At 70.3% G+C, this 56,211-nt stretch carries 54 protein-coding genes and 1 tRNA gene (2 of these 55 running past the window's edge); 21 read left to right on the top strand and 34 right to left on the bottom strand.

The features are described 5' to 3' along the window. Positions 1 to 984 carry the 5' end (the start) of a MutS-related protein gene (locus tag NO930_RS01690; RefSeq protein ID WP_256402276.1) on the bottom strand. The gene continues 1,047 nt to the left of window position 1, outside the view, so only the first 984 of its 2,031 coding nucleotides appear in the window; its start codon is at positions 982 to 984; the stop codon falls past the left edge of the window. Between the two features lie 150 nt (positions 985 to 1,134). On the opposite strand from NO930_RS01690, the gene larE reads away from it, so the two are divergent. After that, a complete protein-coding gene (gene larE, locus NO930_RS01695) occupies positions 1,135 to 2,088 on the top strand; it encodes an ATP-dependent sacrificial sulfur transferase LarE (RefSeq protein ID WP_256402277.1) in 954 nt (317 codons plus the stop codon). Between the two features lie 87 nt (positions 2,089 to 2,175). Further along, positions 2,176 to 2,379, top strand: coding sequence for a hypothetical protein (locus NO930_RS01700; protein WP_137783366.1), 204 nt, complete (start codon positions 2,176 to 2,178; stop codon positions 2,377 to 2,379). 37 nt (positions 2,380 to 2,416) lie between these two features. Here NO930_RS01700 and NO930_RS01705 read toward each other — a convergent pair whose 3' ends face one another. The 7 genes from NO930_RS01705 to NO930_RS01735 all read right to left on the bottom strand — a co-directional run bounded on the left by NO930_RS01705 (position 2,417) and on the right by NO930_RS01735 (position 10,697). Beyond that, entirely contained in the window at positions 2,417 to 2,803 is a 387-nt protein-coding gene (locus NO930_RS01705; protein WP_137783367.1) for a DUF7126 family protein, read from the bottom strand. Continuing rightward, a complete protein-coding gene (gene guaA, locus NO930_RS01710; protein WP_137783368.1) occupies positions 2,803 to 3,720 on the bottom strand; it encodes a glutamine-hydrolyzing GMP synthase in 918 nt (305 codons plus the stop codon). Before guaA ends, NO930_RS01705 begins: the two co-directional genes overlap by 1 nt. Further along, on the bottom strand, positions 3,721 to 5,376 hold the full coding sequence (pyrG, locus tag NO930_RS01715; protein ID WP_256402278.1) for a CTP synthase: 1,656 nt from the start codon (positions 5,374 to 5,376) through the stop codon (positions 3,721 to 3,723). A gap of 88 nt (positions 5,377 to 5,464) precedes the next feature. Next, entirely contained in the window at positions 5,465 to 6,730 is a 1,266-nt protein-coding gene (locus tag NO930_RS01720) for an outer membrane protein assembly factor BamB family protein (RefSeq protein WP_256402279.1), read from the bottom strand. Between the two features lie 113 nt (positions 6,731 to 6,843). After that, entirely contained in the window at positions 6,844 to 8,511 is a 1,668-nt protein-coding gene (locus tag NO930_RS01725) for a hydantoinase B/oxoprolinase family protein (protein WP_256402280.1), read from the bottom strand. Beyond that, positions 8,508 to 10,565 (bottom strand): hydantoinase/oxoprolinase family protein, encoded by a 2,058-nt coding sequence (locus tag NO930_RS01730; RefSeq protein ID WP_256402281.1) that lies wholly within the window; start codon positions 10,563 to 10,565, stop codon positions 8,508 to 8,510. The genes NO930_RS01725 and NO930_RS01730 overlap by 4 nt, the downstream gene beginning before the upstream one ends. Beyond that, the gene (locus NO930_RS01735; protein WP_255511560.1) at positions 10,566 to 10,697 is read right to left on the bottom strand and encodes a hypothetical protein; all 132 of its coding nucleotides are present in this window, start codon (positions 10,695 to 10,697) and stop codon (positions 10,566 to 10,568) included. 118 nt (positions 10,698 to 10,815) lie between these two features. On the opposite strand from NO930_RS01735, the gene NO930_RS01740 reads away from it, so the two are divergent. Further along, complete coding sequence (locus tag NO930_RS01740) at positions 10,816 to 12,219, top strand: PAS domain S-box protein (protein ID WP_256402282.1); 1,404 nt, start codon at positions 10,816 to 10,818, stop codon at positions 12,217 to 12,219. Positions 12,220 to 12,251: 32 nt separating this feature from the next. Here NO930_RS01740 and NO930_RS01745 read toward each other — a convergent pair whose 3' ends face one another. Genes NO930_RS01745 through cheB form a run of 5 tightly spaced genes read right to left on the bottom strand, consistent with a single transcriptional unit; the run spans position 12,252 to position 18,557 of the window. Continuing rightward, a complete protein-coding gene (locus NO930_RS01745) occupies positions 12,252 to 13,118 on the bottom strand; it encodes a CheF family chemotaxis protein (RefSeq protein WP_256402283.1) in 867 nt (288 codons plus the stop codon). Continuing rightward, positions 13,119 to 14,327 (bottom strand): HEAT repeat domain-containing protein, encoded by a 1,209-nt coding sequence (locus NO930_RS01750; RefSeq protein ID WP_137783161.1) that lies wholly within the window; start codon positions 14,325 to 14,327, stop codon positions 13,119 to 13,121. Further along, positions 14,327 to 15,130, bottom strand: a complete 804-nt coding sequence (locus tag NO930_RS01755; RefSeq protein WP_137783162.1) for a CheR family methyltransferase — start codon at positions 15,128 to 15,130, stop codon at positions 14,327 to 14,329. The genes NO930_RS01750 and NO930_RS01755 overlap by 1 nt, the downstream gene beginning before the upstream one ends. Beyond that, complete coding sequence (locus NO930_RS01760) at positions 15,127 to 17,415, bottom strand: chemotaxis protein CheA (RefSeq protein ID WP_256402284.1); 2,289 nt, start codon at positions 17,413 to 17,415, stop codon at positions 15,127 to 15,129. The genes NO930_RS01755 and NO930_RS01760 overlap by 4 nt, the downstream gene beginning before the upstream one ends. Further along, positions 17,415 to 18,557 (bottom strand): chemotaxis-specific protein-glutamate methyltransferase CheB, encoded by a 1,143-nt coding sequence (gene cheB, locus NO930_RS01765; RefSeq protein WP_256402285.1) that lies wholly within the window; start codon positions 18,555 to 18,557, stop codon positions 17,415 to 17,417. Before cheB ends, NO930_RS01760 begins: the two co-directional genes overlap by 1 nt. A 102-nt stretch (positions 18,558 to 18,659) precedes the next feature. On the opposite strand from cheB, the gene NO930_RS01770 reads away from it, so the two are divergent. From NO930_RS01770 to NO930_RS01785, 4 genes are all read left to right on the top strand, one after another. Next, on the top strand, positions 18,660 to 19,154 hold the full coding sequence (locus NO930_RS01770; RefSeq protein ID WP_137783126.1) for a chemotaxis protein CheW: 495 nt from the start codon (positions 18,660 to 18,662) through the stop codon (positions 19,152 to 19,154). Positions 19,155 to 19,331: 177 nt separating this feature from the next. After that, complete coding sequence (locus NO930_RS01775) at positions 19,332 to 20,027, top strand: RAD55 family ATPase (RefSeq protein WP_137783127.1); 696 nt, start codon at positions 19,332 to 19,334, stop codon at positions 20,025 to 20,027. Continuing rightward, a complete protein-coding gene (locus NO930_RS01780) occupies positions 20,027 to 20,419 on the top strand; it encodes a DUF8057 family protein (protein ID WP_137783128.1) in 393 nt (130 codons plus the stop codon). Before NO930_RS01775 ends, NO930_RS01780 begins: the two co-directional genes overlap by 1 nt. A gap of 43 nt (positions 20,420 to 20,462) precedes the next feature. After that, a complete protein-coding gene (locus NO930_RS01785) occupies positions 20,463 to 21,071 on the top strand; it encodes a DUF7504 family protein (protein WP_137783129.1) in 609 nt (202 codons plus the stop codon). A 24-nt stretch (positions 21,072 to 21,095) separates the two neighbouring features. Here NO930_RS01785 and NO930_RS01790 read toward each other — a convergent pair whose 3' ends face one another. Beyond that, positions 21,096 to 21,692 carry a hypothetical protein gene (locus NO930_RS01790; RefSeq protein WP_137783130.1) on the bottom strand — a complete coding sequence of 199 codons (597 nt, stop codon included), beginning with the start codon at positions 21,690 to 21,692 and terminating at the stop codon, positions 21,096 to 21,098. Between the two features lie 118 nt (positions 21,693 to 21,810). Between NO930_RS01790 and glmM the strand changes: the two genes are divergently transcribed. Next, on the top strand, positions 21,811 to 23,175 hold the full coding sequence (glmM, locus tag NO930_RS01795) for a phosphoglucosamine mutase (RefSeq protein ID WP_256402286.1): 1,365 nt from the start codon (positions 21,811 to 21,813) through the stop codon (positions 23,173 to 23,175). 15 nt (positions 23,176 to 23,190) lie between these two features. Here the strand turns inward: glmM and NO930_RS01800 are convergent, their stop codons facing one another. The 5 genes from NO930_RS01800 to NO930_RS01820 form a co-directional block, all read right to left on the bottom strand. Then, on the bottom strand, positions 23,191 to 23,457 hold the full coding sequence (locus tag NO930_RS01800) for a DUF7542 family protein (protein ID WP_137783132.1): 267 nt from the start codon (positions 23,455 to 23,457) through the stop codon (positions 23,191 to 23,193). Positions 23,458 to 23,544: 87 nt separating this feature from the next. Beyond that, positions 23,545 to 23,760 (bottom strand): CbaC protein, encoded by a 216-nt coding sequence (locus NO930_RS01805; protein ID WP_137783133.1) that lies wholly within the window; start codon positions 23,758 to 23,760, stop codon positions 23,545 to 23,547. Continuing rightward, the gene (locus tag NO930_RS01810) at positions 23,757 to 25,547 is read right to left on the bottom strand and encodes a b(o/a)3-type cytochrome-c oxidase subunit 1 (protein ID WP_256402287.1); all 1,791 of its coding nucleotides are present in this window, start codon (positions 25,545 to 25,547) and stop codon (positions 23,757 to 23,759) included. The genes NO930_RS01805 and NO930_RS01810 overlap by 4 nt, the downstream gene beginning before the upstream one ends. Next, positions 25,544 to 26,056: a cytochrome c oxidase subunit II gene (locus NO930_RS01815; RefSeq protein WP_137783135.1), complete on the bottom strand. Its 513-nt coding sequence runs from the start codon at positions 26,054 to 26,056 to the stop codon at positions 25,544 to 25,546. The genes NO930_RS01810 and NO930_RS01815 overlap by 4 nt, the downstream gene beginning before the upstream one ends. 6 nt (positions 26,057 to 26,062) lie before the next feature. Further along, entirely contained in the window at positions 26,063 to 26,236 is a 174-nt protein-coding gene (locus tag NO930_RS01820) for a hypothetical protein (protein WP_196219621.1), read from the bottom strand. Between the two features lie 98 nt (positions 26,237 to 26,334). Here NO930_RS01820 and NO930_RS01825 point away from each other — a divergent pair, with 98 nt between their 5' ends. Both NO930_RS01825 and NO930_RS01830 read left to right on the top strand, forming a co-directional pair. Continuing rightward, positions 26,335 to 26,532, top strand: coding sequence for a DUF8131 family protein (locus tag NO930_RS01825; RefSeq protein WP_256402288.1), 198 nt, complete (start codon positions 26,335 to 26,337; stop codon positions 26,530 to 26,532). A gap of 166 nt (positions 26,533 to 26,698) precedes the next feature. After that, entirely contained in the window at positions 26,699 to 29,161 is a 2,463-nt protein-coding gene (locus tag NO930_RS01830) for a heavy metal translocating P-type ATPase (RefSeq protein ID WP_256402289.1), read from the top strand. 3 nt (positions 29,162 to 29,164) lie between these two features. On the opposite strand, the gene pdxS is transcribed toward NO930_RS01830, so the two are convergent. Together pdxS and NO930_RS01840 are read right to left on the bottom strand one after the other, a co-directional pair. Beyond that, entirely contained in the window at positions 29,165 to 30,073 is a 909-nt protein-coding gene (pdxS, locus tag NO930_RS01835) for a pyridoxal 5'-phosphate synthase lyase subunit PdxS (protein ID WP_256402290.1), read from the bottom strand. Between the two features lie 166 nt (positions 30,074 to 30,239). After that, positions 30,240 to 30,797: a J domain-containing protein gene (locus tag NO930_RS01840; protein WP_256402291.1), complete on the bottom strand. Its 558-nt coding sequence runs from the start codon at positions 30,795 to 30,797 to the stop codon at positions 30,240 to 30,242. 120 nt (positions 30,798 to 30,917) lie between these two features. On the opposite strand from NO930_RS01840, the gene mutS reads away from it, so the two are divergent. Together mutS and mutL are read left to right on the top strand one after the other, a co-directional pair. Continuing rightward, positions 30,918 to 33,761, top strand: coding sequence for a DNA mismatch repair protein MutS (gene mutS, locus NO930_RS01845; RefSeq protein WP_256402292.1), 2,844 nt, complete (start codon positions 30,918 to 30,920; stop codon positions 33,759 to 33,761). Then, positions 33,751 to 35,493 carry a DNA mismatch repair endonuclease MutL gene (mutL, locus tag NO930_RS01850; RefSeq protein ID WP_256402293.1) on the top strand — a complete coding sequence of 581 codons (1,743 nt, stop codon included), beginning with the start codon at positions 33,751 to 33,753 and terminating at the stop codon, positions 35,491 to 35,493. Before mutS ends, mutL begins: the two co-directional genes overlap by 11 nt. Before the next feature lie 81 nt (positions 35,494 to 35,574). Here the strand turns inward: mutL and NO930_RS01855 are convergent, their stop codons facing one another. Next, the gene (locus tag NO930_RS01855; RefSeq protein WP_425601437.1) at positions 35,575 to 37,203 is read right to left on the bottom strand and encodes a PAS domain-containing protein; all 1,629 of its coding nucleotides are present in this window, start codon (positions 37,201 to 37,203) and stop codon (positions 35,575 to 35,577) included. A 184-nt stretch (positions 37,204 to 37,387) separates the two neighbouring features. On the opposite strand from NO930_RS01855, the gene NO930_RS01860 reads away from it, so the two are divergent. Continuing rightward, a tRNA-Arg gene (locus NO930_RS01860) sits at positions 37,388 to 37,460 on the top strand. Between the two features lie 88 nt (positions 37,461 to 37,548). On the opposite strand, the gene NO930_RS01865 is transcribed toward NO930_RS01860, so the two are convergent. The 6 genes from NO930_RS01865 to NO930_RS01890 form a co-directional block, all read right to left on the bottom strand. After that, entirely contained in the window at positions 37,549 to 37,947 is a 399-nt protein-coding gene (locus tag NO930_RS01865; protein WP_137784104.1) for a DUF7975 family protein, read from the bottom strand. 73 nt (positions 37,948 to 38,020) lie between these two features. After that, positions 38,021 to 39,169, bottom strand: a complete 1,149-nt coding sequence (locus tag NO930_RS01870; RefSeq protein WP_256402294.1) for a DUF7118 family protein — start codon at positions 39,167 to 39,169, stop codon at positions 38,021 to 38,023. Beyond that, complete coding sequence (gene hisI, locus NO930_RS01875; RefSeq protein WP_256402295.1) at positions 39,170 to 39,613, bottom strand: phosphoribosyl-AMP cyclohydrolase; 444 nt, start codon at positions 39,611 to 39,613, stop codon at positions 39,170 to 39,172. A 67-nt stretch (positions 39,614 to 39,680) separates the two neighbouring features. Then, positions 39,681 to 40,172, bottom strand: a complete 492-nt coding sequence (locus tag NO930_RS01880; protein ID WP_256402805.1) for a GNAT family N-acetyltransferase — start codon at positions 40,170 to 40,172, stop codon at positions 39,681 to 39,683. Between the two features lie 56 nt (positions 40,173 to 40,228). Beyond that, the gene (locus NO930_RS01885; RefSeq protein ID WP_256402296.1) at positions 40,229 to 41,578 is read right to left on the bottom strand and encodes a DUF92 domain-containing protein; all 1,350 of its coding nucleotides are present in this window, start codon (positions 41,576 to 41,578) and stop codon (positions 40,229 to 40,231) included. A gap of 399 nt (positions 41,579 to 41,977) precedes the next feature. After that, positions 41,978 to 42,757, bottom strand: a complete 780-nt coding sequence (locus tag NO930_RS01890) for an HAD-IIA family hydrolase (RefSeq protein WP_256402297.1) — start codon at positions 42,755 to 42,757, stop codon at positions 41,978 to 41,980. A 54-nt stretch (positions 42,758 to 42,811) separates the two neighbouring features. On the opposite strand from NO930_RS01890, the gene NO930_RS01895 reads away from it, so the two are divergent. The 3 genes from NO930_RS01895 (at position 42,812) to NO930_RS01905 (ending at position 44,499) form a co-directional block, all read left to right on the top strand. After that, positions 42,812 to 43,246: a pyridoxamine 5'-phosphate oxidase family protein gene (locus NO930_RS01895; RefSeq protein WP_137783030.1), complete on the top strand. Its 435-nt coding sequence runs from the start codon at positions 42,812 to 42,814 to the stop codon at positions 43,244 to 43,246. Positions 43,247 to 43,340: 94 nt separating this feature from the next. Next, entirely contained in the window at positions 43,341 to 44,114 is a 774-nt protein-coding gene (locus NO930_RS01900; protein ID WP_049983473.1) for a GTP cyclohydrolase III, read from the top strand. Positions 44,115 to 44,268: 154 nt separating this feature from the next. Next, complete coding sequence (locus NO930_RS01905; RefSeq protein ID WP_137783029.1) at positions 44,269 to 44,499, top strand: hypothetical protein; 231 nt, start codon at positions 44,269 to 44,271, stop codon at positions 44,497 to 44,499. 52 nt (positions 44,500 to 44,551) lie between these two features. On the opposite strand, the gene NO930_RS01910 is transcribed toward NO930_RS01905, so the two are convergent. Then, entirely contained in the window at positions 44,552 to 44,761 is a 210-nt protein-coding gene (locus NO930_RS01910) for a DUF8149 family protein (RefSeq protein WP_137783028.1), read from the bottom strand. A gap of 108 nt (positions 44,762 to 44,869) precedes the next feature. Between NO930_RS01910 and NO930_RS01915 the strand changes: the two genes are divergently transcribed. The 4 genes from NO930_RS01915 to NO930_RS01930 all read left to right on the top strand — a co-directional run bounded on the left by NO930_RS01915 (position 44,870) and on the right by NO930_RS01930 (position 49,599). Beyond that, positions 44,870 to 46,474, top strand: a complete 1,605-nt coding sequence (locus NO930_RS01915; RefSeq protein ID WP_256402298.1) for a heme-binding protein — start codon at positions 44,870 to 44,872, stop codon at positions 46,472 to 46,474. A 125-nt stretch (positions 46,475 to 46,599) separates the two neighbouring features. Then, entirely contained in the window at positions 46,600 to 47,064 is a 465-nt protein-coding gene (locus NO930_RS01920) for a universal stress protein (RefSeq protein ID WP_049983469.1), read from the top strand. A gap of 135 nt (positions 47,065 to 47,199) precedes the next feature. Beyond that, positions 47,200 to 48,501 carry a DHH family phosphoesterase gene (locus NO930_RS01925; protein WP_256402299.1) on the top strand — a complete coding sequence of 434 codons (1,302 nt, stop codon included), beginning with the start codon at positions 47,200 to 47,202 and terminating at the stop codon, positions 48,499 to 48,501. A 135-nt stretch (positions 48,502 to 48,636) separates the two neighbouring features. After that, complete coding sequence (locus tag NO930_RS01930) at positions 48,637 to 49,599, top strand: carbohydrate kinase family protein (RefSeq protein WP_256402300.1); 963 nt, start codon at positions 48,637 to 48,639, stop codon at positions 49,597 to 49,599. Positions 49,600 to 49,641: 42 nt separating this feature from the next. On the opposite strand, the gene NO930_RS01935 is transcribed toward NO930_RS01930, so the two are convergent. The 4 genes from NO930_RS01935 to NO930_RS01950 all read right to left on the bottom strand — a co-directional run bounded on the left by NO930_RS01935 (position 49,642) and on the right by NO930_RS01950 (position 53,802). After that, positions 49,642 to 50,259 carry a metal-dependent hydrolase gene (locus NO930_RS01935; RefSeq protein ID WP_137783024.1) on the bottom strand — a complete coding sequence of 206 codons (618 nt, stop codon included), beginning with the start codon at positions 50,257 to 50,259 and terminating at the stop codon, positions 49,642 to 49,644. Positions 50,260 to 50,395: 136 nt separating this feature from the next. After that, the gene (locus tag NO930_RS01940; protein ID WP_256402301.1) at positions 50,396 to 51,181 is read right to left on the bottom strand and encodes an ABC transporter permease; all 786 of its coding nucleotides are present in this window, start codon (positions 51,179 to 51,181) and stop codon (positions 50,396 to 50,398) included. Further along, positions 51,174 to 52,193, bottom strand: a complete 1,020-nt coding sequence (locus NO930_RS01945) for an ABC transporter ATP-binding protein (protein WP_137783303.1) — start codon at positions 52,191 to 52,193, stop codon at positions 51,174 to 51,176. Before NO930_RS01945 ends, NO930_RS01940 begins: the two co-directional genes overlap by 8 nt. Next, positions 52,183 to 53,802, bottom strand: coding sequence for a COG1361 S-layer family protein (locus tag NO930_RS01950; RefSeq protein ID WP_256402302.1), 1,620 nt, complete (start codon positions 53,800 to 53,802; stop codon positions 52,183 to 52,185). Before NO930_RS01950 ends, NO930_RS01945 begins: the two co-directional genes overlap by 11 nt. 218 nt (positions 53,803 to 54,020) lie before the next feature. On the opposite strand from NO930_RS01950, the gene NO930_RS01955 reads away from it, so the two are divergent. Then, positions 54,021 to 55,103, top strand: coding sequence for a pyridoxal-phosphate-dependent aminotransferase family protein (locus NO930_RS01955; protein ID WP_256402303.1), 1,083 nt, complete (start codon positions 54,021 to 54,023; stop codon positions 55,101 to 55,103). Positions 55,104 to 55,139: 36 nt separating this feature from the next. Here the strand turns inward: NO930_RS01955 and arcS are convergent, their stop codons facing one another. Then, positions 55,140 to 56,211 carry the 3' portion of an archaeosine synthase subunit alpha gene (gene arcS / locus NO930_RS01960; protein WP_256402304.1) on the bottom strand. 764 nt of this gene lie beyond the right edge of the window, so 1,072 of the gene's 1,836 nt are visible here — the last part of the coding sequence; its start codon lies off the right edge, out of view; it ends in the stop codon at positions 55,140 to 55,142.

The raw sequence follows: 56,211 nt of genomic DNA on the forward strand, positions 1-56,211 counted from the left end.
GCCCTGTTCGACGAGCGAGAGGAAGTCGGTTCCCTCGATGGTCACGTCGCGCTCGCGGATCGCCTCGCGCAGCCGGTCGTCGGCGACCGACGCCGCCGTCGAGACCGCGGCATCGAGGTCGTCGACCGCGTCGGAGAGCCGGGCGAGCTCGTCGTCTCCGACTATCGTCCCGTCGTCGTCGAGCCGGGCGAGCGCGTCCCGGAGTCGGTCGAGATCGGCAGCGGGGCCGTCCGGTGTGACGGGATCGCCAGCCGCCGCGGCCGCCTCGTGGACCGCGGCGGCCGCCTCCAGCCGGTCGCGGTTCGTCGCGAAGAAGGCGAGCAGCCGCTCGGGAACCGTCTCTGCGGGGGTCTCCAACGCGTCCGGTCGGACCTTGACGTCGCCCTCGACGTCGAGACCGGCGAACGCCTCGTCTATGACGATCACCGTCGCGTACGACCGCGCGAGCTCGGAGATGTCGCGGGCGTTTTCGACCGTCTCGACCGACAGTTCGGGGACCGCGCGCTCGGCGCGCGCGAGCGTCTCGGCGTCGGCGGTCGCGAGACAGCGATCGCGGACGCGCACGGTCGGCGGGTCCGAGAGCGGTTCGACGCCGGCGAGCGCCTCGCGGACGTCGGGGTCTGGGTCGCGGTCCGTCGCGTCGGCGGCGAGCGACTGCGCCTCCGCGATCCGCGAGGCAGACGCGCTCGGGTAGAACGTCTCCAGCCGCTTCGCGGCGTAGTCGGTGACGGTGCGCTCGCGCAGCAGGTCGATCGCCGAGCGGTACACCTCGCGGGCGCGGTCGGTCGCGAGCACGCGCCCCGCGTCGTCGTGTCGTCGCCGGATCGCGCCGCGGGCGATCCGGGCCGCCCGGGCCTCGTTGACGCCCGGCGCGCGAGCGATGGCGGCCACGTCGCCGGACTCGACGGTCTCGACGGGGTCGTCGAGCTCCGACAGCGCCGCCGCCGTCTTCGCGCCGACGCCGGGGATCGCCTCCAACTCCATCTACCCGCGGATATCGCGGCAACGCTCTAAAGCATATGGGTCGGGCGGGGCCGGAGCCCGGGCGGCGCGCTCGACGCGCCCCGCCGGGGCCGGTCCGCGTCCGCCTCCGCGGCCGACGCGTTTTTTCCCGCCGCCCGCGAACCGGGGGTCATGAGTCAGCACACCCTCGCCGCCGGCGACGACCTCCCGTCGGAGACGGCGGCGAAGGCGGCGGCCGCCCGCGACGCGCTCGCCGCCCGCGACGGGGTCCTCGTCGCCTTCTCCGGCGGCGTCGACTCCGCGGTCGTCGCGGCGCTCGCTCGCGAGGCCCTCGGCGACGACGCCGTCGCCTGTACCGCCCGAAGCGAGACGCTTCCGGCCGCGGAGCTGGAGGACGCGGAGCGCGTCGCTGGGGAGATCGGTATCCGCCACGAGACGGTGACCTTCTCCGAGCTCGACGACCCGAACTTCGTCGCCAACGACGGCGATCGGTGTTACCACTGCCGGACGATGCGGCTCGGGCGGATGTACGAGACGGCCAAGGACCTCGGCATCGACACCGTCTGTGACGGCACCAACGCGGACGACCCGGGCGAGGGACACCGCCCCGGGCTGCGAGCGGTCGAGGAGCTGGACGTGTTCTCGCCGCTTCTCGACGCGGACGTCACGAAGGCGGAGGTCAGAGAAATCGCCGACGCGTACGGCCTGTCGGTCGCGGATAAGCCCTCGATGGCCTGTCTCTCCTCGCGGATCCCGACCGGGCTGGAGGTGACCGAGGCGCGGTTGACCCGCGTGGAGAAGGCTGAACGGGTGCTCCGCGAGTGGGGCTTCGAGGGGTTCCGCGTGCGCGACCACGACGGCCTCGCGCGCGTCGAGATCGTGCCCGACGAACTGGAGCGCGCGCTCGATCCCGCCTTCGCCGAGGCCGTCCACGAGCACCTCACCGACGTCGGCTTCGAGTACGTCACCCTCGACATGGCCGGCTACCGGACCGGGAGCGTGAGTCCGGGCGGAAACGCGGACGGTGACGAGGACGTATCGCCCGGCGACGACGAGGAGGACGCAGGCACCGACACCGCGGACGGTTCTGACGACCTCGACGTCGGTCGGACGTACCCGCGCTGAGGATCGGGCGGTCCGCGGACGGGACCCGTTATCACCGGAGAGAACCTGACGCGAACGTTTATACCGGATGTTGGCACAGTTACAGCTATGAGCGAGGCGCAGACGCTCGCGATCATCGCGGGCGGCGTCGGGGGTGCCGTCGGTGCGTTCGTGGGCGTCGCCGTCGGCGGAAGCGCGCTCTCGGTGGCGGTGACGACCAGCGTCGTCGCGCTCCTGATCGGCGTGGGAGTGATAGCGAGCGCGGTGATCGCCGGCGACGTGGAGTTTCTCGCGGACGCGGACGGGGAGTAAGGAGAGAAGCGAAACCGTAAGTGACGACCCCGGCCGGCTACGAGTCGTCTGCGGCCGCGTCGTGCGTCAGTTCCTCGGCGACCATTTCTGCGTCCATGAGCGCCGGGTCGACGGCGAGGTCGGCGACACCGGCGACGAACTCCGGTAGCGACCGCTCGGCGTACGTCACGGCGAGGACGTCGGGGTTGATCTCTTTGGCGATCGGGATGCCGGTCGCCTCCTCGACGTCGGTCAAGACGACGTACGCGGCCTCGCCGATCCCGGCGTCGCGGAGCGTCTCGGCGGTGACGAGCCCCTCGATCCGGCGGACCGTCACGCCGAGGGCGGCCAGCTCGTCACCGAGCCCGTGTGCGTCCGGGCCGGCGACGACGGCGATCCGGTCGCCGTCGCGGCCGCCGTCGGACCGGGCGGGGGTCCCCGCCATCACTCGTACTCGATCGTCGCCGGGGGCTTGTGCGTCACGTCGTAGACGACGCGCGCGACGTTCTCGTTTTCGCCCGTGATCCGGCTCTGGATGCGCTGGAGCGTGCTCCAGTCGATCTCCTGTGCGCGGGCGGTCATCCCGTCTCGGCTCTCCACCGAGCGCACGGCGACGACCCAGCCGTGGACGCGGTTGTCGCCCTTGACTCCCGTGGCCTTCCCGAGAACGGCGGCGAACGCCTGCCACGGGTCGTACTCCTCCAGTTCCTCCTCGACGACGTGGGTCGCCTCGCGGGCGACGGCGGCCTTCTCCGGTGTGACCTCGCCGACGATCCGGACGGCGAGCCCCGGTCCGGGGAACGGCATGCGCTCGGAGATTATCTCTTCGAGCCCGAGCGCGCGGGCGACCTCGCGTACCTCGTCCTTGTAGAGGTCACGCACCGGCTCGACGATCCCCTCGAAGTCGACGACTTCGGGGAGGCCGCCGACGTTGTGGTGCGATTTGATGTTCCCCTCCGACTCGATGCGGTCGGGGTAGATCGTCCCCTGCACGAGGTAGTCGGCGTCGACGTCGCGCGCGACCGTCTCGAACTCGTCGATGAACCCCTCGCCGATGACGTGGCGTTTCTCCTCCGGGTCGGTGACCCCGTCGAGCCGCTCGAAGAAGCGGTCTTGCGCCTCGATGACCCGCAGCGACTCCATAAAGGAGAACGTGTCGCGGATCTCCGCGGTCTCGCCCTTTCGCATCAGTCCGGTGTCGACGTACACCGGCGTGAGCTGGTCGCCGACCGCCTCGTACGCGAGCGTCGCCGCGACCGACGAGTCGACGCCGCCCGACAGGGCGATCACGGCGTTCGCGTCGCCGATCGCCTCTCGGATCTCCGCTTTCGCCTCCGCGATGAACTCCTCCGTCTCGACCATCTATAGCCTCACGTCCGCGTTCCGCTCTGTTGTGTCCGTCGATCCCAGCGCGGCCTCGACGAGGGAGACGAACGGCGGGCTCGCGCGGTCCGGCCGCGACCGGAACTCGGGGTGCGCCTGCGTCCCGAAGAAGAACGGGTGGTCGTCACGCTCGACGATCTCCATCCGGTTGTCGGCGCGCCCGGAGAAGACGAGTCCCTCGGTCTCCAGGTCGTCGATGTACTCGGGGTTCACCTCGTACCGGTGGCGGTGGCGCTCGGTACAGGAGTCCGCGTCGTACACTCGCGCCGCGAGCGTGTCGGGCTCGATGGCGGTCTCGTGTGCGCCGAGCCGCATCGTCCCGCCCATGTCCTCCGTCTCGTACTGCTCGGGGAGCAGATCGATGACCGGGTGCGGGGTGTCGGGGTCGATCTCCGCGGAGTGTGCGCCCTCCAGCCCGAGCACGTTGCGCGCGTGCTCGACGACCGCCATCTGAAAGCCCAAACAGAGCCCGAGGAAGGGCACGTCGTTTTCGCGGGCGTACCGGACGGCCTCGATCTTCCCGTCCGTGCCGCGGGAGCCGAAGCCGCCGGGGACGACGACGGCGTCCGCGCTCGCGAGCCGCTTTTCGTGTTCCGCCCGCGTCTCGTCGGCGTCGACCCACAGCACGTTCACCTCCGTCTCCGTCTGGATACCGGCGTGTTTCAGCGCCTCGTGGATGGACATGTACGCGTCCTCCAAGGCGTACTTGCCGACGAGCGCCACGTCGACCTCGCGGTCGCGGTCGCGGGTGACGAGCTCTCTCCACTCCGTCGAGCGGTCGGCCTTCGGCAGCGCCTCGTCGGCGATGCCGAGCCGCTCCATCACGTACTCGTCTAACCCCTCGTCTTCGACCATCAGCGGGACGTGGTAGATGTCCTCGACGTCGGGGTTCGAGAAGACAGCGGCGGTGGGCACGTCACAGAACAGGGCGATCTTCTCTTTCGTCTCCGGGTCGAGCCGGTCCTCGGAGCGGCCGACCAAGATGTCCGGCTGGAGGCCGATCGAGCGCAGCTCCTTCACCGAGTGCTGTGTCGGCTTCGTCTTCTGCTCGCCGTTCTTCGAGTAGGGAACTAAGGTGACGTGGGTAAAGAGGATGTCCTCGTCGTCCTCCTCGTGGGCGAACTGGCGGAGGGCTTCGAGGAAGGGCATCGACTCGATGTCGCCGACGGTGCCGCCGATCTCGATGAGACAGACGTCGCTCCCCTCGGCTGCCTCGCGGATTCGCCGCTTGATGTCGTCCGTGACGTGCGGGATGATCTGGACGGTCTTGCCGAGGTAGTCGCCGGCGCGCTCGCGCTCGATGACGTGCTGGTAGGTCTTCCCCGTGGTGACGTTGTGGTCGAACGTCATGTCGGTGCCGAGGAAGCGCTCGTAGTTGCCCAGATCGAGGTCGACCTCGCCGCCGTCTTTGAGGACGTACACCTCGCCGTGCTCGTACGGGTTCATCGTCCCGGCGTCGACGTTGAGGTAGGGGTCCACCTTCACCGCGGTGACGTCGAAACCGGCGTTCGCGAGCAGTCGCCCGGTGCTGGCGGCGGTGATCCCCTTACCCAGCCCGGACATGACGCCGCCGGTGACGAACACGAACTTCCGACCCAGAGACGGGTCGTACCCTGTGTCAGGATCCGTTGGCATATCGACCGTCCGTCAGGGCCCGGCAAAACCGTTTCGGACCCTCCGTTTCGGGTGGACGTTCGTGTCGTTTCGGTCCGGCGGCGAGCGCTCAGGCCTCGACGAGCTTGTAGCACATCCCGGCCTCGTCCGAATCCTCTGGCGCGCGTTCCGCGTAGTAGATCCCGTCGTCGGTGACGAGCGGCGCGCTCGTCACTTCGCCGCGCCCCTCGATCGACCACGTGACCGAGCCGTCCTCGCGGTCGAGCGCGTAGAGGTTCGCGTCGTACGAGCCGACGAGGACGTGGTCCGCAGTCGCGACTACGCTCCCGGTGATCCAGCCGCCCGTGGGCGTCGACCACACCTCCTCGCCGGTCGCGAGGTCGATCGCGTAACAGTTGGTGTCGTGGCTGCCGACGTACACCGTGCCGTCGCGGACCGCGGGCGCGCACATGACCATGTCCTCGGTCTCGAACTCCCAGATACGCGAACCGTCCTCGACGTCGACCCCGGTGATCGTCTCCGCCCACGACGGGACGACGGCGACCCCGCGGCTGATCGCTATCGGGGCCTTCGAGTCGCCGCCGGTGTCGTACCGCCACATGCGCTCGCGGTCCGAGAGCGACCACGCGTAACAGTAGCCGTCGTTCGAGCCGAACAGGAACCGATCGCGCTCCACGTCGACCGCGACCGTCGAGTGCGGGTGGTCGGTCGGCCGGCGGTCGCGCCACTCGATCTCGCCGCTCTCGGCGTCCATCACGACGACGCTCCCGCTCGGCGTCGCGTGCTCGACGGCGACGTACAGCTTCCCCTCGTAGTAGGTCGGGCTGGCGGCGGCGGCGTCGCCGACCTCGGTCTGCCAGTCGATCTCGCCGCCGTCGACCGTCACCGCCGAGACGACCCCGTCGTAGGTGCCCACGTACGCCGTTCCATCGGCGATCGCGGGCGTCCCGTGGCTGCCGCGGTCGTCGTCGGAGATCGAGGTCGACCAGTTCGTCTCGCCGGACGGGGAGAGCGACCGGATCCGACCCGTGTCGTCGGCGATGAGGATCGCGCCGCTCGGTGCCCGTATCGGGCTCCCCTTCGAGGCGGTGTGGTCGCCGAGGTTGGTCGGGACGGCCCAGTCGACCTCGACGCTGTCCGGTATCGTCGCGTCGACGGACCCCGAGTTCCGCAGCCCCTGCCGGAACTGCGTCGTGAGTCCGTCTGGCGACTCGGGGCGGCTCGACAGGTCGATCCCGTCGCCGCGCTCGTCGGTCCCGTCGGCGGGGTCGTCGCCGGGCGACGCGGTGTCTCGGAGGGCGCTACAGCCGGCGAGTCCCGCGAGGCCGACGCCGCCGGCGGCGCGGAGCCAGCCGCGGCGCGTGAGTTCGGGCATGGACGGTGATTCGAGGGCGGAGATAAAAATCCACCTCGGTCGCCTCGGAGCGCCGCCGGCGGCGCGGCGTCCCGACCCGACGCCTGCACGTCACCCGCACTCGTGCCGGGCTCTCACCGGCCGTCTGCGTCGCCGTCGCGCCGGTCACCGACCTTCTCGTCGCCCCGATCCCCACCCTTCTCGTCGCGTCGGTCACCGACCTTTCCGTCGCGCCGGTCTCGCGCCCGCGCCGCCGGGTCGCGCTCGTCCGGGTCGCCGTGTCCGCCGCCGCCGGGCGTCCGGACCGAGACGGTCGTTCCGGCCGCGACGTCGATCGAGGCCTTCGCGGGCACGGGCTCGCCGTCGACGAGGTTCGTCCCCGTGGCTCCGTCCTCGCCGCCGTCGAGCCCAGCGGGGGCGGTCCGTCGCCGCTCCGTCAGCAGCGACACGGTTGCGTCGGTCTCGACGGTGACGGTCCGTTCGAGCCCCAGCCCGCCGCGGTGTCGGCCGTCGCCGCCGCTTCCCGGACGCAGCGCGTACCGTTCGACCCGGAGCGGGTACTCGGTCTCTAACGCCTCGACGGGCGTGTTGAGCGTGTTGGTCATCCCGACCTGCACGCCGTCCATACCGTCCCTGTCGGGGCGAGCGCCGAAGCCGCCGCCGATCGTCTCGTAGTAGGCGAACGACCCGGCGCGGTCGCCGACGATGAGGTTGTTCATCGTCCCCTGTCCGGCGGCCGGTATCGCGTCCGGAACGGCCGCGGCCAGCGCCGCGAGCGTCACGTCCATGACGCGCTGGCTGGTCTCGACGTTGCCGCCGACGACCGCGGCCGGCGGGTCCGGGTCGAGGACGGACCCCTCGGGAACCGACACCGACACCGGCTCGTAACACCCGTGGTTCGGCGGGATGTCCGGATCGGTCACCGCGCGAACGACGAAGTAGACCGCGCTCTTCGCGACGGACAGCGGCGCGTTGAGGTTGCCCGCGACCTGATCCGCGGTTCCGGCGAAGTCGACGTCGAGCGCGGTCCCGTCGACGGTGACGGTCACCGCGATCGGCACCTCGTCGTCCGTCACCCCGTCGCCTTCGAGGACGTCTCGCGCGCGGTACGTCCCGTCCGGGAGCGCCGCGACCTCGGCTTCGACGCGCTCGCGGGAGTAGTCGATCACGGCGTCGAACGCGTCGAGAAGCGTCGGGCCGTGGTCGTCGAGCAGCTCGCCGACCCGCTCTTCGGCGCGGTCGTTCGCGGCGCGCTGCGCCCGGAGGTCGGCCGCGCGCTCGTCGGGCGTCCGGACGTTGGCGCGGATCAGGTCCCGGACCGCCTCGTTCGGCTCGCCGCCGTCGACGAGCCGGACCGCGGGCAGCCGTAATCCCTCCTCGTATATCTCCCGTGCGCCCGGAGGCATGCTTCCCGGCGCGCTGCCGCCCACGTCGGCGTGGTGCGCCCGCGACACCGCGAACCCGATCACCTCGCCGCGGGGTGCGATCGTCGAGACCAGCGTGATGTCCGGGAGGTGCGTCCCGCCGGAGAACGGGTCGTTGAGGACGAAGACGTCGCCCGGCTTCGGGTCCTTTTCGAGGACGGCGTCGACCGCGTCCGGCATCGCGCCGAGGTGGACCGGGATGTGTTCCGCCTGCGCGACCATCTGCCCGGTCGCGTCGAAAAGCGCCGTCGAGCAGTCCTGCCGCTCCTTGATGTTCGGCGAGTGCGCGCCCCGGATGAGCACGTGGCCCATCTCGGTCGCGACGCCTTCCAGTTGGTTCCGGAGTATCTCGAGGGTCACCGGGTCGACGTCGCTCACGCGTCGCTCACCTCCGCGATCAGCGCGCCGTCCCCGCGCACCGCCACGTCCCACCCCGGCGGGACCACGACCGTGCTCTCGTCGCCCTCGACGACCGCGGGCCCCTCGATCGGCGACCGGGACGCGGCCGACGACCCGCCTCCGCCCCGCGGCGACAGCCGACCCCGGTCGTACACCGGCGTCTCGCGGACCTCGCCCTCGAACGCCGCCTCGCGAGCGCCGGTCAGCGGGTCGCCGTCGGCCGCGTACGCGACCGGCGGCGCGTCCCGCGCGACCGCGGCCGTCACCCGGCAGTTCACCAGCTCGACCGGCTCGTCGGCGCGGTAGCCGTACGCGGACTCGTGAGCCGTCGCGAACCGCTCGCGGACGGCCTCGCCGTCGAACGGCGGCTCGACGTCCACGGTGAGCTCGAAGCTCTGACCGGCGTACCTGAGGTCCGCGGCGTGACGCAGGCTCGCCGCGTCGCGGTCGCTGACCTCCGCGAGCACCTCCGCGCTCAGGTCCTCGTACACGGCGTCGACGTCTGCGGGATCGGCTTCGGCGAGCGGGCGCTGATACGTCCGAACCGCGTCGCGCTTCTCGTCTGCGGCGAGCAGGCCGTACGCCGACAAGACGCCCGACGCGCGCGGGATCACGACCCGCCCGACGTCGAGGTCGTCCGCGATCGCGAGCGCGTGCATCGGTCCCGCACCGCCGAACGCGACGAGGTCGAACGCCCGCGGATCGTGTCCCCGCTCGACGGTCACGGAGCGGATCGCCCGGGTCATGTTCGCGGTGGCGACGCGATAGACCCCGCGAGCGGCGGCCGACGGGCCGGCCAGTCCCGCCTCGTCGGCGAGGGCCGAGAGCGCGTCGCGGGCGGCGTCCGCGTCGAGCGACAGTTCGCCGCCGAGGCTGGCGTCCTCCCCGATGTAGCCCAACACGAGGTTCGCGTCGGTGACGGTCGGCTCCGTTCCCCCGTTTCCGTAGCAGGCGGGACCGGGGTCGCTCCCGGCCGAGCGCGGGCCGATGCGGAGCGCTCCGCCGGCGTCGACCCACGCGATCGACCCCCCGCCGGCCCCGACGGTCTCGACGTCGACCATCGGCGTCCCGATCGGTCGGTCGGCGATCGACCCCGCCGTCGTCCGCTCGACGTCGCCGTCGCGGACGAGACTCACGTCGCTCGACGTGCCGCCCATGTCGAGGGTGACGAGCCCCGCGCGCTCGTCGGCTCGGCCCGGCCCGCCCCCGTCGCGCTCGCCGGCCGCCATCGCGCTCGCGCCGACGACGCCCGCCGCGGGTCCCGAGAGCACGGTCGTGACCGCGTTCCGCCTGACGGTTTCGGCGTCCGTGATCCCGCCGTTCGCCTGCATGATCCGCGGCCGCGGCAGGCCGAGCGCTTTCGCGCGCTCCGTGAGCCGGCCGACGTAGCGGTCGATCGCCGGCCGCACGTACGCGTCGACGACCGTCGTCGAGGTCCGCTCGTACTCGCGGAACTCGGCGAGCACCTCGTGTGAGGCCGACACGGGCACGTCGAGTGCCGATCGGAGAACCTCCGCGACCCGCCGCTCGTTCTCGGGGTGCGCGTACGCGTGCAGCAGCGAGACGGCGACCGACTCGGCGTCGGTCTCGCGTATCTCCGCGGCGAGCGCGCGAACCTCGTCGCCGTCGACCGGCCGCTCGACCCCGTCCGCCGTCGCCCGCTCGTCCACCTCGAACCGGCGACGTCTGGGAACGAGCGGCGTCGGCTTCTCGGCGTCGAGGTCGTACAGCGACGGCCGGTCCTGCCGACCGATCTCCAGGACGTCCCTGAACCCCTCCGTGGTGACGAGCGCCGTCCGCGCGCCGTCGCCTTCGAGGAGCGCGTTGACGGAGACGGTCATCGCGTGCGAGAACTCCCCTACGCTCTCCGGGTCGACGCCCGCCTCCGCGCAGGCCGTCCGTATCCCGGCGATCACGCCCTCGCTCTGGTCCGCGGTGGTCGGGACCTTCGCGGTGACGAGTCCGCCGTCGAGCGACAGCGCCACGTCCGTGAACGTCCCCCCGACGTCGACGCCGATCCGCCGCGTCCCCACCTAGATCACCTCGGCTCCGTCGGACGACGGGAACTGCACCGTCCGCTCGCGTCTCCTCTCACGCCGGTCGGTTCGTCTCGTGTGCCCGACCGGTGCGTCCTCGCCGAGGGAGGCCGTCCGCGCGAGTGTCATGGCCGTGTTCGTCGCCGGGTGAACTTAAATCGGCGTCTCGGTCTACGGCTCCCACACTCACCGTGCCGCTCTCGCACCTTTCGGTCGATTTAACACACCACCTCGGGTATGGTCGGTAATGGCCTCTGAGGACGGCTCAGCCACGGATCTGCGGGCGTTCCGCGAGGCGGTCGAAAGCGCAGGTCACTCGATGTACTGGACGGACCTGAACGGCCGGATCGAGTACGTCAACCCGGCGTTCGAAGACCAGACCGGCTACCCCGCCGACGAAGCCGTGGGAAGCAACGCGAACATCCTCCAGTCCGGGGCTCACGACGACCTGTTTTACGAGCGGCTCTGGGACACCATCCTCGGCGGCGACGTCTGGGAGGGAGAGATTATCAACGAGCGGCGGTCCGGCGAGCGGTACGTCGCCGCACAGACGATCTCGCCGGTCACGGACGAGTCGGGGGCGATCACGCGGTTCGTCGCCGTCAACGAGGACATCACCGAACTGCGGAATTATCAAGAGCAGCTCGAACGCGAGCGCGACCGCTTCGCCGCCCTGCTCGACGCCGTGCCCGTCCCGCTCGTGCTCGCGGCGTTCGACGGCGACGATCCGGTGGTCAAACAGACGAACGACGCGTTCCGCGAGACGTTCGGCTTCTCCGGCCGCGAACTCGGCGGCTCGTCGCTCGACAAGTTCATCGTCGACGACGAGACGTCACGGGAGGCGAGCGAGATAAACGCGCAGGTGCGAGACGGCGACCGGGTCGACAGGGAAGTGACGCGGCAGACCGCGGCCGGCGACAGCCGAGAGTTCCTGTTGACCGCCACGCCCCTCGTCTGGGGCGACGAGACCGACGTCTTGGCGACGTACATCGACATCACGGACCGGAACGAGGCCCGTCGGAAGCTGGAGCGGCAGACGGAGGAGCTCGAAGACTTCGCCAACGTCGTCAGCCACGACCTCAGAAGCCCGCTGAACGTCGCGTCCGGCCACCTCGACCTCCTCGCGGCGGAGTGTGACAGCCCCCACGTCGACACGATCCGGAACGCGCACACGCGGATGCAAGAGCTGATCGAGAACATCCTCATGCTCGCGAAGCAGGGCCGGTCGGTCGACGAGACGGAGCCGGTCGAGTTGGACGCCTGCGCCTCTCGAAGCTGGGAGACCATCGACACGGGAGACGCCACGCTCGCTATCGCGACCGCGAAGGCGATCGACGCCGACGAGAGCCGGCTCCGACAGTTGTTCGGGAACCTCGTTCGGAACGCGATAGAACACGGGGGCGACGGCGTGACGGTCACCGTCGGCGACCTCGACGACGGCTTCTACGTCGCCGACGACGGCCCCGGTATCCCCGAGGGCGAGCGCTCGCAGGTGTTCGAAGCCGGACACACGAGCACGGACGACGGCACGGGGTTCGGACTCTCGATCGTTCAGGAGATAGTCGACGCGCACGGCTGGGAGGTCACCGTCACCGAGAGCGCCGACGGCGGTGCGAGATTCGAGATCACCGACGTTTCGACCGCCTCGTAGTCACCGGCGCGTCGCTCGCCTCTTAACGGCGGTCACTGCTCGTTCATCGCCTCGCTGGCGATGTTGCGTCCGCGGGAGTTGAGCGCGACCTCGCGGCGCACCCGCACCTCCTCGACCACCTCCAGGTCGACGAGCCGCTCGAACGTCTCCTCGACGTCGTCGACGTCCATCCCCAGAAACGACGGGATCTCGAACGGTGAAACGCCGGAATACAGCGCCATCAGCACCTCTCGGTCCCGACTGGACAGGTCGACGTTCGTCGAGCTTCGCTCCTCTCCCTTGTGGAGCCACGCCTCGACGAAGCGCATCCGGTTCGGGTCGCCCGCGATGTGCGTCTCGATGCTCGTCCCCTCGTCGTCGGTGTGCGACACCTCGATGACGGGCTTTTTCTCGCCGTTGACGGTACGTTTGGCGGCGTCGAGCCCGCTGATGTCGTCGAGGTCGAACTTCACGAACGCGCCGCCTTCCAGCGCCGCGTTGAGCCCGTTCTCGTCGATCTTCACCCGGGCCTGTTCCCACTTCGAGTCCTGCACGACGCCGCCCTCGATCGCCGGGTGTTTCGCCATCACCGTCCGCTGGTCGAGAAGCGCCCGGTAGACGTCGCGCTCGAACTCCTCGTGTTCGCTCGCCGCGACGAGCAACACCTGATCGCCCAGATCGAAGCTCACGTAGTTCGACACGCGCGCGACCGACTGGTTCGCGTCGTGTCGGCCGCCGAGCCCGCGGAGGTCGGAGAGCGGGATCGTCCGCTTTCCGTCGTTGCCGGCCAAGATCAGCCGTCGGTTGGAGAGGAGTATCCGCCCCGCCGTCCACGAGACGTCGTTCATCTTGCGACCGTCGCGGACGGCCACCGCGAACCGCCCCTGCGTGTCCGTGACCTTGTACTCGCCGTCGGACATCTACGGACCCCCCGCCCGGAGCTTCGAGACCGCGGAGAACACCCGCTTTCTGACCGCGGAGCTCTCGTCGTCGGTGAGGTCTTCGAGCCGGTTCAGCGTCTCCTGTCCGCCCACCTGCCCCAGCACGAACACCGCCTTCGCACGGGCGTCTTCGGGGTGTTCGGTCCCGATCCGGTCGAGAAGCCGGTCCTCGACTATCGGCCCGCCGAGGTTCTTGAGGCTCGTGGCCGCGAACTGCGCGGTCTGTGCGTCGTCGTCCGCGAGCGCCTCCGCGAGCGCCTCGACCGCGAGTTCGGTTTCCGGCTCCGCGACCCGGCCGAGGATCCACGCGGCGTTCCGCCGCTGTCGGCTCTGCTGGCCGTCAGTCAAGATCTCGACTAACGGCTCGACCACGGTCTCGTCGTCGGCCGACTTCAGCTCGGAGACGACGCGGTCCCGGACCGCGTGGCTCTGTTGGGTCGGGACGTTCGAGAGCAGCTCGATTATCGAGTACACCGCGGCGTTGCGCACGACCGCGCTCTCGTCGCCGAGCGCCCGCGCGAGGGGTTCGACCGGCTCGGGGTTGTTCGCCTTGCCGAGCGCGCCGGCCGCGATCCGCCGAAGCGACTCGTCGGGCTCGTCGAGCAGGTCTAAAAGCGCCGCGAGCGCCTGGTCCGTGCCGATGCTCCCCAGCGCGTTCGCCGCGGCTCGCCTGACGCGGGGCTCGTCGTCGAGCCGCGCGGTGAGGCCGGGAACGGCGCGCGGGTCCGCGAACGTCCCGCAGGCCTGCGCGGCTCGGAGCCTGACGCGAGGGTCGTCGTCGTCGAGCGCGTCGACGAGGTGCGAGAGGCCGCTCGCGTCGTCGAGTCGACCGAGCGCGTTCGCCGCGGCCATCCGCAGTTCCGGGCGGTCCGCCCGCAGCGCGCGGGCGAACTTCCGCGCGGTCACCCACTCGGCCTCGGACCCCGTCGTCCCGGTGAGCTCCGAGAGCAGCTGTTCGAGCGCTCCGTCGCCGAGCGCGTCGAGCGCGTCGACCGCGGCACCGCGGACCTCCCCGTCCTCGTCGTCGGTCGCCGCGCGGAGCAGGACGTCGACGGTCGCCTGCTCTGTCCCGTCGCCGACCTCGCCGAGGAACTCGGCCGCACGCCGCCGCACCGCGGCGCTGTCGCTGCCCATCGCGTCCCTGAGCCGCTCGACGTTTCCGTCCCGCGCGTGCTGGTACAGTGACATCAGACCCTCTCGAACACCCGCCGTCGCTTGTCGATCGGTTCGTACCGGTCCGACCGGTCCGGCGGGACGCTCTCGGTCATTCCGAGAACGAGGACGCCGTCGTCCGCGAGCGACGCTTCGAGCGTGTCGAACAGCGCGCCCTTGTGGTCGACGTCGATGTAGATCAGCAGGTTGCGACACAACACCACGTCGAACGGGTCGCGCGCCCCGTCGCGGATCAGGTCGTGCGTCTCGAAGTCGACGAGTCGGCGGACGGCGGGCTTGACCTGAAAGGCGTCCCCGTCCTGTTCGACGTACCGGTCGGGGTCAGAGAGCGGTTCGAGCTCCGCCGCGATGTCAGTCGTCCTCGTGGTGTGGTAGGTGCCGCCACGGGCGTTGTCGAGCGCCTCTTCGCTGATGTCGGAGCCGAGCACCTCGACGCGCGACTCGTCGATCTCGCGGTCGTCACACGCCAGCATCGCGATCGAGTACGCCTCGCGTCCGTCCGCCGACGGGGCGGACCAGACCCGGACGCGCCGCTTCTCGTCCGTCTTCTCGCGGAGCACCTCGCGGAGCACGTCCCACATCTCGGGGTTCCGGAAGAACTCGGTCACGTTGATCGTGAGCGCGTCCATCAGCGCCTGTCTCTCCTCGTCGTCGTCGCGGAGCAGCCTCTCGTACTCCGCGTGCGACTCGGTGTCGCGGCGGCGCATCCGCGCCGTGATCCGCCGGTCGAGGTACGACTCGTTGTAGTAGCCGGGCTCGAACGGCACCGTGTCGTCGATCTGCCGCAACACGCCCTCGAAGGGGGTTTCACTGCTCATAGGCTCACCACGTCGAGGACGGCAACGACGTCGCCGTCGCCGAGGACCGCCGTGCCGCTGAGCCCCGGCGTCCCCGACAGCGGCCCGTCGAGCGGTTTCACGACGACCTCCTCCTGGTCCAACACGGCGTCGCAGTGGAGCGCCACCTGTCGCGTCTCCTCGCGGATCCGCACGAGCATCCCAACGTCGTCCGCGGACTCCGAAGCGTCGAGCGCGTCCGCGCCCTCGACGGTCCCGCCGTCCGGCGTCGCGGTCTCGTCGGGCCCGCTCGCGGCCGATCCGCCCGGAGCCGATCCGCCCACGCCGGAGCCGGCCGCGGCGGCCCCGCTCTCTTCGAGCCGGTCGTTCAGTCGGATCACGGGGTAGAGGTCGTCCTCGTGGCGCACGATCTCGTCGCCGTGGACCTCCTCCACGTCGTCCGCGCGGGCGACCTCCGCGATCGACTTTATCGGGATCCCGTACTCGGTGCCGCCGACGTCGACGAACATCACCTTCACGATGGCGACGGTCACCGGGAGCCGGAAGCGGACGGTCGTCCCCTCGCCGGGCTCGCTCTCGACGGCGACCGAGCCGTCGAGGTCGCGCGCGGTCGTCCGCACGACGTCCATGCCGACGCCGCGGCCGGAGACGTCGGTGACCTCCTCCGCGGTGGAGAAGCCGGGGTGGAACACGAGGTCGTACACCTCGTCGTCGTCCATCGCCTCGACCGCCTCGGGGCTCTTTACGCCCTCGGCGACCGCCTTCTCGCGGAGCTGGTCGGGATCGAGCCCGCCGCCGTCGTCTGCGACCTCGATGATGACGTGGTCGCGCTCGCGCTCGGCCGTGAGCCGGACGGTGCCCGTCGGGTCCTTCCCGGCGGCCTCGCGCTCGTCCGGCGACTCGATCCCGTGGTCGACGGCGTTCCGGAGGACGTGGACGAGCGGGTCGCGCATCTCCGTGAGGATCGTCCGGTCGAGTTCGACGTCGTCGCCCTCGATCTCGAAGTCGATCCGCTTGTCGAGGTCCCGAGAGATGTCGCGGACGAGCCGCGGGAACGAGTCCGACACCTGCGAGAAGGGGATGAGCCGCATGTCCATCGCCGTGTCCTGCAGGCTGGAGGCGAGCTTGTCGAGTTCGTCTAAGGCGTCCGACTGCGCGTTCATCCCCTCCAGCTCTCGCCGGAGCTTGATGCGACTCGTCACCAGCTGCTCGACGAGCCCGTACAGCTCGTCGACCTGATCGACGTCGACGCGGATAGACTTGATCTCGTCGCCCGACTTGGAGTCGGAGCCGGAGTCGTCTCCGCCGCCTTTCGTGTCCCCGGTGTTCCCCGTGTCGTCCGCATTGTCCCCGTCGTCCGTTCCTTCCGCGTCGTCGAGGGCGGTGACGGTGTCCGTGCGCTCGTCGTCTGCCGCCCCGCCGTCGGCGGGTTCGGCATCGTCGCCGTCGGCGTCAGCGGCCGCTTCGGACGGGGTCTCGGCCGCTGCGTCGCTCCCGCTCCCGTCGCCCTCTTCGCCGGCTCCGACGAGAGCAGTCGTCACCGACTCCACCTGCGTGAGCGCGTCGAGTCCCTCCGCGACCACGTCGGCCGCCGCGCCGCCGACGAACGCGTCGAACCCCTCGTCGTACTCGCCGTCCTCAAGCGCGGCCGGGTCGGGGTCGGTGACGAAGCCGTCGAACTGCCCGTCGAGCGCCTGCACGACGAGCGTGGCGTCGACGCCCGCCATCGCGCTCTCGCCTATCGTCACGTCCGCGTACACGACGGGCTCTGGAAGGTCCGCCACGCCCGACGGGAGGTCGGGGACGGCGACGTCGCCGGACTCGCTCGTCTCGGCGGTCGAGTCGCTCTCGTCCGCTTCGCCGGACGCGTCGTCACCGGCGTCAGCGTCTCCAGCATCGGCGTCTCCATCGGCATCCTCGCCTCCGACGGTTCCGTGCTCTTCCATCTCGCGGAGGCGCGCTTCGAGGTCCGACGGGTCCGTCGTCACCTCGCCGGTGTCGGCGATCTCGGCGACCATCGCCTCGACGGCGTCGACGCCCTCGAAGAGGAGGTCCATGACCTCGGGCGTCACCTCGCGGTCGCCCTGTCTGATCGCGTCGAGCAGGTCCTCCAGCGCGTGGCCGAACGACGAGACGTCCTCGTACCCCATCGCCGCCGCGTTCCCCTTCAGGGTGTGTGCGACGCGGAACACGTCGTCCATCGCCGCGGCGTCCTCGGGGTCGGACTCGAGCGCGAGCAGCGCGTTGTTGAGGTCCGTGACCCCGTCTTCCGCCTCGGCGACGAACGCGGCGCGGTGTGAGTCCATCAGGCCTCACCCCCCACGATCGCGCCGGCGACGTCGTCGAGGTCGTGCACCTCGTCCACGCCGCCGGACTCCACCGCGCGCTTCGGCATCCCGTAGATGACGCAGGTGTCCTCGCTCTGGGCTATCGTCCGCGCGCCGGCGTCGGCCATCGCGCGGATCCCCTCGGCGGCGTCCGAGCCCATCCCGGTCAACACGACGCCGACGAGCGGGTCGTCGACGACCTCGGCCGCAGAGCGCATCGTCACGTCTGCGGCCGGCGACACCGACTGTGAGTCGTCCTCGTCGAGTTTGACCCGGAGCCGACCCGCGCGGTAGCTGTCGATTCGGGTGTGGCTCCCGCCGCGGGCGACGAGCGCCTCGCCGGCACCGATCCGCGCCCCGTCGCTCGCCTCCCGCACGTCGTACGCCGAGGCGGCGTCCAGGCGGTCGGCGAACCGCGGCGTGAACGCCTCCGGCATGTGCTGGACGATGACGATCCGACAGTCCGCCATCGGCAGCGCCGACATGACGCGCTCGACCGCGTTCGGCCCGCCGGTCGACGCCCCGATCACGACCGTCAGCGGTTCGTCGAGGCCCGCCGCTGGTGCGGTCGTCGCCGCGCTCGCCGACGCGGACGCGCCCGTCGACGCGGACGCGCCCGCCGACGCCGACCCGCCGGACCCGGCAGACGCGCTCGCCGAGCCGCCTCGGTCCCACGTCGCCGCCGCGAGGTCCGCGTCCGCGACCGACCTGACGGCCTCGACGAGCCGATCTGACTCCCGAGAGACCCCGGTCGAGACCTCGCCGCCGGGCTTCGAGAAGAAGTCGACCGCGCCGCGTTCGAGCGCCTCGAAGGTCACCTCTGCGCCCTCGTCCGTGTGTGCAGACAGCATCAGAACGGGCGTCGGGGTCTCCTCCATCAGCCGTTCGACGGCCTCTAACCCCCCCATTCCGGGCATCTCCACGTCCATCGTCACCACGTCGGGAGCCGTCTCGGCGACCACCGACAGCGCCTCCGCGCCGTCGCCCGCCTCGCCGACGACCGCGACACCGGCGTCTGTCAAGAGATCGGCGATCAACCCGCGCATGAACGGCGAGTCGTCGACGACCACCACCCGCGGTGACCCGTCGCGGCTCCCCCGCCGATCCGTCGTCCTGCTCATACCCAAAAGCGGTCGCAGAATCAGCATAAATGCACGCCCCCGCTAATCACTGCTGATAATTCAGGGGACACGGTTATTGGTGGCTTCACCGCAGGAGTTCGTATGGCAGCCACGGAAGCAGACGCCGAACCGACGAAGGTACTGGAGTTCGGCTTGGGCGACGGGACGTACTGTCTGGACATCGGCGTGATAGACGAGATCGTCGACGCCGGCGAGCTCACGCGCATCCCGAACTCGCCCGATCACGTCGAAGGCGTGATGGATCTCCGCGGGCGAACGACGACGATCGTCGACCCGAAGACGCTGTTCGCCATCGAGGAGGACGGCCCCCGCGAGCGGATCGTCGTCTTCGACGACGACGAGATCGACGAGGGCGGGACCGTCGGCTGGATGGTCGACGAGGTGTTTCAAGTCCGCGACGTCGCGCCCGAAGACGTCGACCAAGGAACGACCGTCGAAGACGAGGGCGTCCGCGGGATCGTCAAGTCGGACGACCGGTTCGTCGTCTGGGTCTCGCCGGACGTCGACGGCCTCGACATCGACGACGTCGCCGACTCCTCACCCGACGACGCGGGCGGCGAGTCGGTCGAGGCGTAAGCCGGACCCGGTCGACGCGCACGGCGGTTTCGGTGAGGCGTCAGTCACGCCGCCGCGACGGACGGCCGTCCCGTTTTGGTCTCTCCGCTGCCGTCCTCACGGCAGGCCCGTCCGGCGTTCTCACGGGTGAGAACCGGGTGCCAATCCTTATGCGGTGACCGACGAGTCTGACACGATATGCGCGCACCAAGCGGCGTCCCCGGGTTCGACGACCTCGTCGACGGCGGGTTCCCGGAGAGCCGCCTCTACGTCGTGAGCGGTCCGCCGGGGAGCGGAAAGACCACGTTCTGCTCGCAGTTCGCGGCACAGGGCGCTCGCAACGGCGAGGACGTGTTGTATATCAGCATGCACGAGACCAAGGCGGGGATCCGCCGCGACATGGGCGAGTACGACTTCGGATTCGACCGCGCGCTCGACACCGATCGCGTCACGTTCCTCGATTCGTTCTCGTCGGACGGTCGTCGCTTCTTCGGGCTCCCGGGCGAGCGCCGGGACCACTCCGGCGTCACGAACCGCCTCACCGGATTCATCAACTCGCGCGATATCGACCGCGTCGTCTTCGACTCCACGATGCTGTTGCGGTTCCTCCTCGACGACGACGAGGACACCATGGTCCAGCTACTCTCCTCGCTGAAGCGGACCGACGCGACCACTCTCCTTATCTCCGAGATGACCGACCCGAGCGCCTACTCCGAGGAGCACTACCTCGCACACGGAGTCGTCTTCATGCACAACTACCTCGAAGACGAGGGGATGCGCCGCGGGATACAGGTGTTGAAGATGCGCGGTACCGACGTGAACACCGACATCCAGGACGTCGAGTTCACCGACGGGGGGCTTCGCGTCGGCGCGGCCGCGACGGTGACGCACTGATGTACGACCGTACGTTCGGAACCGAGTGGGACGACCTCGCACGCGAGGAGGCGGTCGAGCGCGCGTTCGCACTCGGTGTCGCGACCGAAATCGACCGCGAGCGCCCGACGGAGCTGGATCGCGTGCTCGACGCGTTCGAGAGCGCGTACGACCGGAGTCTCGTCGAACTCGCCTACGACGAGGGGCGGACGAAGGCGCTCGAGGCGGCGGCCGAATCCGCCGACGCCGACCCGCAGACGGTGTGGGACGCCTTGGTCGACGGCGGCGGCACGCCACGAGTCGCTCCCGTCTCCGCCGCCTTGCCCGGCGCGCTGACCGAACTGTCGCTCACGAAGCGACCGCGGGAGGGACCGCCGTCCTCGCTCGCGTTCCCGTCAATGCTTCGGAAGTGAATCCTCGGAAGGGTTTTACCCGCCCTCGCACCAACCTACACCAATGAGCGTACTTCCAGACGCTGTCCGGAACGCCGACAGCGTCCTCCTCAGCGGTCCGCCGATGAGCGGGAAGTACGACCTCTTCACCCGCCTGCTCGCGGACTGGGTCGACGAACCGGTCGTGATCTCGACGGGTCGAACCGCGGAGAAGGTCCGCGCCGACTACGAGTCGATCACCGGTCGCGACGGCGACGACGTGATCGTCATCGACTGCGTCACCCACGAGCAGGGCGACAAGCGTCCGGACACCCCCTCGACGAAGTACGTCGCAAGCGCCGGGAACCTCACGGACATCGGGATCAAGTTCACCGACATCGTCGAGTCCTCGGCCGGCAAGGAGCGCGCGGTCGGCGTCTACTCGCTCTCGCAGCTCCTGATGTACTGGGATCCGGAGCGCATCTATCAGTTCACCCGCGTGCTGACCTCACAGACCTCCGGAGAGGGCTGGCCCTTCGTCGGGGTGCTCAACTCGACGGCCCACGACGAGCAGGTCGTCCACACGCTCCACGAGCCGTTCGACGTCGTCCTCGAAACGCGCGTCGACGGCGACGACCGGGAGTTCCGCGTCCGCGGCCGCGTTGAACAGCCCTCCGGGTGGGCACCGTACTAACCGATCGTTGGGTCTCCGGTCGACTCAGCCGATCAGATCGAACTCGACGCCGATCGGCGGCGCGTCGACGGCCCCCCAGTAGACGAACCGGTGTGTCCCCGCGCCGAGCGGCGGGCAGACGGCGAGGTCGAGGTCGGGAACCGCCGACGCGATCGCCGACTCGTCGAGCCGTATCTCCCAGCTGTACGCGCCGGTCGTCCCGAACTCCTCTTCGGCCTGCGGGAGCGCCGCCGGCTCGCCCGTGGTCGACCCTCTGACCTCGAGCCACCCCGCGTCCGTCTCGCGTTGGATCGCGTAGGCGTACCTGCCGAGCGTCGTCGTCGCCGCGTCGCCGGTGTTCCGCAGCACGACTCGGACCGACTGGCCGTAGGTCTCCGCGGAGCCCTCGCTCGACAGCTCCAGCCGAGTCTCCGGCGCGTCGACGACGGTCCCCTCGACCGGCCCGTCGATCGGCGGATCGAGCCGGACGAACGCGTCGTCTTCACAGGTCAGCGTCTCCGGCGTTCCCTCTGGGCCCTGGGGGCCGTCGCCGGCCGCGAAGTCGAGGCAGCCGGCGAGACCGGCCGTGCCGACCGCGGCGAGGGCACCGCGTCCCAACAGGTCGCGTCGCGTGCGTTCCATACGAGCGGGTGGGACGGCAGGGGTTTGAACCGCACGGCGACGCCTCGCCCGCCGCGTCGCGACGTCCGATCTCTCCCGGTTCGGAACCGCTTTCCCGTCGGGTGGTCCATACTCGCCCATGGAGCTGTTCGGATCCAGCGGCATTCGCGGGGTCGCACTCCGGTATCTCACCCCGGAACTCGTGCTCGACATCGCGAAGGCGGCCGGGACGGTGTGGGACACAGACCGGGTCGCCGTCGCCCGCGACACCCGCACCACCGGCGAGCTGTTCGCCAACGCGGCCGCGAGCGGGCTCGCCGCCGTCGGCTGCGACGTCGACCGGCTCGGCGTGGTGCCGACGCCCGCAGTCGGGAACTACTGCGAGTCCGCTGGGGTCCCCTGCGTCCTCGTCACCGCCTCGCACAACCCGCCGGAGTTCAACGGGATCAAGCTCGTCGGCGACGACGGCGTCGAGCTCTCCGTCGACCTGCTCGAACGCGTCGAGCGCCGCGTGCTCGACGACGAGTACGACCACGCCGACTGGCGGACCGCCGGCGCGACGACGGGCGTCGAGGGCGTCGTCGACGACTACGTCGATCAGCTCGTCGACGCGGTCGACGCCGAGGCCATCGCCGACGCCGACCTCACGGTCGCTATCGACCCCGGCCACGGCGCGGCCTCGCTCGCTTCCCCGCGGATCTACCGCGAACTCGGCTGTGACGTGTTGACGGTGAACGCGACGCCCGACGGTCACTTCCCGGGTCGGGAGTCCGAGCCCGTCCCAGAGCACCTCGCCGACCTCTCCCGGCTCGTCGCGACCTCCGACGCCGACGTGGGGATCGCTCACGACGGCGACGCCGACCGCGCCGTCTTCGTCGACGAGACGGGCGCGTTCGTCGACGGCGACACCTCCTTCGCGGCGATGGCGGACGCCTGCCTCACCCCCGGCGACGCCGTCGTCAGCGCGGTCAACGTCTCCCAGCGGCTCGTCGACGTCTGTGCGGAACACGACGCCGACCTCGAACTCACGCCCATCGGCGCGACGAACATCATCACCCGCACGCGCGAGCTCCACGCCGAGGGGACGACCGTGCCTATCGCCGGCGAGGGCAACGGCGGGGTGTTCTTCCCGCCGTACCGGCTCTCCCGCGACGGGGGGTACATCGGCGCGCGGTTCCTCGAACTGCTCGCGGCCGCGGACGGCGCGCCCGCGAGCGAGGTCATCGCTCCCTACACCGACTACCACTTCGTGCGGCTCAACGTCGAGTACGCGGACGGCGACGAGCGCGACGAGATGCTCTCGGCCGCGCGGGCGTACGTGGAGACCGCCGACGCCGAGCCGAACACCACCGACGGCTACCGGCTCGACTACGGCGACGCGTGGGTGCTCGTACGCCCCTCGGGCACGGAACCGAAGATACGGATCTACGCCGAGTCCGCCGACGCCGACCGCGCCGAACAGCTCGCGATGGACATGCGAGTCGCGGTCGAGAGCGGTCGATAGCGGGCGTTCGGCCGCTCACCGCCCGCCGTCGCCTTCTGACGCGTCCGCCCCCGGCGGGTCGACGAGCGGCGAGTCGGCGTTGGTACACTCCGGTCGACCGCAGACGCCCGCGTCGGCTCCGGCCCGCGTCACGCCGGCCGCGAGCGACTCGATCTCCCACCGCGCGTCGTGGCCCGTCTCCGACTCGTGGTCGTCGAGGGCGACGCGCGCGTCACGGAGCCGTTCGTGTTCGGACTCGAACGAACAGTCGGCACACGTGACGGTGACGCGGGTTCGGTCCATGCGGTATCGGTAGAGTCGGGAGAAACGTACGGTTGTCGGTGCACGAGCCGGCGGAACCGGCTCCGGGACGGCGCGGGAGAACCGGCGCTACGCCGGGTCGTCGCCGCCGGTGTCGGTCCGCCAGCCGCCGGTGAGCGAGATGACCCAGAGCGTCAGTCCGGCGAGCGCGAAGACCGCGGCCATGTACGGGATGAGCGGCAGCTCGATCCCGATGAAATCCAGCACGGTCCGGAGTTCGTAGACGATCACGCCGAAGATCGCGAGCGTCACGAGGAGCCCGCCGCGGCTCACGTCGAGGCTCATCGAACCACCCCGACGAGCGCGGCCGCCGCGTCGCGCGCCCCGTCAGCGAGCGGAGTCAGGGCGCTCACCAGCGCGTCGAACGCGGGCCCGAGCCACACGGGATACGTGCCGACGCCCGACCCGAGGAGCCCGCCGCGGTTGATTATCGCCGCGAGCGGGAGCGCGTACGCGAGGACGACGAGCGTGAGCGCGATGCCGACCCACAGCCGGAGGTTATCGAGGACCTGCGGCGCGTCGTCGGGGCCGGAGAGCGCCGGCGGAAGCGGGTCCGCGAGCCCGGAGACCTTCGGGTTCCCCATCGTGAGCACGAGATTTCCGATGAACAGCACGGTCGAGACGAAAAGCAGCGTCCCGCCGATCGCGATCTGGATGTTGAGTTCCTCGAACCCGCCGAACATCGTCGGATAATCGAACCCGGAGTACTCCGGCTCAGCGGTCCGGCGCGGGACGCCCATGATCCCCTGTGCGTGCATCGCGTTGGACATGAGCGCCATCCCGATGAACCAGAGGACGACCTGGAACAGCCCGATCGTCCGGCTGTAGATCGGTTTGTTCGAGATCTGCGGCCAGATCCAGTAGGTCGCCGCCATGAACGTGAGCGCCACGGCGGTCCCCACGGTGAGGTGGAAGTGACCGGGGACCCAGATCGTGTTGTGGATCATGTAGTTGATGTTCATTCCGGCGTTCACCATCCCGGAGAACCCGCCGGCCGCGAACATCAGCCCGGCGAGCATCATCCCGGTGAACTCCGGCTTGCGCCACGGGAGGTCGGTGAGCCAGCCGAGCAGCCCGGTGCCGCCGCGCTGGCGGGCACCGTACTCGACGCTCGCCACCACGGTGAACGCCGTGAGCAGGCTCGGCAGCAGCAGGAACATCGTGTTCGTCATCGAGATGAACTTGAACCCCTCCGCGATGCCGGGGTCGAGGTACTGGTGGTGGATGCCCACCGGGGTCGAGAGCAGGAGGAACAACACGAACACGACTCGCGCGAGCGGGTCGCTAAAGAGCCGCCCCCCGGCGATCCGCGGCAGCACGGTGTACCAGAGCAGGTACGCCGGCATCAGCCAGAAGTACACGACCGGGTGGCCGAAGAACCAGAACAGCGTCCGGGTGAGCGTCGGGTTCACCTGATCGATGAAGCCGAGCGACCACGGGAGCAAGAACAGCAGCACGGACGCCGCGACCGCCGACGACGCGATGTACCACATCGCCATCGTCGTCAGCACCATGAACGTCTGCAGCGGGATCCGCTCGTCGGGGTGCTCGCGCTTCCACGCGAGGAACGTCCGGAACCAGTCCGCACCGGCGATCCACGACCCGACGATGAACACGGCGAGACCCGTGTAAAACAGCGGGTGCGCCTGCAGCGGCGCGTAGAAGGTGTAGAGGACGTCGGCGCTCATGTCGATCGAGCTGACGAACCCGGCGAGAATGGAGACGCCGGTCATCGTCATGCCGATCGCCATCAGCGCGTACCAGGTCCACGTGATCTTGATGTTCACGAGCGGACGGTCGAGGCTCCGCGTGAGCGCCCACGTGAACAGGCCGACGAGGAAGAAGATCGTGAAGCTGATGACGAGGAACACGCCGTGAGCGGTCAGAACGGTGTAGTAGTCCGTCGACGGGATGATACGCGCTACGTCGGTCCGGTGGAGCGTCTGGATGATCCCGAACACCGCGCCCAGCAAGAGCGCGAAGAAGGAGCTGAGGAAGGCGGAACGGACGATCCGAGCCTCCTCCGGGAACTTGTCGACGAAGCTACGATCGCCTTCGATCGCCTCACTCATTCGCCGTCACCTCCCTGGCGGGACTCGAACTCGGACTGTGAGACCACGTTGACTTTCCCCTCCATCGCGTGGTGGGCCGCGCCGCAGTACTCGTTACAGAGGAGCCCGTACTCCTGTGGTTCGGCGGTCTCGACTGTGAGCGTCGCGACCTCGCCCGGGATGACCATCGTGTTCGCGTTCGTTCCGGCGACCTCGAAGCCGTGTGTCACGTCCCTAGAGGTGACGTAGAACGTCACCGTGCTGTTCGCCGGGACGACGATCGGATCGGGGGTGAACCCGAACTGGTAGGCGACGACGTACGCCGCGTACTCGTTTTCACCGACCTGCTCGACGCCCGGGTCGGCGAACCGCTCGCTCTCGTCGAGGTTCTGTGCGTCGATCGGCTGCTCGCTGTCCGCCACCATCGCGATGCCGGGCCCGACTGCCCCGTACGTGACCGTACCGATGAGAAACAGGATCAACAGGACGGAGCACGCGAGCCAGAGCTTCTCGTAGGCGTGTATGTGCATCCGTGATCACCCCACCACGACGAGGTCGCGACCGAGGAACTCGATATAGTAGATGTACACCCACGACAACACGAGGATCGCGAAGTAGATCCCGATGAGCGTGAGCGTGCCGATCGGATCGAACTCCGCGTCGTCACCGCCCACGTCGTCGACGCCGTGTGCGGTCTCGTTTTGACCCATAGTGCGGGATTACGCGCACCCGAATATATACGATCGACTCGTTCCCACGACGTGAGAACTTTGCCGTTACCTATGACGAACGGGGCCCGCTCTCAGGTATGGACTTCTCGATCCAACAGGCGGTGTTGCTCGTGTTGGGTGGACTCATCCCCGCCGTGGTGTTTATCGCCGATCGAGCGGACTTCGTCGTGGCGATCACGCTCGTGAACGTGCTCCTCATCTGGGCGAGCCTCCGGATCGCCACCGGGGGGAGCCTCGGCCCGGCCGGCGGAAACGCGAGCACGGACGAGGCGTGACGAGTTACAGAGCCCGCTTCGCCCGACACCGAACCGCATAACGGCGACCGGATCAAAGACTCCGACGACCGCCGTACCGACGACCGCCATCGGCCGTCACCACCCCCGGCCGTCACCACCCCCGGCCGTCACTGCCACCCCCGCGCCGACGCGAGACACACTCTCAATGACCAGTTGCACGCTCTGTGACCTGCCGACGGGAGCCGATCCCCACACCGCACCCGACGTCGACGGCGAGTTCTGCTGTCGCGGCTGTCTCGCCGTCGCGCGCTCGCTCGACGACGTCGACGACCTCGACGAGGTCGAGGAGCGCCGGCCGGACGCGGAGCCCGACGACGACTTCGACGGAGAGACGGCCTTCTTCCACGTCGACGGGATGCACTGTGCGACCTGCGAGTCGTTCTTAGAGATGACGGCGGGCGAGCAGCCGGGCGTCGCGGCCGCCGAGGCGAGCTACGCGACGGACACGATCCGGGTCGACTACGACCCCGACGCCGTGACCGAAGCGGAGCTTCCCGACCGGCTGTCGGTCGCCGGGTACGCCGCGAGCGACCGGGCGGACCCGGAGTCCGACGGCGACGGCGCGGCGGTCGTGCGGTTCCTCATCGGCGGCGGCTTCTTCGGGATGATGGCGATGCTGTGGTACGTCCTCGTTCTGTACCCGACCTACTTCGGCTACGACCCGATCCTCGACATCGGCGGCGTCTCGGGGACCTACCTGTTCGCGCAGGTGTGGGTGTTCGCCTCCATCGTGCTGTTTTACACCGGATATCCGATTCTCAGGGGAGCCTACGTCAGCCTCCGCGCGCGCCAGCCGAACATGGACCTTCTGGTGTCGCTGGCGGCGGTGAGTTCGTACGCGTACAGCACGCTCGCGATGTTTCTCGGCCGGACCGACCTCTACTTCGACGTGACTATCGCCGTCATCCTCGTCGTCACCGCGGGCAACCACTACGAGTCGCGGATCAAGCGGCGGGCGACCGGCGTCCTCAGCGACCTGACGACCGCGGGCGACCGCGAGGCCCGCACCGAGTCCGGCGAGACGGTTCCGGTGGACGCGGTCGAGCCGGGGGACCGCCTGTTGGTCCGCCCCGGCGAACGCGTGCCGGTCGACGGGACCGTCGTGGAGGGGGCCGCCGCCGTCGACGAGGCGCTCGTCACGGGCGAGTCGCTGCCGGCGACGAAGCGCGAGGGCGACGCCGTGCGCGGCGGCACGGTGGTGACGGACGCGCCCGTCGTCGTCGAGGTCGGCGAGGACGCCACGAGCACGCTCGACACCCTCGTTCGCCTCTTGTGGGAGATACAGAGCTCCCGGTCCGGGGTCCAGCGGCTCGTCGACAAGCTCGCGACCGTGTTCGTCCCGCTCGTCGTCGTCGTCGCGGCCCTCGCCGCGGGCGCGACGTTCGCCCTCGGCGGCTCGCCGACCGACGCCGCGCTCGTCGGGCTCACGGTGCTCATCGTGTCGTGTCCCTGCGCGCTCGGGCTCGCGACGCCGCTCGCGATCGCCGCCGGCATCCGCGACGCCGCGCGCCGCGGGATCGTGATCGTCTCCGACGCCGTCTTCGAGGACGCCGCCGACGTCGACACGGTGGTCCTCGACAAGACCGGGACGCTCACCGACGGCGAGATGCGGCTGCTCGACACGGTGACGCTGGACGGACGGTCGGCTGACGCGTCCACGGGAGACACCGAGCCGGCCGCCGCCGCCGACGTCCGTCGCCGCGCCGCCGCGGTCGAGCGCGCCTCGCCGCACCCGGTCGCCGAGGCGATAGTCGAGGGCGTCGCGGCGAGCGGCGGCGGGGCGGACGATTCTGACGGCCGTCCGACGGCGACGGACGGCGGCGCGGCGGCGACGACCGAGGCCGGAGACCTCGGGTCGGCATCGGTCCCGTCCGCCGCCGCCGTCGAGGTGACGGACCGAGGCGTCTCGGGCCGCGTCGACGACACCGAGGTCGTCGTCGGCCACCGGTCGCTCTTCGACGGCGCGTCGTGGAGGGTTCCCGACGCGCTTCGCGAGGCCGGCGAGGCGGCCGAACGCGACGGCAACGTCCCGGCGTACGTCGGCTGGGACGGCGCGGTCCGCGGGGTCCTCGTCGTCGGCGACGAGGTCCGCGACGGGTGGGAGGACGTGGTGGACGACCTCGCCGCCGACGGCCGGCGCGTCGTCGTGCTCACCGGCGACGCGCCCGCTGCGGCCCGGCGGTTCGAGGCGCACGCGGCCATCGACGAGGTGTTCGCCGAGGTCCCGCCGGAGGCGAAAGCCGAGACGGTGCGGCGGCTCGCCGCGACGGAGCGTGTCGCCATGGTCGGCGACGGGAGCAACGACGCGCCGGCGCTCGCGGCCGCCGACATCGGCGTCTCGATCGCGAGCGGGACCGACCTGGCGGCCGACGCCGCGGACGCCGTCTTACTCGAAGACCGGCTCTCCGCCATTCCGGAGCTGTTCGCCGTCACCCGCGGGACGAACCGCCGTCTCAAACAGAACCTCGGCTGGGCGTTCTGTTACAACGCGGTCGCGATTCCCATGGCCGTTACGGGCGTCCTCAATCCGCTCCTCGCGGCGCTCGCGATGGCGACGAGCAGCATCCTCGTGGTGACGAACTCGTCCCGTAGCGTCGTTTCGGACTGACCGTTAGACGCCGCGGCCCTGTAGCTTCTCTTCTTCTTTCATGTCCTCGTTCGACTGCCCTTTCATGCCCTTCCCGATCCCGCTCGCGATCTCGGCCAGCTCGTCGGGGTCGTCCCAGTTGTTGACGGCCTCGACGATGGCCGTTCCCATCTCGACGGGGTCCTCCGCGCCGAAGATCCCGGAGCCGACGAAGATGCCGTCACAGCCGTGGTACATCATGAGCGCGGCGTCGGCGGGCGTCGCGATCCCGCCCGCGGCGAAGTTGACGACGGGAAGTCGCCCGGCCTCCGCGGTCTCGTGGACCAGGTCGCGGGGCGCGCCGTGCTCGCGGGCCCACGCCTCGCGCTCCTCGTGGTTGAGTCCCGTCAGGGTGCGAATCTGGTTTTTGATGGTGCGCTGGTGTTGGACGGCCTGGTTCACGTCGCCGGTGCCGGCCTCGCCCTTCGTCCGGATCATCGCCGCGCCCTCGCGGATCCGCCGGAGCGCCTCGGGGAGGTTACGGGCACCGCAGACGAACGGCGACGCGAACTCGCGCTTGTCGATGTGGTACTCGTCGTCGGCGGGCGTCAGCACCTCCGACTCGTCGATCATGTCGACGCCGAGCGACTCCAGAATCTCTGCCTCCTTGCGGTGACCGATGCGCGATTTCCCCATCACCGGGATCGAGACCTCGTCGATGATCTCGGTGACGTTACCGGGGTCGGGCATCCGAGCGACGCCGCCGCGCTTGCGGATGTCGGCCGGGACCGCTTCCAGCGCCATCACCGCGACCGCGCCGGCGTCCTCGGCGACCCGCGCCTGTTCGCGGGTGACGACGTCCATGATGACGCCGCCCTTCTGCATCTGCGCGAAGCCGCGCTTGATCAGGTCGGTCCCCCGCTTCAGATCCTCCAGATCCGTGGCCTCTGCCATAGCGGAAAGAGGGTCGCCGACCACTTAACGGGTGGCTTTCGGGCGGCAGGCGGTCGCACTGACACGGGCGGTCTGGCCGCTCGGCGGCGACGCCGACGGGCCGCCGACGCGACCACCGCGAGCGACGCGGCCGCGACGCACCCGGCGACGCGACACAACCCCGATCCTACTCTTTCAGCGCCTCGTACGCCTGATTCAGCTCCTTGAACGCCTCTTCGTCGCCGTCTTCGCCGTCCGGGTGGAGCCGCTTCGCCCGCTCGCGGTAGGTCGATCTGACCGTCTCCTGGTCGGCCGTGCGGTCGAGCCCGAGCGTCTCGTACGCCTCGCGCTCGGACATCCCGCCCGTCTGCGGCGCGCGGTCTCGCGGATCGCTCCCGGAACTCCCCGACCCGCGACGACCACCGGCGGCTCCGCGACGGGCGCGACCGCGCCCGAACCCGCCGTCGGTCGCCCCGCTGCGCCGATGCGCCGCCCGCCGGTGTTCGGCGGCTCTGGCGCGCTGTCGCGCGCGCTCGCGGTCTCTCGGGCCGACGCGCCCGGCCTCGCGGCGGACGCGGTCGCGGAGCCGGCCGCTCGCCTGGTACCAGAGGAAGTACGAGACGAGCCCGAACGGGAGCGCGACGGCCAGCAGGACGGGCGAGACGACGATCCCGGAGATGACGAGCAGGGCCGTCAGCCCGATGAACGTCGCGGCCATGCCGACCACGATCGAACGGTTCTGCACGGCGGTGATCGGGGACGCACGCGTGTAAAACTCTCGGGGGACCGGTACGGCGAAGCGGGGACGGGAGAGGAGGCGGCCGCCTCCGCACCGTTTATGCCCGCGGGCGCCTCGGTTCGTGGTATGCCAACGGCGGACCGAGAGACGGTGACGGGGCTCCCGCCGGGGATCGCCGCGGCCCGCGACGAGTTGACCCCGATGCTCTCGCAGTACGCCGACCTGTGTGCCGCCCACGAGGACGCGCTCGTGTTGTTCCAGGTCGGCGACTTCTACGAGGCGTTCTGCGAGGCCGCAGAGACGGTCGCGCGGGTCTGTGAGGTGACGCTCACGGAGCGTTCCGACTCGACCGGCGACTACCCGATGGCCGGGATCCCGATCGACAACGCCGGTCCCTACCTCGAAACGCTGCTCGACGCGGGCTACCGCGTCGCCCTCGGCGATCAGGTGGAAGACGCCGAACAGGCGTCGGGGCTCGTCGACCGCGCCGTCACGGAAGTGATAACGCCCGGCACGGTCGTCGAGGCGGATCTACTGGAGTCCGGAACGACGAACTACGTCGCGGCGGTGGCCGGCGAGGTCGGGGAGGCGTCTGCCGCGTCGTCCGGCGACGCCGCGTCGGTCGGCCTCGCCGCCGTCGACGTCTCGACCGGCGAGTGTCTCGTCACCGCTGGGGACCCGGAGACGATAGCCGGGGAGCTGGAGCGCATCGCGCCGGCGGAACTCATTGTCGGCCCCGACGCGCCCGCGTTCGAGCCCGCGGACGCAGACCGTGGCTGGACGACGCACGACCACGACCCGGCGACATTCGAGTACCGGGCCGCGACCGAGCGGCTGGAGTCGTACCTCCCCGCGCCGGACCGACGGTTCGACGCCGACGCGGCGCTCCGCGCGGCGGGCGCGGTGCTCGCGTACGCCGAGTACACCCAGGGCGACGACGGGCCGCTCTCGTACGTCACCCGGATCCGGCGGTACGACCCGCGGGACCGGCTCCGGCTCGACGCCGCCGCCCAGCGCAGCCTCGAACTGTTCGAGAACCGCGGGCTGGGCGCGAGCGACACCCTGTTCGACGTCCTCGACGAGACGAACTCCGCGCTCGGTCGCCGCTGTCTTGAGCGGTGGCTCCGACGGCCGCTCGTCGACACCGACGCGATCGCCGACCGGCACGACGCCGTCGAGGAACTCGCAGACCGCACGCTGGTCCGGGAGGCCGTCGCCGACGCGCTCACCTCCGCGTACGACCTCGAACGGCTCGTCGGCCGCGTCTCCCGCGGCCGCGCCGACGCCCGCGATCTCCGATCGCTGCACGCCACGCTCGCCGTCGTCCCGGAGTTGAAGGCGGTGCTCGCGGGCGCGTCCGACGACGGCGACGCGCCCGCGGGCGATGACGTCGACGCGTCCCCCGACCCCGGTCCGCTCCCCCGGACCGAGCACCTTCGCGACCTCCGCGACCGGCTCGACGAACTCGCGGAGGTCCGCGAGCTGATCGACGCGGCGATCGCCGTCGATCCCCCACAGGAGATCACGGAGGGCGGCGTGATACGCGAAGGGTTCGACGCCGACCTCGACGACCTGCGAGCGACCGAGCGCGAGGGGCGCGAGTGGATCGCGGACCTGGAGGCTCGCGAACGCGAGCGGACGGGGATCGACTCGCTGTCCGTGGGGCACACGCAGGTCCACGGCTACTACATCGAGGTGACCGACGCCAACCTCGACCGGGTGCCAGAGAACTACCGACGCCGGCAGACGCTGAAGAACAGCGAGCGGTACGTCACGCCGGAGCTGAAAGAGCGCGAGGAGGAGATCGTCGGTGCCGCGGAGCGCGCGGACGCCGCGGAGTACGAGCTGTTCGTCGACGTCCGCGAGCGCGTCGCGAGTGAGACCGAGCGGATCCAGGCGCTCGCGGACGCGCTCGCCGAGGTCGACGCGCTCGCCTCGCTGGCGACCGTCGCCGTCGAGAACGACTACGCCCGCCCCGAGGTCGTCGACGACTCCGACGCCGGCGTCGCGATCGAGGGCGGCAGACACCCGGTCGTCGAGCGCGCCGAGGCGTCGTTCGTCCCGAACGACGCGACCCTTCCTCGGGGGTCTGCCACCCTGATAACCGGACCGAACATGAGCGGGAAATCGACGTACATGCGGTCCGTCGCGCTCGCGGTCGTGCTCGCGCAGACGGGCTCGTTCGTCCCCGCGCAAGCGGCCGAACTGCCCGTGTTCGACCGCCTGTTCACCCGCGTGGGTGCCTCGGACGACATCGCCGGCGGCCAGTCGACGTTCATGCGCGAGATGAGCGAGCTGACGGAGATCCTCCACGACGCGGGGCCGGACTCGCTCGTCCTCTTAGACGAGGTGGGTCGCGGCACCGCGACCACCGACGGCCGCGCCATCGCCCGCGCGGCCGTCGAGTTCGTCCACGACGAGCTCGGCGCGACGACGCTGTTCGCGACTCATTACCACGAGCTCACCGACATCGCGGACCGACGCGACCGCGTCCGCAACCTCCACTTCGCCGCCACCCGCGAGGACGGCGACGTGACGTTCCTCCACCGGATCGTCCCCGGCGTCTCCTCGTCGTCGTACGGCGTCGAAGTCGCCGAGCTCGCGGGCGTTCCCGCTCCGGTCGTCGAGCGGGCCCGATCGATCGTGGCCCGCGACGGAAACGGCCAGCGGCCCGCAGACACGCCGGACGCCTCTCTCGACGAGTTCGTCTCTGAGAACGCCGCCGAGGCCACTGCCGCCGAGGCCACTGCCGCCGATGCGAACCCCACAGAACGCGGCGACGAGGGCCGGGACCGGCCCGGAGAGCCTCCGAACGCCGGAGACGAGAGCACGGACGTTGCCGGGGAGAACCCGGGTCTCGTCGCCGACCTCCGCGATCTCGACATCGCGCGCATGACACCGGTCGAGGCGTTGAACGCCCTACACGACCTTCAGTCCCGAGCCGATGGCGGCGAACGCAATGACGGGTGAGGACGTCGAGGTCGACTCGGACGCGCCGGCGGTCCGCCGGCTCGATCCGGCCACGGTCGACCGGATCGCGGCCGGGGAAGTCGTCACTCGCCCGGCCCGCGTCGTCGGCGAGCTGATAGACAACGCGCTCGACGCCGACGCGTCTCGCGTCGAGATCGCGGTCGCGGGCGACGGAACCGACCGGATCCGAGTCGCTGACGACGGCCGCGGGATGAGTCGGCCGGACGCTCGGCGGGCGATCGAACGTCACGCGACGAGCAAGCTCGCGCCCGACGGCGAGGTCGTCGGCGTCGACTCGCTCGGCTTCCGGGGCGAGGCGCTGGCGGCGGTAGCCGACGCCGCGAGGCTCGAACTCGTCACGAGTGACGGCGGCGCGGTCGGTACGCGGATCGTGGCCGACGGGACAGACCGCTCGGGGACGGACACTGGATCGGACGACTCCACCCCGACCGTCTCGGACGCCGGCCGCGCTCGGGGCACCACCGTCGTCGTCGAGGACCTGTTCGCGACTCGCCCCGCGCGCCGCGAGTCGCTCGCGGGAGCGGCCGCCGAGTTCTCGCGGATCTCTTCGCTCGTCGCCGAATACGCGCTCGCGAATCCCGCGGTCGCGTTCACGCTCGATCACGACGGCTCGCGGACGCTGTCGACGCCGGGGTCCGGAGTCACCGACGCGCTGCTCGGCGTGTACGACCGACGGACGGCGAGCCGGTCGACGGAACTCGACGCGAGCGCCGACATCGACCCGGGAAGCGGGGACGGTTCCGTCTCTGTCGGGATAGCCGGCGTCCTCGCGTACCCCTCGATCACCCGCGCCTCGCGCGACCACGTCCGGGTCTCGGTGAACGGCCGTCCCGTCCGTAACGACCGCCTCGCGGCCGCGGTCCGCGCGGGATACGGTCGGCTCCTCTCTGACGACAGCGAGCCCGTCGCCGCGGTCGACGTGACGGTCCCGCCCGCCCGCGTCGACCCGAACGTTCACCCCGCCAAGCGCGAGGTCGGGCTCCGCGACGCAGATCGGGTCGCCGACGCCGTCGAGACGACCGTCGCCGACGCGCTCACCGGTGCCGACCTCAGACGGCGAGACGGCGTCGACACGGGGATCGGCTCCGCGCTGGAGCCGGTCGGAGCCGACGACGGTGACCGCCCGGCGGCGTTCGCCGACGCGGAGCCGATCGGAACGTTCCGCGACCTGTACCTCCTCGTCGAGGCGGGCGACGAACTGCTCGTCGTCGACGGCCACGCCGCCCACGAGCGGGTGAACTACGAGCGGCTCGCTCGGGCGTTCGACGGCGAGCCCGTCCCGACGGCCTCGCTCGACCCGCCGGCGACGCTCTCGCTGTCGGCCGACGAGGCCGCGGCAGCGGCGGCGCACGCGGGCGCGCTCGACGCGCTCGGCTTCGAGACGGAGTCGTTCGGCGGCGACACGGTCAGGCTTCGGTCGGTTCCGGCCCCGTTCGGCCGGACGCTCGACGGCGACGGGTTTCGCGAGGCCCTCGCCGCGCTCGGTGCCGGCGAGCGACCCCGGGACGCCCGAGAGGCGCTGCTCGCGGACCTCGCGTGTCACCCGTCTCTGAAGCGCGGCGATATCGGTGAACTGAGCCCGGACGCCCAGCGGGCGCTCCTGAACCGGCTCGGCGAGTGTGAGCGGCCGTACGCGTGTCCGCACGGCCGCCCCACCGTCCTCGCCGTCGACGAAGCGACGTTCGCGGCGGCGTTCGGGCGGGACCGGTGAGGCCGGTCAGCCGTCGCGGCGTCTCCGCGTCCGCCCCGTCGGCCTCGGAGTCGACAGCGAGATCGTCGCCGCGATACGCCCTCACTTTTCGATCCACAGGTCGGCCTCGGCGGCGGCCTCGGGACCCGGTGCACGTACCTCGAAGCACGCGCCGTCTACTTCGTCGCCCGCGTCCGGAGCGCGCTCGCCGTCCACGCCGGTGTCCTCGCGTGCGACGTCTCCCATATCGACCGCGTCGTCTCGGAGCGTGACCTCCCAGCCGTGTGACTCCACTATCTCTCGGACGATGTCGAGTCCGTATCCGGTCCCGTCCTCTCGGGTGGTGACGCCCGGCTCGAACACGCGCTCGCGGTGCGCGGGATCGACTCCCGGACCGTCGTCCGCGACGAGAAAGCCCGACTCGGTCGCGGCCACGGCGACCGTGAGGTCGGTTGGGGCCGCCGAGCCGTCCTGTGTTCCGTGCTCGATGCAGTTCCGGAACAGGTTCTCGAACGCCTGTCGCAGCCGCCCGCGGTCGCCCCTGACGCGCGCGTCCGCGTCGACGAGCAGGGTCGCGTCGGGGCTCCCGGCCGTTCCCCACGCGTCGCGGACCACGCCGTCGAGTGTGAACTCGGTCGGCTCGTCGATCCCCGACCCCTGCCGCGCGAGCGTCAACAGCTCGGTGACGAGCTGGTCGATCCGGTCGACCGCGCGCTCGCCGCGAGCGAGCGGCGTCGTGTCGTCTTTGAGCCGAGCCATCTCCATCGACGCGCGGATCACGGACAGCGGGTTGCGCAGGTCGTGTGAGACGATGCTCGCGAACCGATCGAGGCGCTCGTTGCGGTCGGTGAGACGCCGTTCGCGGGCCTTCCGGTCGCTGACGTCTCGGGAGTTGAGGAGCAGCCGCCCCCCGACGTCGTCGCCGGGGAGCGACCGCGTCTGCGACTCCAACCAGACCCAGTCGCCGTCGGCGGTGCGGTACCGGTACTCGAGCGTCGGGGCCGCGTCCGGGTCCGAGAGCGCGTGGTAGAACCGCTCCGTCACGCGCTCGCGGTCGTCGGGATGAACGTACCCGAGCGGCGACCGCCCGACGGTCGACCCCTGTTCGTACCCGAGCACCTCCTCTACCGACGGACTCTCGTACCTGACGCGGCCGTCTCCGTCGACGACGGTCACGAGATCGGTACCGTACTCCAGAAACTGTCGGAACCGTTCCGGAAACGCCCTGTCGACGTCGACGCGACGCGCGGTCACGACGCGGCCGCCGAACTCGGGAGCCAGCTTCTCGTCGACGACCGACTCGACCCAAACGAACCCGCCATTCGCGTGTCGGATCCGATGGGTGACGGTCCGGTCGGTCGCGACGGCGGAGAGCGCGTCCGCGACGCCGTCGCGATCGTTCGGATGCACGTACTCCAGCAGGTCGTCACCGGTCACGGCCTCTCGTCCGACGCCGATGACCCCAGGCATCGACGGCCCTGCGAACAGCACCTCGCCGTCGACCGCGACAGCCATGACGAACCGGTCGGCGTCCGGAACTATCGCTCCGCCGTCGGCGGTCGACACACGCCCGGTGCGGTCGCGGTCGACGACCGCTCGTTCGGTGTGGTCTCCCGACCGATGAGAACCGCGGGAACGGGGACGATCGATACCACTACCGGGCCCCACGCCTCGCGCTTCGTCGATCGGTCGGAAGGTCACGCTTGCGACAGGCTTCGTTCGACGACGCATAAACCCGCACCCCATGGAATCAAATTCGATAATCGGAAGCGGTCGGCGGCGGTGATGTCTCGTCGGTTGCGGGTCTGATACTCTCGGAACACTTGTACATCGCTCCTCTCTGCGATCCGTCCCTGTCACATCTGGGATCGGGAGTCAGAAGCGTTAAACGCTCTCCGGCGATACCCCGTCGTGAGGGCGCGTAGCTCAGTGGACAGAGCACTTGGTTCCGGACCAAGATGCCGCGAGTTCAAATCTCGTCGCGCCCGTTTCGTTTCCTAACGAACCGGATCCAATAGCGCTGCGGTTATCGCACGTCGCCTCCGAGACGACCCGACACCGCGCCGGTCGCCGCGTTCACACCGCGGTCACCCACGCCCGGTAGTCGTCGTCGAGCGCATACACCTCACGGAACGCGCGTTCGATGAACCCGGCCACGCGATTCGCGTCAGACCGCGCGGTGATCACCGCGTTCGTCCCCTCTGCCTCCTCCGGACTGACGAGTTCGTCGATGCGGAACTCCGGAAACTCGCCGAGCAGCGCCTTCAGTCGCTCCAGTTCCGCGTCGGTGCAGTCGAGTACCACCTCCGTCCCTGCAAGCTGGATCCACGGCGGAACCTCGCCGCCGTCGGTCCCGTCGCTATCGGGGTCGACGTCGACGGTCATCACGTCGCTCGACCGGTTCCGGTGTGCGGCCGCGGCGTCTGCGAACAGCTTCAGCCGCTCCGCCTCGGTCGCGGCGTCGAATCGAGTCATGCCCGCCTCTCGGCTCCGACGCGTCTTAAAAAGCGGCCACGCGGGCGACGCCTCGCACGCAATCGGCCGCCGCTCACGTCCGTTCCGTCTCCGCGAGCACGTCCTCGACGATCGACCGCGTCCGTTCCGCCTCTTTCACGCGCTCGTCGACGACGCCGCGCTCGATGAGCGCTACCTCGGCGTCGTCGAGGGCGTCGCGTACCTCGGCCGCGCGCCGCAGCCGCTCGTAGTCGTCCTCGCGGGCGAGTTCTCGAACCGACCGCAGCGTCGCGACCGTCTCGTCGTCGGCCACCCGCGAGACGAGCGGGATCAGCTCGTCGATCTCGTAGCCGAGTTCGTCGCCGCCGGCGGGGGGCCAGTCGAGCGTCAGGGGTTCGCCGTCGAGCCGCTCGATGTAGGTCCGGTGGACCGCGACCGCCGTCCGGAGCGCGCCGGGGTCGTCGACGTAGTGGTCGAGCTTCGAGTTCGAGTAGTCGGCGTACTCTACGAGCGTCGGCAGCGGCTCCTCGCCCGCCTCGTAGTCGGCGACGTAGTCGGCGAGGTCGGTCGGCGGCACGTCGACGTCGACGAACGGCGTCCCGTCGGCCCTTTCAAGGAAGGCGAACACCTCGCGGGCGGACGCCGAGGCGTAAAACGACGCGAACGCCTCGCGCACCGCCTCGTTGTACGCCTCTATCGGCTCGCGGAGGCGGTCGACGTCGACGTCGAGGTCGGCGTCAGCCATTTCGGCGACCGATCGGAGTTCGTCGAGCCGCGAGTCGAGGTCTTTTTTCGCCGCTTTCGCCTCCTTGCGAGCGATCCGGTACGCGTCGACGGCGTCGTCGTACGCGTCGAGGAGGTCGACGTACTCGCCCGCGGGGTCGAGCGCGTCGCGGGCGGCGTCGAAGTCGCCCTCGGAGAGTCGTTTCTTGTCGACGGCGCCGTCCGCGGCGTCGAACGCGTCGGCCGCGAGCGCCCCGTCGCCGACGTCCACGGCGTCGGCGAACTCGCCGCGGAACTGGACGTAGGATCCGAAGTCGCCGGTCCCGACCGCGTCCTCCTCGTACTGGTCGAGCACGCGGTGCGCCCGGCGGTAGGCGTCCGCGGCGGCCTCGACCCGCTCCCGTCCGAGGTCGTCGATCCGGCTCTCGATCCGCCGAAGCTCGTCGTACCGCTCTCTGAGTGTCGCAGCCGCCTCGCCGGCCTCGGCGATCGGCCCGTCGTCGGTGTCCCCCGCGGCCATTCAGTACACCTCGTCGGGGTCGAACACGCGGTCGCCGACGTGTTCGCCGTCGATCGTGCGGTGAAAACACGACCGGTGGCCCGTGTGACACGCGCCGACGTTCTGATCGACGAGGTACAACAGCGTGTCGGCGTCGCAGTCGACGCGCACCTCCCGGACCGCCTGCGTGTGTCCCGACGACGCGCCCTTGTGCCACAGCTCGTCGCGAGAGCGCGAGTAGTAGTGAGCTTCGCCGGTCTCGCGGGTCCGTTCGAGCGCCTCCGGCGAGACGTACGCGAGCATCAACACCCCTCCCGAGTCGGCGTCTTGGGCGATCGCGGGCACGAGCCCGTCGTCGCCGAAGTCGACGTCGATCGGCCCGGTCGAGTCCGTCTCACTCCGGTCCGCCTCGTCGACGGCCTCGTCCCGGTCGGCGTCTCCGGTGTCCGCGTCGACATCGCTCATGTCTCGCCGGACGCGCGGATGTCGAATAGGCCTTTTGTCTGTCTCCGCCGTCGGAACGCGCCGTCGCTCACTCCAGCCGCAACACCAGCGCGTCGCCGTCGTCGTACGCGTCCGCCCGGCGGTCGACGACCGAGAACCCGAGGCTCTCGTACAGCGCGAGCGCGGCCTCGTTGTTCGGGTGCGCCTGCAGCGTCACGGGGCCCGACGCCTCGCGGACGACGGCGCGGAGCAGTTCGCTCGCCCGCCCATCTCGACGACAGTCCGGGGCGACGACGAGCTCCGCGAGGTGGACCCCCGACCGGTTCGGCGCGTCGACCGGCAACAGGTATCCCGCGACCCGCCCGCCCGGACCGGCGTCGCTCGCCGTCCCGCTGTCACTCGCCGATCCGCTGTCGCTCCCTGACCCGCTGCTCGCCGTCCCGCCGTCGGCGACGCTCACCCGAACGGCCCCCACCGCGAGCCCGTACTCCAGCAGGTCCGGGTTCGGCTGGCGGAGGTGCGACTGTAGCTCGCGGATGCGGCCGGCGTCGGCGGGGCGCGCGGCGCGGACCCGAGACATCTCCCTGCGTCCGGACCCGGACGACGGCTCCGAGTCGCCGCCGCGGTCGCGTCCCGTCATCGAAGCATCACCGCCCAGAGCGTCACCGCGGCCGCCGCGCCCGAAAGCGTCGCGAGGAAGTTGACCGCCTGGTTTCCGACGGCCTCTCCCTCGACCAGCGCGCCGAGGAGGCTGTCGACGGTCATCCCGACGACGCCGGCGCAGACGACGACCGCGCCGCCCACGACGGGGTCGCCGAGCGGCATGCCGAGCGCGGCGAGCCCGCCGACGAGGAGCCCGCCGGTCCCCCCGGCCACCTCGCCCTGCCACGTCACCGCGCCGTCCGTTCCCGGCTCGACCCGCCGCAGCGTCGTGACGAGCCGCGGACCGTCGTACAGCCCGCCGATCTCAGAGGAGAGGGTGTCGGCCATCGCCGTCGCGGTCGCGCCGGCGAACGCGAGCGCGAACGGGGCCGCCGGCACGGCGACGTGCGCCGTCGCCGCGTAGCCGACGACCGCGGCGAGCGCGACGGCGGAGTTGGCAAGCACGTTGCCCGTGCCGCGGGCTCCCTCGTTCTCCTGTGCGACGCCGCGTTCCGCCTTCTCGTCGAACCGGTACTTCGAGGCGAGTCCCCCGACGGCGTAAAACGACATGAGCGTGAGGAACCACCCGACGCCGCCGAGCACGACCGCCAGCAGCGCGGAGAGCACGCCGGTCAACATACCGGAGACCGAGGCGGTGCCGAGCGCGACCGAGACGTAGCCGAGCGCGACGGTCACGCCGAGCCCGAAGGCCACGAGCGCGACGGTCACGCCCGGGTCGAGCGCGATGAACCCCCAGACGGCGAAGGCGACGAGGATAACCGTGATGTGCGCGTCACGGGAGAACACCAGCGACCGGACGAGCGCGGCCGTCAGCGCCGCGACCGCGGCGAGGAAGCCGACGCCGGGGAGCGTCGCGGTGACGCCGCCGGTCGCGGCGCCGACGGAGACCAGTCCGCCGGTCTGAGCCAGCACGGCGACCTGTCCGGCGACCGCGCCGAGCGTGCCGCCGGCGACGTAGCCGGCGACGAGGACGAACTCGTCTGTCGACCGGGAGCCGACGAGTTCGCGGCCGAGGCGACCGAAGCCGACCGAGAGCGTCGCCGCGGCGAGCGCCGCGTAGGGGAGCGGCGCGCGGGGGAGGGAGGCGAAAAGCGCGAGCCCGGCCGCGGCGAGCGAGAAGGCGACGAACCCGTAGAGCCGCTCTTCGTCGCGGTCGCCGGGGAGCGCGAGCGTCTCGAACCACTCTCCGTCGCGGACGCCGAAGAAGGCGAGGCCGGCGACGGCGAGAAACGGCACGGGCGCGGCGTCGCCGAGCGCCGGAGCGAGGACCGCAAGTGCGGCCACCGCGGCGAAGGCGCTCGCGCGTCGGAGCCTCCGTGTCACACACTCGGCTACCCGGGACGCGCACTTAACGGTCCCGACAGCGGCCGACTCACCGCGGCGGCGACGACGAGCGCCGCGAGGCGATCGACGGCGAACCGCCGACTATCAGGCCGCTCAGTATCGATACTCGTTGAACTGCACCGCGTGTCCCTCGATGATCCGGACGGACCGTTCCGGGTCCTCTCCGTCGCTCGCGCCCTCGCGTGTGTCTCCCATACTCATACGGTAGCCGAAGTCGGAATCCGATATAAACGTTACCCGCGCGGCGAAAGTGAGATCGGAGCGTGCACCGCTAAATGAGATCGGAGCGTGCGCCGCTAAATGAGATCGGAGCGTGCGCCGCTGGCCGATCCGCGGTCGCGGGCGACGATCTCGTCGCGGCGGTCGACCCGCCTCGGATCAGTCGAGCACTCGACCGACCTCGCCGAGGTCGTCGAGCACGTAGTCGGGCGAGACGGCGGCGTCCTCCACCGCCGCCTCGTCCGTGATCCCGGACAGCACGAGAGCGGTCGTCATTCCCGCGCGCTCGCCGAGCGCGATGTCGGTGTCGAGGCGGTCGCCGACGACGAGACACTCCTCCGGCGGGTAGGGGAGCCGCTCGCGGACCATCTCGATCGCGGGGTCGGAGGGCTTGCCGAGCACGACGTCGGGCTCGCGCTCGGCGACGCCGGCGATCGCGTTGATCACGGCTCCGGACCCGGGGACGTCGCGCTCGGGCGCGGGGATGACGACGTCGGGGTCGGTCCCGACGAACGGGACTCCACGCTCTAAGGTCCACAGCGCGGTACACAGATCGTCGTAGTCGAACTCCCGATCGATGGAGGCCACGAGCGCGTCCGCCGCCGCGGGGTCGTCCGTGGTGGTGAGTCCCGCGTCGGCGAACTGAGAGAGCAGCCCCGCGTCGCCGATACACAGCAGGTCGTCTGCCGCGTGGTGCTCTCGGAGGTAGCGCGTCGTCACCGTCCCGGCGGTGAACACCTGTTCCGCGTCGACGTCGTAGCCCGCGGAACCGAGGCGGTCGACGTACGCCGGCGGCGCTTTCGTCGGGTTGTTCGAGACGAACAGCGTCTTGATCCCGGCCGATCGCAGTCGTTCGTACCCCGCCGGCGCGCCGCCGATCGGATCGTCGCCTCGCACGACCGTCCCGTCCACGTCGAGGACGGCTCCGCTGAATGACATGGTCTCCGTCGGGTCGCCACGACCCTATTTGTGTCGTCGTCGCGTCTACCGCGCATGGAGCACGCCGAGTACGTCTACACGAGCGGCATGACCGAGTCGGACGTCGACGATCACCTGCGAGCGGGTCACCACGGCGTCCTCGGACTGGCACGCGACGACGACGCGTACGCCGTCCCGCTGAGCTACCACTACGACGGCGAGCGGCTCCTGATCCGCGTCAGCGGCCACGACCGCGACAGCGAGAAGCGGCGGTTCCTCGACGCGACCGACACCGCCACGTTCGTCTGTTATGACGCGTCGGCGGACGCGTCGTGGAGCGTCCACGTCCGCGGACCGATACGAGAGTGGGACGGCGACGTCGACGAGGCGACCCTCAACGAGTGGTTCCCGCCCTTTCGCCTGTTCGACGAAGCGGTCGAACAGGTCGCATTCACGCTGTACGCCCTAGAGATGGAGACCGTGGTCGGTCGGCAGACGACCCAAGGGTGACGACGCGGTGGGGCCGCTGTCCCAGATCCGATACCGCTAACGCGTTCGGGATAACGGAAGCATAAAGCGGCACGACTCCGTATCGGTGTCTACTGTGACGACGACCCAGGTGACCCTCGTCCAGATCGACAACTACGGGCCGTGGACCGTGACCCCGGAGCCGCGCCGCGAGATGGACCTCCAGACGCTTCAGTCGCGGCTCTTCGCCGACATCGCACAGTTCGTCGGCCACCGCGACGCGTACGTCTTCTTCACGCGCTTCGACAACATGATCGCGGTGACGAACGGGGTCGACGACGCCGCCCACGCGGCGCTGCAAGAATCGATCGGAAATCGCTATCCGGTGAGTATCAGCCTCGGGACCGCGGTCGCCGAGCGCCCGGTCGACGCCCTCACGGCGGCGAACCACAGGCTCCAGACCGAGGGGAGCGCCCAAGACGAGAGCCGGACCGAGGTGCTCGCCGGTGAGTACCTCACGGAGACGACGGACACCGACCTCCAGATCGCACACTTCGACGTCGTCGACGTCACCGGAAAGTACACGGACCAGATCAACGAGTTCGACACGTTCATCAACGTCGAGCGGGCGTACGCTTCGCTGATGCACTACCTCCGTGAGACCCACGGGGCGCTCTCGTTTTTCGTCGGCGGCGACAACATTATCTCCGTCTGTCCGGACCTCCCCGAACGCGCCTTCACCGACGCGGTCGCACACGTCGAAGACGACGTGGGCGTCGAACTACAGGTCGGCGTCGGCAGCGGGGCGTCCGCACACGAGGCCGGCTTCGCGGCCAAACACGCGCTCGAGGACTGCCGTCGCGACGGGACGAGCGTCGAACTGTTCGCCGCGCCCGCGATCGGTGACTGACGCCGACGTGGTCTTGACGCCGACGCGATCTCGGCTCCGACGTGGTCTCACAGCCGACGCGGCGAGTTCTCTCGCCACCCGGAGCACGTGAATATCTGATATGATAATTGGGGGTGTAGAGTTTTTATACGCATCCTGTGAACGGCCGAATAACATGTCCGAGGACATCGTATTCGTCTGTACCGCAGACGACTGTGACGCTGGGCCGTGGGAGGGATCCCACGACGCGATGGCCCACTGCGCCGAGCATTCAGACCACGGCTACACGGGACACCCCCGGTCGGAAGTGACGGACGTCATTCCGGCGACGGTGACGCGAAAACGCGACAATCGGAACCTCCAGCACAAGGGGCACCCCCGCGGCGCGCTCGCGCAGGACGACTGAGTCGGACTCCCGACGCGCCGAGCGCGGTTCGGTCCCGCCGGTGAGCGTCCGACTACTCCGTCTCGTCGAACAGCCCGAGATCGTCGGCGACGAGATCGGCGAGCTGGTCTTTCAGGGCCGGATCGACCTCGGCTACGTCGTCTCCGTCGTGTTTTCCGTCGTTGTGTCTGGTGAGTGCTCCCTCGACGTCGGACAGCGGGACGCGGGTCTCCGTCTCGCACTCGGTGCACACGATCGGGACGGACGGATCGTCACTGGACATCGTCCGAGTAGTCGCGGGTGCCCGGTATCAACCTTCGGGACCGGACGAGAGTTTCCGCCGCGTGGGACGACTCACAAACCCCTAAGTCGCGGCGTCCCAAGGCGACGTATGGTCGAGGCTCCACAGACCGAAGAGGGCTGGTTCGCGCTGCACGACTTCCGGTCGATCGACTGGGACGCGTGGCGCGACGCCCCCGAACGCGAGCGACGGCGGGCGATCGAGGAGGGTATCTCCTTCCTGAACCGCCGCGAACGGGTCGTAGACGCCGACGAGGGCGACTCCGGACTGTTCTCGGTGCTCGGACACAAAGCCGACCTCCTTTTCGTCCACTTCCGGCCGTCTCTCGACGACCTCTCTGCGATCGAGCGTCGGTTCGAGGACACGGCGCTCGCGCAGTTCACCGAGCGGACGACCTCGTACGTCTCCGTCACCGAGGTCTCCGGCTACGTCTCCGACGAGTACTTCGAGGACCCCGACGCCGTAGACGAGGGGCTCCGCCGCTACATCGAGGGGAAGCTCACGCCTGAGATCCCCGACGACGAGTACGTCTGCTTCTACCCGATGAGCAAGCGCCGCGGCGAGGAGCACAACTGGTACGACCTCTCATTCGAGGAGCGCGCCGACCTCATGGCCGGCCACGGCGACGTCGGCCGCGAGTACGCCGGCAAGATCAAGCAGGTGATCGCCTCCTCGGTCGGCTTCGACAGCCACGAGTGGGGGGTCACGCTGTTCGGCTCCGACCCGACGGACATCAAGGACATCGTCTACGAGATGCGGTTCGATCCCGCCTCCTCGCGGTACGGGGAGTTCGGCGAGTTCTACATCGGGCGGCGGTTCCCGCCCGCCGACCTCGGCGCGTTCCTCGCCGGCGAGACGGTGCCGACGGGCGACGGCGAGAGCGGGGGGCCCCACGGCGACCGCGGTGAGGGGGGCCACGGCGAAGGCCACCGCGGCGACGACGGCGGCCGCGGCGAGGGCCACGATCGCTCCGGTGCCGGCGGCGGCTCCGCGCACGGCGACCACCCGCACGGCGAGGAGGGCGCGGGCGGCGAGGGCGACCACCCGCACGCGAGCGGTGAGAGCGGGGGACATCACGGCGGTGGTCAGGACGCGGGCGACGACGCCTCTGACGAGGAGATCCGCGGCGAACTCGCGGACCTCGACATCTACGCCGGGAAGCCGCACGGCGAGGACGTGTACGCCACGGTGCTGTACAGCGAGGCCGACGTCGACGAGCTGTTCGACGAGGTCGAGGGGCTCCGCGGCAACTTCGACCACTACGGCACGCACGTGAAGACGGCCGTCTACGAGGGGCGCGCGACCGACCGCGCCGCCGTCGTCTCCATCTGGGACACCGCCTCCGCGGCGGAGACCGCCGCCGGCTTCCTCTCGGAGCTGCCCGGGATCGTCGCCCGCGCCGGCGAGGAGTCCGGCTTCGGCACGATGGGGATGTTCTACACCGTCAAGCCCGACTACCGCGAGGAGTTCGGCGACACCTTCGACGACGTCGGCGAGATCCTCGCGGAGATGGACGGTCACGTCGAGACCGACCTGATGTCGAACGTCGAGGACGAAAACGACATGTTCATCGCCAGTCAGTGGGAGGCGAAGGAGGACGCGATGACCTTCTTCGGCTCCGACGAGTTCCGCGAGACGGTCGAGTGGGGCCGCGAGGTGCTCGCCGACCGGCCGCGGCACGTCTTCTTGGCCTGAGGTAGGGCGCGGACGCCGCGGGCTCGATCTCTCTCGGTCGCCTGACCGCCGCTGTCTTCCGATAGCCGTGTCGCTGTCGGGTCCGACCGCCGGGTTTTAGGTGTCGTTACGGCGAACGCCCGGCTATGTTCGACACGATCGTGGTCGCGACCGACGGCTCCGACAGCGTCCGGCGAGCCGTCGACGTCGCGGTCGACATCGCCGCGCGGTTCGAAGGGGAGGTCCACGCCGTCTACGTCGTCGACAGCGGCGAGGTCGAGTCCACGCCCGACGAGGTCCGCGAAGACCTCCGTGACGCGCTCGACGACCACGGCGAGTCGGCGCTCGCCGAGGTCGAAGACGCCGCCGCCGCCCGCGACCCCGAACTCGACGTCACCGTCGACGTGCGCGAGGGACGCCCCGCCGCGGAGATCGCCGGCTACGCCCGCGAGGTCGACGCCGACGTGGTCGCGATGGGGACGCGCGGACGACACGGAGAGAACCGCTTCCTCATCGGTTCCGTCGCCGAGCGCGTCGTCCGGACCTGCCCGGTCCCCGTCCTCACCGTGCGCCAGCTCACGGACGAGGACCCCCGGCGGACGACGATCTGACACTCCGCGACGACGGTCCGATCGCTCCCCGTGGACGACGGTCTGACCGCACTCCGAGGGCGACCCGCCGGACTCCCCCGAGCGCGTCCGACGCGAGAGCGGCGGAGTTTTCCCGTTCCCGCCCGCCTCGTCGGTATGGACGACGATCTCATCGACGAGGGGAACACTCCCCGATCCCGGTACACGCGCCTGCCCGGCAAGGGCTTTTTTTACCCCGATTCGCTTGACGAGGAGCGCGCCGAGCGGCGGGCGAGAGAGGCGATAGAGGGCAGCGAGGCGGTCGTCGTCGCCGACGGCGACGCCGACGGACTCGCCTGCGCGGCGATGGTCCGCGAGGCGTACGACGCCGCGCTCGACGTGGCCGACTTCGAGGCCGCCATCGCGGCCCGACTGGAGGACGGCGACGACGCGGAGGGCGAGGGCGACGACGCGGATGCAGAAGGCGGCGACGAGGGTGTCGCCGGCGACGCCGAGAGCGACCCCGACGACCCGACCGCAGACGCCCACGCCGAGTCGCCGGTCGGGCTCGTCTCGGCGGGCCCGTACTCGATCGACACGTCGCTAGAGCGCGTGCTCGCGTACGCCGACGACGGGGTCGACCTCTTCGTCTGTGACCTCTGTCCGGACGACTACGAGTGGATCGCGGAGCCGCTGGAGACGCTCGCGGAGACGGCCGACTCGATCCGCTGGTTCGACCACCACCAGTGGGACCCGGAGACCGCCGAGTCCGTGCGCGACCTCGGCGTCGACCTCGTGGTCGGCGAGTCCGACGAGGAGTGCACCGCCGACGTGGCCCTGCGCTCTCTCGACCACGCGTTCGACGACCGCTTCTCGGAGCTGGCGGCAGTCACCCGCGACCACGACCTCTGGATCAAGGAGGACCCGCGATCGGACGACCTGGCCGACTACTCCTACTGGGCCGGTGCCGAGGAGTACGCGACGGTCGTGGGCGCGTACGGGGCCGACCTCCCCGGAACGGTGCAGGCGTTCGTCGCCGAGCGCCGCGTCGAGAAGGAGGCGCGGATCGACGCCGCCGTCGACCGCGCGGTCACCCACGAGGTGGGTGACTGGACCGTCGCCGTGACGTACGGCCGGTGCTCGCAGAACGAGGTCGCGGAGGCGCTTCGAGAGTCGGGCGCGGACGCGGCCGTGATCGTCAAGCCGGCGGGCTCCGCGTCGATCCGCGGCTCCGAGGATTTCCGACACGCCCACGAGGTCGCCGGGAAGGTGAACGGCGGGGGCCACCCGCAGGCGGCCGGCTGCAAGCCCGACATCTACGACGACATGCTGGATTACGCCCAGCACTGGACCACCGAGGGACAGGCCTGCAAGCGCGTGATCCTCGCGGCGTTCGAGGCGGTCGCCGAGGAGGTCGCCGGGACGGAAGACGGGGAAGACGAAGCCGACGACGCGAGCGACGCCGCCGAGTCGGAGTAGCTCGCGACCAGACCGCCCCCGTGGCCATGCTCCCCGCGACCATGCCTCCCGTGACTCGGCCCCACACGCGACACCGGTGACGTCCCGCGACGCGGAACCGTACCTTGATACCGCCCGCCCGTTCTCCTGTAGCCAATGGCTGACATCCTCGTCGCCGGCGAGACGCTCGTCGACCTGCTCCCCGACTCGGGCGCGACACTTCACGACGTCGACGGCTTCAGCCACCGCCCCGGCGGTGCGCCAGCCAACGTCGCCGTCGGACTCTCGCGGCTCGGTGCCGACCCGGCGTTCTGGACCCGGCTCGGCGGCGACCCCTTCGGCGGCTTCCTCGGCGAGACGCTCGGCGACGAGTCGATCGACGACGCGCACGTCGAGCGCGTCGCGGGCAACACGACGCTCGCGGTGGTCTCCCCGCCGGGCGTCGACGACCGACGATTCCGGTTTTACGGCTCCCGGGACGTGACCTTCGGATTCGATCCGGACGCGGTCCCGACCCACGCGCTGGACGACTGCTCGTGGGTACACCTCGGCGGCGTCGCCCTGACGCATCCGGACGGCCGCGCCGCGATGCGAGCGCTGGCCGCGGAGGCCAGCGACCGCGGCTGCACCGTCTCCTTCGACGTCAACTACCGCCCGGACCTCGTGGCCGACGGAGACGGCGAGTCGGTCCGCGACGCGATCCGCTCGATCCTCGCCGACAGCGACGTGGCGTTCGCGAGCGACGAGGACGTGGAGGCGGCGGGGCTCTCCTCCAGCGAGGGGGCGGCGCTTTGCCGCGACCTGCTCGAACTCGGGCCGCACACGGTCGTCGTCACGCTCGGCGCGGCCGGCGCGCTCGCCGTCGGATCGCCCGAGTCACCGTGGGGCGACGTGACGGCGCGACACGAGGGGTTCACCGTCGACGCCGTCGACGCGACGGGGGCCGGCGACGCGTTCACGTCCGGGTTGATCGCACGGCTCGCCGGGGGGGCCACCGATCTCGACGCGTCGCTCGGGTTCGCCAACGCGACCGCCGCGCTCTCGGTGCAGGACCGCGGCGGGATGGCGGCGCTCCCGACCCGGGAGGCGGTCGAGGCGTTCCGCGAGGAGCGTCGATAGGCGCGGGAGCGGAGCTTCACGCCGGACGCGGACGCGTAGCGCTCACCGCGGCGGGCCGTCGTTCCTGTACCGGTCTGGGAGGTACGGCGTCGCCGCCGCGGGCACGAACGAGACCGCGTACGCGGCCAGGTCGGCGAGGTGGCGGCGGAGCGCCGTGTACACGACGGCGACGGCCAGCGTCGCGGCCACGACGACGCGGAGCGGTCCGTCGAGCAGGGCGAGCAGGGGCAGCGACAGTCCGACGGAGAGCGCGAGGTCCTCGACCGCGCCGTCGTACCTGACGCCGCGGCGCGGCGCGACCCACCGGTTTCGGTAGTGGTCGTACACCGCGCGGTCGGAGTTCCCCTCCCACGGACGGAGTTCCAGCCCCCCGCCGTACATGTCGGCGAGGCTGTGGACCGCAGCGCCGAGTAGGAACAGCGCGAGCGCCACGGTGAGCGCGGAGGGAGACACGAGCGCGGAGCCGACGGCGACCACGGAAGCGGCGGCGTAGTAGACGGGGTAATGAAGCGTCTTCCGATGGCCGACGTACATGTCGAGGTCCGGGAAGAGCCCGCCGAGAAAGCCCGCGATAAACCCGACGGTCGCGAACTCCGGGGCCACGCGGACCAGCGGCGCGGCGAGCAGCATCCCGCCGAGCACGTGGGTCGGAAGCATCATCGTGTCCGTATCGAAGCAACGGAAATATATGAACGTATCGGATGTTCGGATCGGCAGATCTGCCGTGTCCGGGTCGTCTCGCTCGGCGAATACGTCTTCACGACGGCTCGACCGGCGAATCTGCGGGCGCGGCGGATCAGAGGTCGCGACGCTCGAACGCCGCCACCGAGAGCAGGATGAGCCCGGCGAACGCGACGAGCAGAATCGCCGAGTCGATCGGGTCGAACGAGCCGTCGATCAGGGTCGGTGTCGGGTCGTAGTACTGGGTGGGACTGAGGTATTGGATCCAGTCGTACTCGTCTGCGCCGCCCACGACAGACTCAACGAGATAGAGGACGAACACGGTCGCGACCGCGCCCCGCTCGGCGACGGTCGCGCGGTTTGCGGCGACGGAGAAGACGAGGCCGATCCCCCCGCAGACGAGGAAAAACGGGATCGAAAGAAGGTGCGTCAGAGCCAGGTGAGAGGCGGGTATCGACTCTCCGATGGCGACGACGAACACGTAGATTATCGGGCCGCCGAGGACGTTGACAGCGAGCATGGGAACGAAAAGCGCGGCGAACTTCTCGACGAGCAGCCGCGAGCGTGCCACCGGGAGTGACACCAGGAGGTCGATCCGTCCCGTCTCGATGTCGCCCGCCACGGTCCCGCCCGCGACGTACGCGAAGTATAGACCGAGCCCGAGCAACCAGACGAAACTGAACAGCTGCGCGCCGAGGAACCCCTCGATAGTCGAGAGGTTCTCGATGCCGAACGCCTCCAACATCGCCGGCGGCAGGTCCGCGAAGACGTCCTCGTAGTCGACGCCCTCTAAGACGGTGAAGTACCAGACGATGAACCCCGCGTACGCACCGACGCCCGCCGTGAGTATCAGCGTCCCTCTTATCTTCCGGCGGGCCTCGTACCGGGCCGTCTCAAACACCGCCCGGCCCTCCGTCCGAGTCTTGGCTCGGCGAGCCCGGACCTGCTCCGGTTTCGCCTCCACCTTCGCCGTGTGCGTCGTCCAGTTCGGGGTTCCGTCCGTAGTAGTGGGCGAACACGTCCTCGATCGCCGGTTCGCCGATCTCGACGTCACGAACGTCGTATGCCGCGAGTTTGCGGAGGAGATCGTTAGTGTCGCCCACGTAGACGAACTGGATCCCCTCGGCGAACCGCTCGGGATCGACAATCCCGTCGAGCGCAGTGAGGCCCGTCAACGCCGCGTCGTCGGCGTGAACGCGGACGTGCTTTCCGCCGCGGTGGAGCAGCGTGTCCACGTTTTCGAGTTCGACGAGAGAGCCTGACCGGAGGATGCCGACCCGGTCGCAGACGCGCCGAACCTCGCTCAGAACGTGCGAGGAGAAGAAGATCGTCGTACCGCGGTCGCGTTCGCGTCGGACGAACGCGTTGAATCGCTCCTGTTTGAGCGGATCGAGTCCTGACGTTGGCTCGTCCATGATCACCAGGTCGGGGTCGTGCATGAACGCCTGCACTAACCCGAGCATCCGCTCGTTCCCCGTCGAGTACTCGCGGACCGGTCGCTCGATCGGTGGGGTGAACAGTTCGAGGAGTTCCGCTCGACGGGCCTCGCCTTTGATCGCGCCATGGTAGTTGAGCACCGCCTCGCCCGTCACCTCCTCGCCGAAGCGCAGCGTCGACGGAAGATATCCGATCCGGCTCTTGGCCGCCGTGAGCGCGTCCTCGTCTCTGACGTCCGCCCCGAGGACCCTCGCCGTGCCAGCGGTGGGACGCAACAGTCCGAGTAGCAGTCGGATCGTGGTCGATTTCCCCGCGCCGTTCGGGCCGAGAAAGCCGAATATCTCGCCCTCCTGCACCGCGAAGGAGACGTCGTCGTTCGCGACGATGCTCCCGAACTCCTTCGTGAGCCCGTCGACGACGAGGGGCGCGTCGCCGTCGGTGCGGTCATCGGCCGTAGTGATGCGGTCATCGACCATAGTACCACCACGCGCCCGCACTGACGACGATCAACAGCAGTGCGAGCACGAGACGCTCGGCCGGAAACGTGCCGCCGACGTCGGTGACCGCCACGGCGACGATCGCGCTCTGTTCCGTGATTCGTCGGTCCTCGGGGTCAGTGTAGTCGACGGAGACCGTCGCCGGATACTGACTCGCGGGTGCGTCGCCGTCGACGTCGAGGTCGAACGCGACCCGTCCGGTTTCACCCGGAGCGAGCGACGGAACCACCGTGGTGCGGAACTCGCTTTCGAGAGGCGGCTCGACCGCGAGCCGGAGTTCGACGTCTCGGATCGGCACGTCGCGCCCGTTCGTGACGTCGAGCCGCAGCGTCCCCGACTCGCCCGCGGCGAACGTCGGGCTCGCGGCCGTCACATCCACCGCGTCCCGGCGTTCGGCCACCGGAATGCGGACGGTCTCCTCCGCGGTTCGGGCGTCGTCCGCGGCGGTCCGGTAGCTCGTCGAGAGCGCGATCTGCTGTGGCACCGCGTCGGCCGACGCCGGGACCGCTCCGCGGAAAGTGAACGACCCTGACTGCCCGGCAGCGAGGTCACCGACCGCGTACCGCGGGCTGCGTGGCACGAAGGAGGGACTATCGATCGCAACGACGACGCCGTGAGCGTCCGCCGGCCCGTCGTTCCCTATCGTCCCGCGGACTGTTCCGTTCTCGCCGACCCGGAGCGACGAGTTCTCCACGGCGATCGAGAACGACTGTTCGGGCGCGGGTCGGAGACCGACCGAAATCCCGTCGTGGACCTTCCGGACGCCGTCTGGACCGGTGTAGCGCACGGTGCCGGTCATCCCGAGCGTCTCGGTGACTGCGGTTTCGCGAACGCTCGCCGGGAACCGGACCGAGACGGTCGCGCCGGGTGCGATCCGGTCGATCCGCGCCTCGGTCCGATCGCCCCCGCTCAACGAGAGGTCGGGCGCGTCGGTACTAAGTCCGATCGAGAGGTCGCGTGCGGTCTCGCCTCCGACGTTGGTCACGTCCGCCGCGAACGCGCCGGAACCGCCGACCTGCACGTCGCTCTCGGTGGTCCGAATCTCGAAGCGAGGCGCGTCCTCGACGGTCACGGGGACCGACACTCGCGTCGTCCGCGAGCGCTCGCGGGCGACGCCCTCGCTCGGCACAGAGCGGTAAGTGTGCCCGTATCGGAGCCGTACGTCGAGTTCGTACCGTCCCGGCTCCGCGTCGGCGGGGACCGACACCCGAACCGGGACCTCCCGCACCGCGTCCTCCCCGACGGAGCCGACGGCGAACTCCCCCGTCTCGACGGTCAGTGGCGTGCCGGCGCGCTCCACCTCGACCACGACACCCCGAGCGGTCGTCACCACGCCGCGGCGGGCGTCGGAACCCGCATCCACGTCGCCGTCGTTGACCACCTGAAGCGTGATCGTCGTCTCCGTCCCCGGCGTCACCGTCGCGTCCGGCGCGTACACGCTCAGTTCAGGCTCACCGCGGACGGACGGCTCCTCTTGAGCGAGTCCGGATCCGGCGAGCGTGCCCACCAGCACGACGGCGACGAACACGACGGCGACGAGCACGAGAGCGCCGACCGCGGGATGCTCGACGCCGATCTGTCGATCCATCTACGCCTCCCGGACACCGGACGTCTCGCTTCGATTCTTGACACCGGTCGAACGCGGCCGGTGGTGACGGCTGAGCGTCATGTGTACCGCTCCGACTCGGAGGCACATATGTGTACGTGTGGGTGCGACGGCGGGACGACCGGCGACGGAACGCCCGAAGCGTCGCGCTCCCGCCCGGTGGACAGGGCGCTTATGCCGCCGGACGCGAGTATCGACGTATGCTCATGACGCCGGGACCGACCGCGGTCCCCGAACCCGTCCGCGACGCGATGAGCCGCGAGCTGATCAACCCCGACGTCGACCCGGCGTTCGACGCGATCTACGCCGACCTCGTCGACCGGCTGAGTTGGGTGTACGGCGTCGCGGGCGGTTCTACCACCACCCGCGACATCGCCGTCCTCGGCGGCGAGGGCATCCTCGGCCTAGAGGCCGCGATAGCCTCGCTCGTCGAGCCCGGTACCGAGGTGTTGTGTCTCTCGAACGGGCTCTACGGCGACGGATTCGCCGACTTCGTCGAGTCGTACGGCGGCGAGGCGACGCTCGTCTCGGCGGCGTACGACGAGCCGCTTCCCCTCGACGACCTCGACGCCGTCCTCGCCGACCGCGACCGCGCGTTCGACCTCGCGACGATGGTCCACTGCGAGACGCCGACGGGAGCGCTCAACGACCTCGACCCCGTGCTCGACCGCTTGGAGGCGGCCGACGGAGCGACCCTCACCGTCGTCGACGCCGTCTCGTCGCTCGGCGGCACGCCCGTCCCCACGGAGCGGATCGACGTCTGTCTCGGGGCCTCCCAGAAGTGTTTCAGCGCGCCGCCGGGGCTCGCCACCGCCGCGATCAGCGACCGCGCGTGGGCCGCGATGGAGGCGCGCGACCCCGACTCGCTGTACACGAACTTCCTCCCGTGGCGCGACACGTCCGAGGGGTTCCCGTACACCCACCTCACCACGAACGTCGTCGCGCTCGACGAGGCGCTCTCGCTGCTTCTGGAGGAGGGGCTCGACGAGGCGTACGCGCGCCACGAGGCGGCCGCGACCCGCTGCCGCGATCGCGGCGCTGCGCTTGGGCTCGACCCGTATCCCGACCCGGAGCGCAGTTCGCCCACGGTGACGGCGTTTCACGTCCCCGGACGCGCCCCGGCGCTTCAGCGCGCGCTCCGCGAGGACCACGACGTGACCGTCGCGACCGGACTCGGCGATCTCGCCGACGACACTCTGCGCATCGGTCACATGGGACACAACGCCCGGACGGAGCGCGTCGACGAGGCGATGGACGCGCTCGCGGCGGTCCTCGACGGATAGGAGAGTCGGTGCTCGGCGGGCTCGTCGGCGCGACCGTCAGCGCTCGTCGACGTGTCTGACCTCGCTCGCGACGCCGCGCGTCGAGTCGACCATCTCCGGGCCGGACATCTCGGCGCGGCCGACCGCGAACGCCTTCGGCCCCTCGATGACGACCTCGTCGCCGACGCGGATCTCGTCGTCCGCGTCGACGACGCCGGGCGCGAGCACGGAGCCGTGCGGGACGAACGCGTCGATCTCGACGCGCTTCGTGGGCGCGTCGCTCGCGAGCCACCGGCGCGCGCCGGCGAGCGTGAAAGAGAGGGTGCCGTACTGGGGAACCATCGTCGCGAGCTGTTCGCCCGGTTCGCCCTCGCGGCCGGCGTCGGGGTCGTCGCCCCACACCTGGAGCTTCGGGTAGCGGCCGGTCGTGCGGATGTCGGCCGCGCCGTCTGCGCCCCGCCCGTCTCCGCTCCCGCTCGCGTCGCCGCCGAACAGCTCGTCGCCCGCACCGTCGCCGAGCAGGTAATCGGCGATCGCCCGAACGGTGTTGTGTTCGCGCTCCCGCTTGCTGTACGCGGGCTCGCCCTGGAGGGCGGCGTTCAACTCGCCGAGCGACTCGTCTCCCGTCGGGTGGTCGACGCAGGTGTACTCGAAGGAGACGTCGATCGCGGGGTCGCGCTCGACGCGCTCGCAGATCTCGCGGTAGCCGTCCTCGGGGACGTGCGCGATCACCCGCGAGTAGTCGTTGCGCGTGAGATAGCGGCGGAGAACCTCCGCGACGAACGCGATCTCGTCTTCCGACCAGTCGCCGGTGACGACCGCGTCGTAGTGTTGTGCCGGGTAGGTCGTCTCCAACTCTTGGGGTACCACCCCGATCGGCGAGGTCATCGAGACGGTGTGGCCGCGCCACTGTATCGCGTCGTGGAACTGGCGGTGACTCTGCGAGTCGCTGTACGGCTTGGTCGCCGAACAGGGCACTAACACGAGCGGCTGGTCGGAAAAGCGGTTCCGGTACCGGCTCGTCACGCGGTCGGCGAACCGCTGGATCTCGACGCGGTCGAGCGTCTCCGCGCTCGCGGCCGTCACCTCCGCGTCGCGCATCAGCGGCGTCCGTTCTTCGAGGTACGAC

The organism is Halorubrum salinum, from assembly GCF_024494575.1.
GTDB lineage: Archaea > Halobacteriota > Halobacteria > Halobacteriales > Haloferacaceae > Halorubrum > Halorubrum salinum.

Coding starts and splice junctions, on each gene's coding strand:
- NO930_RS01925 (WP_256402299.1), top strand. CDS start 47,200: ATGGACGACGATCTCATCGACGAGGGGAACACTCCCCGATCCCGGTAC.
- NO930_RS01785 (WP_137783129.1), top strand. CDS start 20,463: ATGAGCGTACTTCCAGACGCTGTCCGGAACGCCGACAGCGTCCTCCTC.
- NO930_RS01805 (WP_137783133.1), bottom strand. CDS start 23,760: ATGAGCCTCGACGTGAGCCGCGGCGGGCTCCTCGTGACGCTCGCGATC.
- NO930_RS01780 (WP_137783128.1), top strand. CDS start 20,027: ATGTACGACCGTACGTTCGGAACCGAGTGGGACGACCTCGCACGCGAG.
- NO930_RS01950 (WP_256402302.1), bottom strand. CDS start 53,802: ATGGATCGACAGATCGGCGTCGAGCATCCCGCGGTCGGCGCTCTCGTG.
- NO930_RS01830 (WP_256402289.1), top strand. CDS start 26,699: ATGACCAGTTGCACGCTCTGTGACCTGCCGACGGGAGCCGATCCCCAC.
- NO930_RS01945 (WP_137783303.1), bottom strand. CDS start 52,193: ATGGTCGATGACCGCATCACTACGGCCGATGACCGCACCGACGGCGAC.
- NO930_RS01760 (WP_256402284.1), bottom strand. CDS start 17,415: ATGGACTCACACCGCGCCGCGTTCGTCGCCGAGGCGGAAGACGGGGTC.
- NO930_RS01720 (WP_256402279.1), bottom strand. CDS start 6,730: ATGCCCGAACTCACGCGCCGCGGCTGGCTCCGCGCCGCCGGCGGCGTC.
- hisI (WP_256402295.1), bottom strand. CDS start 39,613: ATGAGCGATGTCGACGCGGACACCGGAGACGCCGACCGGGACGAGGCC.
- NO930_RS01775 (WP_137783127.1), top strand. CDS start 19,332: ATGCGCGCACCAAGCGGCGTCCCCGGGTTCGACGACCTCGTCGACGGC.
- NO930_RS01790 (WP_137783130.1), bottom strand. CDS start 21,692: ATGGAACGCACGCGACGCGACCTGTTGGGACGCGGTGCCCTCGCCGCG.
- NO930_RS01865 (WP_137784104.1), bottom strand. CDS start 37,947: ATGACTCGATTCGACGCCGCGACCGAGGCGGAGCGGCTGAAGCTGTTC.
- mutS (WP_256402292.1), top strand. CDS start 30,918: ATGCCAACGGCGGACCGAGAGACGGTGACGGGGCTCCCGCCGGGGATC.
- pdxS (WP_256402290.1), bottom strand. CDS start 30,073: ATGGCAGAGGCCACGGATCTGGAGGATCTGAAGCGGGGGACCGACCTG.
- NO930_RS01890 (WP_256402297.1), bottom strand. CDS start 42,757: ATGTCATTCAGCGGAGCCGTCCTCGACGTGGACGGGACGGTCGTGCGA.
- NO930_RS01800 (WP_137783132.1), bottom strand. CDS start 23,457: ATGGACCGAACCCGCGTCACCGTCACGTGTGCCGACTGTTCGTTCGAG.
- NO930_RS01915 (WP_256402298.1), top strand. CDS start 44,870: ATGGTCGAGGCTCCACAGACCGAAGAGGGCTGGTTCGCGCTGCACGAC.
- NO930_RS01825 (WP_256402288.1), top strand. CDS start 26,335: ATGGACTTCTCGATCCAACAGGCGGTGTTGCTCGTGTTGGGTGGACTC.
- NO930_RS01935 (WP_137783024.1), bottom strand. CDS start 50,259: ATGATGCTTCCGACCCACGTGCTCGGCGGGATGCTGCTCGCCGCGCCG.
- mutL (WP_256402293.1), top strand. CDS start 33,751: ATGACGGGTGAGGACGTCGAGGTCGACTCGGACGCGCCGGCGGTCCGC.
- NO930_RS01930 (WP_256402300.1), top strand. CDS start 48,637: ATGGCTGACATCCTCGTCGCCGGCGAGACGCTCGTCGACCTGCTCCCC.
- NO930_RS01910 (WP_137783028.1), bottom strand. CDS start 44,761: ATGTCCAGTGACGATCCGTCCGTCCCGATCGTGTGCACCGAGTGCGAG.
- NO930_RS01855 (WP_425601437.1), bottom strand. CDS start 37,203: ATGCGTCGTCGAACGAAGCCTGTCGCAAGCGTGACCTTCCGACCGATC.
- NO930_RS01870 (WP_256402294.1), bottom strand. CDS start 39,169: ATGGCCGCGGGGGACACCGACGACGGGCCGATCGCCGAGGCCGGCGAG.
- glmM (WP_256402286.1), top strand. CDS start 21,811: ATGGAGCTGTTCGGATCCAGCGGCATTCGCGGGGTCGCACTCCGGTAT.
- NO930_RS01820 (WP_196219621.1), bottom strand. CDS start 26,236: ATGGGTCAAAACGAGACCGCACACGGCGTCGACGACGTGGGCGGTGAC.
- NO930_RS01735 (WP_255511560.1), bottom strand. CDS start 10,697: ATGACACTCGCGCGGACGGCCTCCCTCGGCGAGGACGCACCGGTCGGG.
- NO930_RS01700 (WP_137783366.1), top strand. CDS start 2,176: ATGAGCGAGGCGCAGACGCTCGCGATCATCGCGGGCGGCGTCGGGGGT.
- NO930_RS01705 (WP_137783367.1), bottom strand. CDS start 2,803: ATGGCGGGGACCCCCGCCCGGTCCGACGGCGGCCGCGACGGCGACCGG.
- NO930_RS01750 (WP_137783161.1), bottom strand. CDS start 14,327: ATGTCACTGTACCAGCACGCGCGGGACGGAAACGTCGAGCGGCTCAGG.
- NO930_RS01880 (WP_256402805.1), bottom strand. CDS start 40,172: ATGTCTCGGGTCCGCGCCGCGCGCCCCGCCGACGCCGGCCGCATCCGC.
- NO930_RS01905 (WP_137783029.1), top strand. CDS start 44,269: ATGTCCGAGGACATCGTATTCGTCTGTACCGCAGACGACTGTGACGCT.
- NO930_RS01740 (WP_256402282.1), top strand. CDS start 10,816: ATGGCCTCTGAGGACGGCTCAGCCACGGATCTGCGGGCGTTCCGCGAG.
- NO930_RS01745 (WP_256402283.1), bottom strand. CDS start 13,118: ATGTCCGACGGCGAGTACAAGGTCACGGACACGCAGGGGCGGTTCGCG.
- NO930_RS01895 (WP_137783030.1), top strand. CDS start 42,812: ATGGAGCACGCCGAGTACGTCTACACGAGCGGCATGACCGAGTCGGAC.
- NO930_RS01920 (WP_049983469.1), top strand. CDS start 46,600: ATGTTCGACACGATCGTGGTCGCGACCGACGGCTCCGACAGCGTCCGG.
- NO930_RS01810 (WP_256402287.1), bottom strand. CDS start 25,547: ATGAGTGAGGCGATCGAAGGCGATCGTAGCTTCGTCGACAAGTTCCCG.
- NO930_RS01955 (WP_256402303.1), top strand. CDS start 54,021: ATGCTCATGACGCCGGGACCGACCGCGGTCCCCGAACCCGTCCGCGAC.
- cheB (WP_256402285.1), bottom strand. CDS start 18,557: ATGAGCAGGACGACGGATCGGCGGGGGAGCCGCGACGGGTCACCGCGG.
- NO930_RS01815 (WP_137783135.1), bottom strand. CDS start 26,056: ATGCACATACACGCCTACGAGAAGCTCTGGCTCGCGTGCTCCGTCCTG.
- larE (WP_256402277.1), top strand. CDS start 1,135: ATGAGTCAGCACACCCTCGCCGCCGGCGACGACCTCCCGTCGGAGACG.
- NO930_RS01755 (WP_137783162.1), bottom strand. CDS start 15,130: ATGAGCAGTGAAACCCCCTTCGAGGGCGTGTTGCGGCAGATCGACGAC.
- guaA (WP_137783368.1), bottom strand. CDS start 3,720: ATGGTCGAGACGGAGGAGTTCATCGCGGAGGCGAAAGCGGAGATCCGA.
- NO930_RS01770 (WP_137783126.1), top strand. CDS start 18,660: ATGGCAGCCACGGAAGCAGACGCCGAACCGACGAAGGTACTGGAGTTC.
- pyrG (WP_256402278.1), bottom strand. CDS start 5,376: ATGCCAACGGATCCTGACACAGGGTACGACCCGTCTCTGGGTCGGAAG.